Annotated in this window: 46 protein-coding genes and 1 pseudogene (1 of these 47 running past the window's edge); 21 read left to right on the top strand and 26 right to left on the bottom strand. The window is 64.5% G+C overall.

All coding sequences use genetic code 11. The annotated features are described in order from the left end of the window. The 9 genes from RT688_RS18215 to RT688_RS18175 all read right to left on the bottom strand — a co-directional run. A protein-coding gene (locus RT688_RS18215) for a 2Fe-2S iron-sulfur cluster binding domain-containing protein (RefSeq protein WP_313706262.1) crosses the window boundary here: on the bottom strand, positions 1-263 show its start. The gene continues 1,534 nt to the left of window position 1, outside the view; only the first 263 of its 1,797 coding nucleotides appear in the window; its start codon is at positions 261-263; the stop codon falls past the left edge of the window. Further along, the gene (locus RT688_RS18210; RefSeq protein ID WP_313706261.1) at positions 260-952 is read right to left on the bottom strand and encodes a PepSY domain-containing protein; all 693 of its coding nucleotides are present in this window, start codon (positions 950-952) and stop codon (positions 260-262) included. The genes RT688_RS18215 and RT688_RS18210 overlap by 4 nt, the downstream gene beginning before the upstream one ends. A 75-nt stretch (positions 953-1,027) precedes the next feature. Continuing rightward, positions 1,028-3,739: a TonB-dependent receptor gene (locus RT688_RS18205; RefSeq protein WP_313706260.1), complete on the bottom strand. Its 2,712-nt coding sequence runs from the start codon at positions 3,737-3,739 to the stop codon at positions 1,028-1,030. Between the two features lie 229 nt (positions 3,740-3,968). Next, positions 3,969-4,409: a hypothetical protein gene (locus tag RT688_RS18200; protein ID WP_313706259.1), complete on the bottom strand. Its 441-nt coding sequence runs from the start codon at positions 4,407-4,409 to the stop codon at positions 3,969-3,971. A 211-nt stretch (positions 4,410-4,620) separates the two neighbouring features. After that, entirely contained in the window at positions 4,621-5,064 is a 444-nt protein-coding gene (locus tag RT688_RS18195) for a copper-binding protein (protein ID WP_290423406.1), read from the bottom strand. Positions 5,065-5,140: 76 nt separating this feature from the next. Then, positions 5,141-8,323, bottom strand: coding sequence for an efflux RND transporter permease subunit (locus tag RT688_RS18190; protein WP_313706258.1), 3,183 nt, complete (start codon positions 8,321-8,323; stop codon positions 5,141-5,143). After that, positions 8,320-9,858: an efflux RND transporter periplasmic adaptor subunit gene (locus tag RT688_RS18185; protein ID WP_313706257.1), complete on the bottom strand. Its 1,539-nt coding sequence runs from the start codon at positions 9,856-9,858 to the stop codon at positions 8,320-8,322. Before RT688_RS18185 ends, RT688_RS18190 begins: the two co-directional genes overlap by 4 nt. After that, positions 9,855-11,189, bottom strand: a complete 1,335-nt coding sequence (locus RT688_RS18180; RefSeq protein WP_313706256.1) for a TolC family protein — start codon at positions 11,187-11,189, stop codon at positions 9,855-9,857. Before RT688_RS18180 ends, RT688_RS18185 begins: the two co-directional genes overlap by 4 nt. A 69-nt stretch (positions 11,190-11,258) precedes the next feature. After that, on the bottom strand, positions 11,259-11,684 hold the full coding sequence (locus RT688_RS18175) for a hypothetical protein (RefSeq protein ID WP_313706255.1): 426 nt from the start codon (positions 11,682-11,684) through the stop codon (positions 11,259-11,261). A gap of 483 nt (positions 11,685-12,167) precedes the next feature. Here RT688_RS18175 and RT688_RS18170 point away from each other — a divergent pair, with 483 nt between their 5' ends. The 3 genes from RT688_RS18170 (at position 12,168) to RT688_RS18160 (ending at position 15,350) form a co-directional block, all read left to right on the top strand. Beyond that, on the top strand, positions 12,168-14,096 hold the full coding sequence (locus RT688_RS18170) for a cytochrome c/FTR1 family iron permease (RefSeq protein WP_313706254.1): 1,929 nt from the start codon (positions 12,168-12,170) through the stop codon (positions 14,094-14,096). A 17-nt stretch (positions 14,097-14,113) separates the two neighbouring features. Continuing rightward, positions 14,114-14,623 carry a hypothetical protein gene (locus RT688_RS18165; protein ID WP_313706253.1) on the top strand — a complete coding sequence of 170 codons (510 nt, stop codon included), beginning with the start codon at positions 14,114-14,116 and terminating at the stop codon, positions 14,621-14,623. A 112-nt stretch (positions 14,624-14,735) separates the two neighbouring features. Next, the gene (locus tag RT688_RS18160; protein WP_313706252.1) at positions 14,736-15,350 is read left to right on the top strand and encodes a cation transporter; all 615 of its coding nucleotides are present in this window, start codon (positions 14,736-14,738) and stop codon (positions 15,348-15,350) included. A gap of 74 nt (positions 15,351-15,424) precedes the next feature. Here RT688_RS18160 and lspA read toward each other — a convergent pair whose 3' ends face one another. From lspA to RT688_RS18140, 4 genes are read right to left on the bottom strand one after another with little or no spacing between them, the layout of a single operon-like run. Beyond that, complete coding sequence (gene lspA / locus RT688_RS18155; RefSeq protein ID WP_290423414.1) at positions 15,425-15,931, bottom strand: signal peptidase II; 507 nt, start codon at positions 15,929-15,931, stop codon at positions 15,425-15,427. A gap of 7 nt (positions 15,932-15,938) precedes the next feature. After that, on the bottom strand, positions 15,939-19,124 hold the full coding sequence (locus tag RT688_RS18150; protein ID WP_313706251.1) for a CusA/CzcA family heavy metal efflux RND transporter: 3,186 nt from the start codon (positions 19,122-19,124) through the stop codon (positions 15,939-15,941). A gap of 36 nt (positions 19,125-19,160) precedes the next feature. Beyond that, positions 19,161-20,417, bottom strand: a complete 1,257-nt coding sequence (locus RT688_RS18145) for an efflux RND transporter periplasmic adaptor subunit (RefSeq protein ID WP_313706250.1) — start codon at positions 20,415-20,417, stop codon at positions 19,161-19,163. 3 nt (positions 20,418-20,420) lie between these two features. Next, positions 20,421-21,668 (bottom strand): TolC family protein, encoded by a 1,248-nt coding sequence (locus tag RT688_RS18140; protein ID WP_313706249.1) that lies wholly within the window; start codon positions 21,666-21,668, stop codon positions 20,421-20,423. A 68-nt stretch (positions 21,669-21,736) separates the two neighbouring features. Between RT688_RS18140 and RT688_RS18135 the strand changes: the two genes are divergently transcribed. The 10 genes from RT688_RS18135 to RT688_RS18090 all read left to right on the top strand — a co-directional run bounded on the left by RT688_RS18135 (position 21,737) and on the right by RT688_RS18090 (position 32,085). Continuing rightward, complete coding sequence (locus tag RT688_RS18135) at positions 21,737-22,141, top strand: helix-turn-helix domain-containing protein (protein ID WP_313706248.1); 405 nt, start codon at positions 21,737-21,739, stop codon at positions 22,139-22,141. A 104-nt stretch (positions 22,142-22,245) separates the two neighbouring features. After that, complete coding sequence (locus tag RT688_RS18130; RefSeq protein WP_313706265.1) at positions 22,246-23,313, top strand: cation transporter; 1,068 nt, start codon at positions 22,246-22,248, stop codon at positions 23,311-23,313. 47 nt (positions 23,314-23,360) lie between these two features. Beyond that, complete coding sequence (locus tag RT688_RS18125; protein ID WP_313706247.1) at positions 23,361-23,729, top strand: hypothetical protein; 369 nt, start codon at positions 23,361-23,363, stop codon at positions 23,727-23,729. 110 nt (positions 23,730-23,839) lie between these two features. Continuing rightward, entirely contained in the window at positions 23,840-25,141 is a 1,302-nt protein-coding gene (locus tag RT688_RS18120; RefSeq protein WP_313706246.1) for a TolC family protein, read from the top strand. Beyond that, complete coding sequence (locus tag RT688_RS18115; RefSeq protein ID WP_313706245.1) at positions 25,138-26,349, top strand: efflux RND transporter periplasmic adaptor subunit; 1,212 nt, start codon at positions 25,138-25,140, stop codon at positions 26,347-26,349. Before RT688_RS18120 ends, RT688_RS18115 begins: the two co-directional genes overlap by 4 nt. A 14-nt stretch (positions 26,350-26,363) precedes the next feature. Next, entirely contained in the window at positions 26,364-29,528 is a 3,165-nt protein-coding gene (locus RT688_RS18110) for a CusA/CzcA family heavy metal efflux RND transporter (RefSeq protein WP_313706244.1), read from the top strand. 48 nt (positions 29,529-29,576) lie between these two features. After that, on the top strand, positions 29,577-30,167 hold the full coding sequence (locus tag RT688_RS18105; protein WP_313706243.1) for a hypothetical protein: 591 nt from the start codon (positions 29,577-29,579) through the stop codon (positions 30,165-30,167). A 50-nt stretch (positions 30,168-30,217) separates the two neighbouring features. After that, the gene (locus tag RT688_RS18100) at positions 30,218-30,403 is read left to right on the top strand and encodes a hypothetical protein (protein WP_290423425.1); all 186 of its coding nucleotides are present in this window, start codon (positions 30,218-30,220) and stop codon (positions 30,401-30,403) included. 129 nt (positions 30,404-30,532) lie between these two features. Continuing rightward, positions 30,533-31,492 carry a cation diffusion facilitator family transporter gene (locus tag RT688_RS18095; RefSeq protein ID WP_313706242.1) on the top strand — a complete coding sequence of 320 codons (960 nt, stop codon included), beginning with the start codon at positions 30,533-30,535 and terminating at the stop codon, positions 31,490-31,492. Next, positions 31,489-32,085 carry an SIS domain-containing protein gene (locus RT688_RS18090; RefSeq protein WP_290423427.1) on the top strand — a complete coding sequence of 199 codons (597 nt, stop codon included), beginning with the start codon at positions 31,489-31,491 and terminating at the stop codon, positions 32,083-32,085. Before RT688_RS18095 ends, RT688_RS18090 begins: the two co-directional genes overlap by 4 nt. 48 nt (positions 32,086-32,133) lie before the next feature. On the opposite strand, the pseudogene RT688_RS18085 reads toward RT688_RS18090, so the two are convergent. After that, positions 32,134-32,484: pseudogene (locus RT688_RS18085) on the bottom strand (cation-transporting P-type ATPase); the annotation flags it as partial. 381 nt (positions 32,485-32,865) lie between these two features. On the opposite strand from RT688_RS18085, the gene RT688_RS18080 reads away from it, so the two are divergent. Next, positions 32,866-34,062: a tyrosine-type recombinase/integrase gene (locus tag RT688_RS18080; RefSeq protein WP_290423428.1), complete on the top strand. Its 1,197-nt coding sequence runs from the start codon at positions 32,866-32,868 to the stop codon at positions 34,060-34,062. A gap of 49 nt (positions 34,063-34,111) precedes the next feature. Here RT688_RS18080 and RT688_RS23860 read toward each other — a convergent pair whose 3' ends face one another. From RT688_RS23860 to RT688_RS18060, 5 genes are all read right to left on the bottom strand, one after another. Further along, a complete protein-coding gene (locus RT688_RS23860) occupies positions 34,112-34,279 on the bottom strand; it encodes a helix-turn-helix domain-containing protein (RefSeq protein WP_409521941.1) in 168 nt (55 codons plus the stop codon). Positions 34,280-34,980: 701 nt separating this feature from the next. Next, positions 34,981-35,844: a Kdo hydroxylase family protein gene (locus RT688_RS18075; protein WP_313706241.1), complete on the bottom strand. Its 864-nt coding sequence runs from the start codon at positions 35,842-35,844 to the stop codon at positions 34,981-34,983. 599 nt (positions 35,845-36,443) lie between these two features. After that, positions 36,444-36,938 (bottom strand): Spy/CpxP family protein refolding chaperone, encoded by a 495-nt coding sequence (locus tag RT688_RS18070; protein ID WP_313706240.1) that lies wholly within the window; start codon positions 36,936-36,938, stop codon positions 36,444-36,446. Between the two features lie 85 nt (positions 36,939-37,023). After that, positions 37,024-38,379 (bottom strand): DUF2254 domain-containing protein, encoded by a 1,356-nt coding sequence (locus RT688_RS18065; protein WP_313706239.1) that lies wholly within the window; start codon positions 38,377-38,379, stop codon positions 37,024-37,026. A 128-nt stretch (positions 38,380-38,507) separates the two neighbouring features. Further along, positions 38,508-39,689 (bottom strand): tyrosine-type recombinase/integrase, encoded by a 1,182-nt coding sequence (locus RT688_RS18060; RefSeq protein ID WP_313706238.1) that lies wholly within the window; start codon positions 39,687-39,689, stop codon positions 38,508-38,510. A gap of 118 nt (positions 39,690-39,807) precedes the next feature. Here RT688_RS18060 and RT688_RS18055 point away from each other — a divergent pair, with 118 nt between their 5' ends. After that, complete coding sequence (locus tag RT688_RS18055; RefSeq protein ID WP_313706237.1) at positions 39,808-40,437, top strand: nicotinamidase; 630 nt, start codon at positions 39,808-39,810, stop codon at positions 40,435-40,437. Positions 40,438-40,523: 86 nt separating this feature from the next. Here RT688_RS18055 and RT688_RS18050 read toward each other — a convergent pair whose 3' ends face one another. From RT688_RS18050 to RT688_RS18035, 4 genes are all read right to left on the bottom strand, one after another. Further along, positions 40,524-41,921 carry an amino acid permease gene (locus RT688_RS18050; RefSeq protein WP_313706236.1) on the bottom strand — a complete coding sequence of 466 codons (1,398 nt, stop codon included), beginning with the start codon at positions 41,919-41,921 and terminating at the stop codon, positions 40,524-40,526. A 296-nt stretch (positions 41,922-42,217) separates the two neighbouring features. Further along, positions 42,218-43,990, bottom strand: coding sequence for a thiamine pyrophosphate-requiring protein (locus RT688_RS18045; RefSeq protein ID WP_313706235.1), 1,773 nt, complete (start codon positions 43,988-43,990; stop codon positions 42,218-42,220). 80 nt (positions 43,991-44,070) lie between these two features. After that, positions 44,071-44,451: a DUF2784 domain-containing protein gene (locus RT688_RS18040; RefSeq protein ID WP_313706234.1), complete on the bottom strand. Its 381-nt coding sequence runs from the start codon at positions 44,449-44,451 to the stop codon at positions 44,071-44,073. A 63-nt stretch (positions 44,452-44,514) separates the two neighbouring features. Then, entirely contained in the window at positions 44,515-47,070 is a 2,556-nt protein-coding gene (locus tag RT688_RS18035; RefSeq protein ID WP_313706233.1) for an alpha/beta hydrolase fold domain-containing protein, read from the bottom strand. A 176-nt stretch (positions 47,071-47,246) separates the two neighbouring features. Here RT688_RS18035 and RT688_RS18030 point away from each other — a divergent pair, with 176 nt between their 5' ends. Both RT688_RS18030 and RT688_RS18025 read left to right on the top strand, forming a co-directional pair. Then, positions 47,247-47,690 carry a DUF411 domain-containing protein gene (locus RT688_RS18030; RefSeq protein ID WP_313706232.1) on the top strand — a complete coding sequence of 148 codons (444 nt, stop codon included), beginning with the start codon at positions 47,247-47,249 and terminating at the stop codon, positions 47,688-47,690. A gap of 102 nt (positions 47,691-47,792) precedes the next feature. After that, the gene (locus RT688_RS18025; RefSeq protein WP_313706231.1) at positions 47,793-48,206 is read left to right on the top strand and encodes a hypothetical protein; all 414 of its coding nucleotides are present in this window, start codon (positions 47,793-47,795) and stop codon (positions 48,204-48,206) included. Positions 48,207-48,233: 27 nt separating this feature from the next. On the opposite strand, the gene RT688_RS18020 is transcribed toward RT688_RS18025, so the two are convergent. Further along, a complete protein-coding gene (locus RT688_RS18020) occupies positions 48,234-48,761 on the bottom strand; it encodes a pyridoxamine 5'-phosphate oxidase family protein (RefSeq protein ID WP_313706230.1) in 528 nt (175 codons plus the stop codon). Between the two features lie 351 nt (positions 48,762-49,112). Here RT688_RS18020 and RT688_RS18015 point away from each other — a divergent pair, with 351 nt between their 5' ends. Genes RT688_RS18015 through RT688_RS18005 form a run of 3 tightly spaced genes read left to right on the top strand, consistent with a single transcriptional unit; the run spans position 49,113 to position 53,643 of the window. Then, positions 49,113-51,077, top strand: coding sequence for a serine protein kinase (locus tag RT688_RS18015; protein ID WP_313706229.1), 1,965 nt, complete (start codon positions 49,113-49,115; stop codon positions 51,075-51,077). Beyond that, positions 51,074-52,237 carry a DUF444 family protein gene (locus RT688_RS18010; RefSeq protein WP_313706228.1) on the top strand — a complete coding sequence of 388 codons (1,164 nt, stop codon included), beginning with the start codon at positions 51,074-51,076 and terminating at the stop codon, positions 52,235-52,237. Before RT688_RS18015 ends, RT688_RS18010 begins: the two co-directional genes overlap by 4 nt. Continuing rightward, a complete protein-coding gene (locus RT688_RS18005) occupies positions 52,234-53,643 on the top strand; it encodes a SpoVR family protein (RefSeq protein ID WP_313706227.1) in 1,410 nt (469 codons plus the stop codon). Before RT688_RS18010 ends, RT688_RS18005 begins: the two co-directional genes overlap by 4 nt. Before the next feature lie 134 nt (positions 53,644-53,777). Here RT688_RS18005 and RT688_RS18000 read toward each other — a convergent pair whose 3' ends face one another. Together RT688_RS18000 and RT688_RS17995 are read right to left on the bottom strand one after the other, a co-directional pair. Then, on the bottom strand, positions 53,778-55,436 hold the full coding sequence (locus RT688_RS18000) for an FAD-binding oxidoreductase (protein WP_313706226.1): 1,659 nt from the start codon (positions 55,434-55,436) through the stop codon (positions 53,778-53,780). Next, on the bottom strand, positions 55,433-56,188 hold the full coding sequence (locus RT688_RS17995; protein WP_313706225.1) for an N-acyl amino acid synthase FeeM domain-containing protein: 756 nt from the start codon (positions 56,186-56,188) through the stop codon (positions 55,433-55,435). Before RT688_RS17995 ends, RT688_RS18000 begins: the two co-directional genes overlap by 4 nt. A gap of 454 nt (positions 56,189-56,642) precedes the next feature. On the opposite strand from RT688_RS17995, the gene RT688_RS17990 reads away from it, so the two are divergent. After that, positions 56,643-57,671 (top strand): glycosyltransferase (locus RT688_RS17990; protein ID WP_313706224.1); only part of this gene is annotated, 1,029 nt, incomplete at its 3' end.

Here is a 57,671-nt window from a genome sequence, read left to right as displayed (position 1 = left end):
TGCATTACATAGACCGGCCGGTTCAGTACCCAGCCGGACGTGACCGAAGAAACGCCCTCGCTGCTTTTCGCCAGCACCGCGGACGGGTCAAGCGCGTCTCGTGGCCAGTTTGGCGGCGCGGATGGCTTGATCCGGAATTCCTTCCCCTGCACCTTGCTCGCATCGAGCAAACTCATTACAACGCCGCTGCCCATCCACAGCAGGAACTGGAGCGCGATGATCAGGCCGATCCACTTGTGCAGCTTGCGCATCCAATGGCTCATGCCTGCCTCCTGCGCTGAAAACTATAGAAAAGCAGCCATGCGCCGGACAGCGCGAAGGCCAGGCCCGTGATCGAGGCGACCCGCAGCAGGGTGTTGTTCACGTTCTCGCGTTCCTCGTAATCCATGATGTGGAACATCCACAGGAAGTCGAACCAGCGCCAGAGTTCGTGGCGTCGTGCGACGAGGTCGCCCGAGAACGGCGAGAAGTACAGGGTGTCCTTGCCCGCGTCGTCGTAATGGACCGCCCACAGCGGGACCGGTCGCGCGCCGACTTCCGACGGCGCCTTGGTGACCCATTCGATGCCGCGCACGTTACCTTCACCTGCGTAGGCGGCGTCGGCCAGGGCAAGCACGGTCTCGCGGTCGATCGGGCTGATGGTCTTGCCGGTGACGGCGTCGACCAGGCTGATCTTCTTGTCCTGCCTGATTTCGTACACTTCCTTCTCCAGCAACACCTTCAGGCGAATCGAGGTAATGCCGGGATAGATATCGTGGAGTTTCGCCTGCGGGATCCTCGCGGCGGAGGCCACGAGATGCTCGCTTGGGACATGGGCAAGGTGATCGCCATGGATGACCTCGAGCGGCACCACGACCATGTAGAGCCCGCTGATCATCCACAACAGTGCCTGGACTCCGATCACCAGTCCTATCCATTTGTGGGCGCGGCGCACCCAGAAAGCTAATTGCATAATTATGTCGACATTGAGTTGTAGCGCCCGGCCTGCGGGCAGGCCGGGCGGAACTAAAAGCCCTGGTGGGCCCGATCAGAACTTGTAGCCCAGGCGCACGTGCCAGCGGCGGCCGAGCAGATCATACGTCATCGTGTCGGTGTTACCGTCCGTCCAGCTCTGAATGTACGGCGGCTTCTTGTCGAACAGGTTGTCGATACCGAACGAAATCGCCACGGCCTTGTTGAAGGCATACTTCACGCTGGCGTTGTGATAGACGACGCTTGGTGCCTGTGCGCCGATGTCGCCAGGCGCCGCGTTGATATCGTCCGCCTTGCCGATGTACTGGACCGTGTACGAGCCGGACCACGGTCCGTTCCCGGTCGTCAGCGACGCCGTCGAACGCCACTTGGCGTAGCTGCCGCGGCCTCCCGTGATCTTGCCGGCATATTCGATCACCTCCCCGCCCGGGAACGGAGCGACGTCGAACCGGTTCAGGCGCGACACATCGGCCGACAGCGACGAATTCCAGCCGTACAGCTTGAAGTCATACAAGGCGCCGAAGTCGACGCCGGAGACGCGTTGCTGGGCCGCGTTGGCCGGCTGCGAGGACAGGAAGTTGATTTCGCCGGTACGCGGGTCGCGTGTAAAGCTGGATGGGCTGCAGAAGATGTGCGACAGGCCCGGGGAGTTGTAGCACACGGCCAGCTTGGTCGAGCCGGGTACGGTCTCGATCGCGTTGTCGATCTCGATATTGAAGTAGTCGAGCGTCAGGGTCAGCGATTTCGACGGGGTCCAGACCGCGCCCACCGTAAAGGTGTCCGCCTCTTCAGGTTTCAGGTTCGGATTGCCGCCGCCGGTCGTCAGGATCGACGGGCCGAACTGGCGGAATCCCGGCGGCAAACCCGATGCCTGGCAGTTCTTGTAGACGGCCGAATTCGGGTCCATCGTGTTCCAGTTGTTGCAGGGATCGGTCGTCGTCAGGTTGCCCTCGGAAACGCCGCCGAAAAGTTCCGGCACGTTCGGCACGCGGAATGCGGTCGAGCGGTTGGCGCGCAGCTTGAGCGACGGAATCACCTGCCAGTCCAGGCCGAGCTTGTAGGTGGCCTGCGAGCCGAACAGGCTGTAGTCGGAGTAGCGCGCCGCCGCGTTTAGGTTCAGCGCGTCCACGAACGGCAGTTTCGCCAGCACCGGAACCGACAGCTCGGCGAACACCTCGCGTGCGCTGTACTCGCCGGCGATCGGATCCTGAGCAGGGGTATTGGCCGCTCCCGACACGATCAGGCTGTCGGGATTGCGCCAACCCTGCTCGCGGCGGTACTCGAAGCCGGAGGCGAACCCGACCGGTCCGGCGGGCAGCGAGAACAATTCGCCGCTGACGCTCGCGTTGAAGCTCTTCTGGTCATTGCCGCCGTGGTCGCGCGTCGTGAAGTGGATGTAGTCGAGCACCGCCTGGCTCAGATTGCCGTAGCCGAGGTAGTTGCCGCAAGGGGCAGCGCCCGGACCGGTCCCGCACGTCGCCGCGTTCAGCGTCGCATCCACACGGTCCAGGTTGATGATGTTGGTCATGCCGTCGACACCGGTATTGCGGCCCCAGTTCAGGGATGCCGACCAGTCCCAGCTGCCTGCGATCGTTCCCTTCAGGCCTGCGAGCACGCGGAAGGTGTTGGTCTCCTGGAAGAAGTAGCGCGGCCCGACTTCGGCGACGCGGCGCCGCTCTAGAGTCAGGTCCTGGCCGGTCGGATTAGTCGGATGGCTCGCGGCAATCTGAATCGGGCGGTAGACACCAATTGCGCCCGGTGTGGCAAGCTGCTCGGACTGTCGATTGGTGAACATCAGCTCGGTGAAGAGCTCGACCTTCTCGCTCAGGTGCACATTACCGAAAGCGCTGACGCCGATGCGCTTGATGGGATTGACCGCATTCAGGAACGGGTTGCTATTGTAGGCATGCTTGGCCGCGCTATAGGTTTCGAAGCCGCGCGGGTTACCGTTCGGGTCCTGGTTGAAATTGACGCGCCTCCCGTCTGCGAGCCGCGCCCGGCCCCCGATGGTCGAGGAACTGCCCGAGCAAACCAGTTCGCCGTCGTCTTCCACCAGTGCGCAAGGCGCGCGCGAGGCCAGGTTGACCGCCTCGCTTTCCGAGTAATTCAGCGAGGCGATCAGGGAGCCACGCTCGCTGCGCGTACCCCAGACCACGTCGGCCGACTTCTCGGCGCCGTCCCCTTCCGCGGTCCTGCCGTAGCGGACCGAGGCTTCGACGCCGTCGAAGGCCTTCTTGGTGATGATGTTGACCACGCCGGCGACGGCGTCGGCGCCATAGATCGCCGAGGCACCGTCCTTGAGCACCTCGACGCGCTCGATCATCGCGACCGGGATCATGTTCAGGTCGACGGAGCTGTTGGCGCCGGTGCCGCCCGAGACCACGCGCCTGCCGTTGAGCAGGACCAGCGTACGATCGATACCCAGGCCGCGCAGGTTCACTTGGGTCGTGCCGTAGCCGTTACTGGTCCAGTAGGCGCTGGACTGGTTGCCTGCGGTGCCGGCCGACGACGGCAGGCGCTGCAGCAGCGTCTCGACCGAGATCGCGCCGGAGCGCTGGATGGCGTCTGCGTCGATCACCGTGACCGGTCCGACGCCGGAAATCTGCTCCTGCCGCAGGTTGATCCGGCTGCCCGTGATCTGGACACGCTGCATTCCCCCGCCGTCGGCGGGTTCGCCGGTAGTCGCGGGCTGCTGGGCGTGAACGCCTTGGTGCGACATCGCCAGCACAAGCGCGGCGGTGGCCGCCGGAATGGTCTTGTATTTCATTTTTCTCTCCAGGTGCATTGTTTTAGAAACCGAGATACGGGCAGGCGACGGGTTGCCGCCGATGCCAGGGGCAGTGTTTGCCTGCAGGAGCGGGCATGGAGGGACCAATGGTCCAATAGCCAGTACGGAAGCCACGGCTACCCGGCCGGTGCACGCGAGCACAGGTACCGGAAGACACGCCGGGAGTTCAGCAGGGCCTACAGGAAAGCGTCAGTCCGGACGCGAAGGGTCACGCGAGCCGTGGTGGCCGCTCAATGCGGGCGCGTATGTGCCCGGTAAAGCAAGAGAGGTGGAATAGTTGCACGCTGCTGACGGCTTCTTCGACCGCGGTAAGGACAACGATAGGAGGCGGAGCACATGCGCCGATACAGCATTGCGCGCAGGTGCCGCAGCCGGTAGCTTCATGAACGTCGCTCGCTGTCTCGCAGTCGTCGCAGGGCTGTTCGTCTTGCGGGGCTGCTTGCCTATGGTCGGGCATGTCCTCGTGCCCTGCTTCATGCGCTTCCATATCTTGCATCTCGTGCACAAGCATGGCGGTGTGGCCCGCGCTGCCATCAACGGCAGCTTGATGGTCCATGCCGCATTCTGCTGTTGCTACCCCGGCCATGCTCCGCATCGGCAGGGACACGACAAGCAGGAACAGGAAGAATATTCGGAACGGCTTACGCATGTGATTAATGTAGCACGGCAATTATCAGTTTTGCACACATTCTGTTACATTTTTCCCACATTGCATACGTACCGTCGTCAGTGGTCCTGAACCACTCGGGTGTCGAGTATCTATAGCGGTAAATAGTGTCCGTAGGCGCCGCCATGTTGCACCGGCACCATGCGCGACGGACGATACCGCGCTCAACTCATCCGTCGCGCCGGCAACATGCTTACTTCACGGCCGTAATGACGTACTTGCCGCCTTGCTGCTCGATCTCCACGTCTACTTTCTTGCCGACCGAAAGTTTGTCGAACATGGCCTTGTTTTTGACGGCAAAGCCCATCGTCATGGACGGCCAGTTCAGGCTTTTGATCGGCCCATGCGCGAGCGTCACGGTTCCTGCGGCCGGGTCGACGGATTTCACCGTACCGATAGCCTCATGGCGAGTGGCCTGCGCACCTTTGTTTGCTTGCTGTACGCTCATGCCCTTCATCATTTCCTCACACGACTTGGCGTCCATGTTTTGCATGTTCATGCCTTCCATGTTCATGCCTTTCATCATGTCCTGGCACGACTTAGTGTTCATGCCGGTTTGACTCGGCTGTGCCTGCGCGGCGCCCAATCCAGACACGGCAAGGGCTAACATCGTGGCAATCATGGTGTGACGTTTCATCATATTTCCTTTCGTATTTCAGTTGAGGTGGGTGTATTTGCAGGCCCAGCGGCGCAGATACCGCATGCCTGCCGTGCTATTTCGCATGAATCGTTCGCTCCTCGGCCGCAGGTACCTGGCGCAGCCCGTGCATGCGCCGCGCCTGGCGGCGGCGCAGCAGCAGGTAGGCCGCAGGCACCACGAACATCGACAGCAGCGGCGCTGTCACCATGCCGCCGACCATCGGTGCGGCGATCCGCTGCATGACTTCGGAACCCGTCCCAGCGCCGATCATGATCGGCACGAGACCCGCGATGATGACTGCGACCGTCATCGCCTTTGGCCGCACGCGCAGGACGGCGCCTTCGCGGATCGCGTCGACCAGGTCGGCTTCGCTGTCGCGTCCGGCCTCGATGCGGGCTTCCCAGGCATGCTTCAGGTACAGCAGCATGATCACGCCGAATTCAGCTGCCACACCAGCGAGCGCAATGAAGCCGACGCCACTCGGTACCGACAAGTGGTGCCCGAGCAGCCACAGCAACCACACGCCGCCGGCCAGCGCGAACGGCAAGGTGGCCATGATGAGAGCGGCTTCGTCGAAGCGCTTGAAAGTGAAATAGAGCAGGACGAAGATGATCGCCAGCGTGACCGGCACCACGATCTTCAGCTTCGCCGTCGCGCGCTCCAGATACTCGAACTGCCCGGACCACGATACCGAATAGCCAGGCGGTAGCTTGACCTCGCTGGCCACGGCCTGCTGCATGTCGCGTACTGCCGAGCTGAGGTCGCGGCCGCGAATGTCGACGTAGACCCAGCCCGACAGGCGCGCATTCTCGCTCTTGAGCATGGGCGGTCCATCCTCGATGCGGATTGCCGCGACATCGCCGAGCCGGATCTGGGCACCACGTTCGGTCAGGACCGGTAGCTCGCGAAGTTTTTCGACCGAATCGCGCACCTCGCGCGGATAACGCACGCTGATCGGAAAACGCTGCAGACCCTCGACCGTCTCGCCAATGTTGTCTCCGCCAATCGCGGATGACACGACGCTTTGCACGTCGGCGATGTTCAACCCGTAGCGCGCAGCGGTGTCCCGGTCAATCTTAACGTCGATGTAACGGCCCCCGTTCAGTCGTTCGGCCAGCGCCGATGACACGCCCGGCACTTTTTTTACGGCACGCTCGATCTCACCGGTGATGCGGTCGATGACCTTCAAATCCGTGCCCGCGATCTTGACGCCGACGGGGCTCTTGATGCCGGTGGCCAGCATGTCGATGCGGTTGCGGATGGGCGGAACCCAGACGTTCGACAGGCCGGGAACCTTGACAATGCGGTCCAGCTCCTCGACCAGTCTGTCAGGCGTCATGCCGGCACGCCACTGGTCGCGTGGCTTGAGCTGGATCGTGGTCTCGAACATCTCCAGCGGCGCCGGGTCGGTGGCCGACTCCGCGCGGCCGGCCTTGCCGAACACACTTTGCACTTCAGGGACGGTCTTGATCAGGCGATCGGTCTGCTGCAGGAGTTCAGCCGCCTTGCCGACGCCAAGACCAGGCAGGGCCGACGGCATGTATAGCAGGTCGCCTTCGTCGAGCGGGGGCATGAACTCGCCGCCCAGGCGTGACAATGGCCACACTGTCGCGGCAGCGATCAGGCCCGCAACGATGATCACTGTCTTCGGATACCGCAACACGCGTTCGAGCAGCGGGCGGTACAGCCAGATCAGACCGCGGTTGAGCGGATTGCTTTGTTCGTCCGGAATGCGGCCACGGATCAGGTAGCCCATCAACACCGGGATCAGCGTCACGGACAGACCAGCGGCGGCGGCCATGGCATAGGTCTTCGTGAAGGCCAGCGGCGCAAACAGCTTGCCTTCCTGCGCTTCGAGCGTGAACACCGGCACGAAAGACAGTACGATGATCAGCAGCGAGAAGAACAAGGCCGGGCCGACCTCGGCCGCCGCATCGCCGATCACACGCCAGTGTTCGTCGCCAGCGAGCTTCTTGCCCGGATGGGCGTGATTCCACGCCTCGATATGCTTGTGGGCGTTTTCGATCATGACCACGGCTGCGTCGACCATCGCGCCGACCGCGATTGCAATCCCGCCGAGCGACATGATGTTCGCATTCACACCCTGGTAGTACATGACCAGGTAAGCCGCAAGGATGCCGATTGGCAGTGACACGATCGCCACCAGCGCCGAACGCATGTGGAACAGGAAGATTGCGCAGACCAGTGCGACCACGATGAATTCCTCGATCAGCTTGTGTTCGAGATTGGTGACTGCGCGCGTGATGAGGCCCGAGCGGTCGTAGGTCGGCACGATCTGGACACCGGGCGGCAGGCTCGACTTGAGCACCGCCAGCTTTGCCTTGACCGCGTCGATCGTCTCGAGCGCATTCTTCCCGGAGCGCATGACGATCACGCCACCCGCCACTTCGCCTTCGCCATTCAGCTCCGCGATGCCGCGCCGCATCTCCGGACCGATCTGAATACGCGCGACGTCACCAAGCCGTACCGGCACGCCGGCCTCGCTGGTTGTCAGGGGAATCTTGCGAAAATCGTCGAGCGATTGCAGATAGCCGGACGCGCGCACCATGTATTCGGCTTCGCCCAGCTCCAGTACCGAGCCTCCGGTCTCCTGGTTGGCCTTTTGCACGGCGTCGACGATCCTGGCGTGCGAAATACCGAAAGCACGCATCTTGTCAGGGTCCAGCTGGATCTGGTACTGCTTGACCATGCCGCCAATGCTGGCGACTTCCGACACGTTCGCGACCGCCTTCAGTTCGTATTTGAGGAACCAGTCCTGTAGGGCGCGCAACTGTGACAGGTCGTGCTTGCCGCTCTTGTCGACGAGTGCGTATTCGTACACCCACCCCACTCCGGTGGCGTCCGGCCCGAGCGATGGTTTCGCTTGCGGTGGCAGGCGCGACTGCACCTGGTTGAGGTATTCGAGCACCCGCGAGCGTGCCCAGTAGGGATCAGTGCCGTCATCGAACAGGATGTAGACGAACGAGTCGCCGAAAAAGGAATAGCCGCGTACCGTCTTCGCTCCCGGCACGGACAGCATAGTCGTCGTCAATGGATACGTGACCTGGTTTTCGACGATCTGCGGCGCCTGTCCCGGGTAGGTGGTGCGGATGATCACCTGCGTATCCGACAAGTCCGGGATGGCGTCGAGCGGCGTTTTCGACAAGGCCCAGACGCCCCAGGCCGTCAGGCCGACAGTGGCCAGCAAGACCAGGAAACGGTTGACGATGGACCAGCGGATCAACTTGGCGATCATTTGCCGTCTCCGCTACCGGCTTGCTTGTCCGCCGGCGTGATCGACGTGATCTGGTAGTCGCCCTCCGGGGTCTGGCGGATTTCGAACGTGACCTGGTTACCCACCGCGATATTGCGCGGCAAGCCGTCCGGCGGCAGTTTGAACGGCATCGTCATCGGCCCCCATTGCAGCGTCGGCATCGCCTCGTGCGACAGCGTGATACTGTCGGAATCGATCTTCTCGACGCGGCCGCGGCCATGATGCGCCGGGGCGGCAGCCGGTTTGGTGCCGTTGGCGGCACCGGCATCGCCCATGCGTGCGACCACGCCCTTGAGACTGGCTTCCGAGTCGACCAGGAACTGCCCGGACGCGACGACCTTCTGGCCGGACGACAGGCCGCTGCGGATCTCCATCTGGCCACTGGCTTCGCTCCCCGTTTGCACCTCGACCGGAGCGAACCTCCCATCCTCGCTCGCAACGAACACGACGCTGCGGGTGCCGGTCTGGATCACGGCCTCGCTCGGCACAAGCAAGACGGCTTTGCGCGCAGCCGGTGTCAGGCTAACCGTTGCGAACATGCCCGGCACCAGCCGTCCCTCCGGATTGGCGAGCTCGATGCGCGCTTTCAGGGTGCGTGTGGCCGGATCGATTTCAGGCAGGATCGCGCCGACCTTGCCATGGAAGGTCATACCGGGCCAGGCGGCGGCGCGTGCCTCGACGGTGCTGCCTGGACGTACCTGGGCGGCTGCCGCTTCAGGAATCTCGGCATTCACCCAGACAGTGGACAGACCATTGATGCGGTACAGCGGCGCACCGGACATGATGGTCATGCCCTCGCGCACGGCAAGCTCGGCCACCACGCCAGACACTGGTGAGGTGATCGTCAAACGCGGATGAACCTTGCCACTTTTCTCTATTTGGCGGATCTGCTCCTCGGTCATGCCGGCCAGGCGCATGCGCTGGCGTGCCGCGTCGGCCAGATCCGCCGACATACGGCGTGCGGCCAAATAGTCCTCCTGCGCCGCCACCCAGTCGGGAACGTAGATATCGGCCAGCGCCTGGCCCTTGCGGACACGGTCGAGCGGCGCACGTACGTGGAGGCGCTCGACATACCCGTTGGCACGGGCCTGCACGAGGAAAAGATCGCGCTCGTTCCAGGCCACGCTGCCCACCGATTCAAGTGCAGTGGCAAGGCTGCCTTCCTTCACCTCGGCCGTCCGGATGCCGAGGTTTTGCTGTACGCGCGGACTGATTGCAACCTTGCCGTCATCGCCGGCTTCGTCGGCATACACCGGCACGAGCTGCATGTCCATGAAGGGCGACTTGCCCGGCTTGTCGAATTTTTGGCCGGGTACCATCGGGTCGTGCCAGTAGAGCACTTTTCTGCCCGTCGCAGGATCGACCTTGTCGCCGCTCGTGGCCGCGCCGCTGCCGGTTAGTGCCGGCTTGGCGGCATGCAGGCCATGCTGCATACCGACCCAAAACAAGCCACCACCGACGGCGATCAGGATGCCAGCCGCGGACAACGCGAGGATGAGGTTCTTTTTCTTGGTCATTTCATGTTCCTGGAGATGGCGGCCGCCGCCGGCATCGCGCCGTGCGAAGTCGGAAAGAGGAAGTTCAGTTCTGCCCACAGCCTGGCGGTGTCGGCTTCGAGTTGCAATCCGGAGAGGCGCACGTCGAGCTCGCTACGCCGCGCTGCCAGCACTTCGGCAAGCATCGCCTTGCCGCCACGGTAGGCGGCCAAGGTGGCCACGCTGCGCTCTTGCGCCAGCGGGATGAGTTCCCGGGAATACCGCGCCAAGCGTTCGCGATTGGTCTGCCACTCGGTCAGCATGACCCGCGTTTGAGCCGTATGCGCTCGCAGCATCTCGTCGCGTTCGGCACGAGCCTGTTCGGCCGTGACGAGCTTGGCCGCCAGTTCACGGTCTTGCCTGTTTTTCTGGTCCCACTGCAGCGGGACCGAGACGCCGAACGAGATCATGTCGGAATATCCCGGGCCGCGCTGCGCATAGCCCACTTCCACGGTCCAGTCGGACTTCTTGTTGGCCTCGGCCAGCTTCGCCTCGGTCGCAGCGACATCGACCTGCTTGTTGAGAACGGCGATCTCGGGGTGATGGGCAAGCTGGGTATCGAGCGAGGCCGGGTCGAGCCGGATGGTGTCGATCGCCGGTTGGCCGGACAGGGGCTGGTCGGCGATGTCGCCAACCCAGCGCGCGAGCGAGATCTTCGCGCTGCGCACCCGGCGCGCGGCGTCGTCCATACGGTCGTCGAACTGGGCGACGGCAGCCCTGGCAGACAGTACATCAGCCTGGCTTGCGCGGCCGGCCCGGTAAGCGGCATCGGCGGCCTCGCGCTCACGTTGCGCCTCTTCGCGCTGGGAGGCAATCACGGATGCCATTGCTTCGGCATAGTAGCGATCGAGCCAGGCGATGGCCGCCGCACGTTCGACATTGGCGATCGTCTTGTCTTTTTCGGCCAGCCCTTTGTCCGCTTCGCGCTGATACCGCTCGGCTCGAAAGCTGCGTTTGTCTGAGCGTGTGATTTCCTGCATCACACCGATACGACGCATCGTCATGAAGTCCGCAGTGAAGCTTCCACGGTCGGGACCGCTGACTGGCAGGTTGTCGACACCGATCTTGAGCACCGGATCGGGCAAGCGGCCGGCCGCCACCGCCATCTCACGTGAAGCCGTCACAGCAGCATCCTGCGCGGTAATCTGCCGCGAGCGTTCAATGGCGAGACGCTGCGCCTCGGCCAGGGACAAGGCATCGGCGGCAAGGGCCGGTGCCGCCAACGTCAGGGCCGTTGCCAATACGGCCAGGTATCCTGTCAGCGAAAACAGGGGAGCGCGCCCGTGACGGCGCGCGGAAAAGAAGAAGGACATGCGATCTCCACAAGCGTTGAAATACATCGCGTGCGCAAGCGCACGCGGCGAATCAAGCAGGCGGAGTTGTCAAATACGGAAGCAGCAGTGGCGTATGGCCAAAGCCGGCTCTGTCGCACGAGATAACGAGGGTATGGCGGCAAAAACGTCTGGAGGTGCTACGCCATCATTGAGCAAGACCACTGACAGCGCCGGCCCGATCAACAGGTACGGCAGCACTGTGGGCAAATCGGGCTTGTTGAGCGATTGCGGGCTGGAGTGGTTGTGCGCATGACATAAGCTCGGCTGGGCCTTGTCCATGCCGGTGCAGTGATCCATGTCGGACATCCCGTTGTCGACCGCCGCCATCGTCATGCGTTCCGGCGTGGTCTCGTCGGGACAGACGTACGAAGCCAGAGCCAATTGGGTGAACAGCAAGCTGATCACGGCAATCATGGCGGCAACGAAGCGGGTTGAACGGGACGGTTTCATCACTTTAGACATTTCAACAAGCATTTTGGGGGCGCGCTGCTGCCAGTGTCAAGCTCTTGGAGTGAGCGTGACGTGACTTGTCATTTAATAGCATATCGAGCCGACTGCGATGGCTGCCTGACAATACGGAGACAAGCATAAACCTTCCCCTTATGGGAATGTCAAGCAGTCTTCACTATCTGTATCGACACGCTCCGGACCCATCACCATTCGTAGTGGCAAGCGTCATCATGCCTTGCTGGGCTCTACCTGATCAGCTTTTGACATCTGGTTCGTTTAGCAACCGCTTGAACATACTGATATTTGTGCCACCCGTATCACAACCGGGACAATCCCGACAGCGGACCCAAGGGGTCCCAGTAGGATACGTTTCGGAACTGGCGATGTTGATCGAAGTCGGGCGAGGTTCCGCTTAGCGGTTAGAACTGAGGTCGAAATGGCTTGACCTTCAAGCAGCTTGAAGGTGTTAGATGAAAGAATCCTCTACATTTGCTCAGGTTTTTCATTATGAAGTACCCCATTTGGCGTTGGTTCATTTACGTCGCGGCTCTCTGCAGCTTCCTGGCTGGCACGGCACATGCAGAATCCAAATCGTCCGAACCGCAGGTCAGGCAGCTCTGGCAGTTGCTCGATTATGTCGCTGTGGACTACCCCGGCGCCGTCCAGAATGGAGCGGTCATCAGTGAACCTGAGTACGGAGAAATGCGCGAGTTCTCGGCGCGGGCGCAGAGTCAGGTGCAGTCCTTGCCTCCTCATCCATTGCACTCGGAACTGGCCGCAGCTACCGCAAATCTGAAGGACGCGGTCGAACGCAAAGACAGCCCTCAGCGTGTGGGCCAGCTTGCCCGGGAAGCGAACCGGCTGCTCCTTCAGGCGTATCCCTTTCCTGTAGCACCGCGCGCCATGCCCGACCTGTCCCGTGGCGCCGCGCTGTACCAGGCGCAATGCGCTTCATGCCACGGCGCGAACGGTGCTGGCGACGGCGCTCTTGCGGCAACGCTCGACCCGAAGCCGATCGCCTTTACAGATGAGGAAAGGGCTCGTTCCCGTTCTCTCATGGCCCTTTACCAGGTGATCAGCCAGGGTGTCGACGGCACGTCGATGCCGGCGTTTGCCAACTTGTCCGAGCACGACCGCTGGTCCCTGGCGTTCTTTGTCGGCTCCCTTTCGTTCAAGGACGCCGACATTGAAGCGGGGAAGGCTGCATTCGCACGAGATAAAGCCCCCGGCGCGGCGCTTCCTGACATGACCGCCCTTGTCACGACGACCGAAGAGGAGCTGGCGAAGGCTATGCCACCAGCCACTGCGCGAGCAGCGCAGGCGTACGCGCGCACTCACCCCGACATTGTCCGGGAACAGCAGGAACGCAAGGGGATCGCCCTTGCGCGCAAGCTGCTGCAAGAGAGCCTGGGCGCTTTGAAGAATGGCCAGCGCGCGGCCGCCACCGATCTTGCCTTGTCGGCCTATCTGGACGGCTTCGAGCCGCTCGAGGCGGCGCTCGACGCGACCGACCGCCAACTGCTGGTCGACGTGGAACGGACGATGCAACTGTACCGGGGGTCGGTCGCTCGAGGTGACGTCGCGGGCGCAACGGCATACGCCCAGCAGCTGGACCACTACTTTTTACGTGTCGAGTCAGTTACCGGCTCGGACAAGACCGATGCAACGACGGTGTTCGTAGGCGCGCTGACCATCCTCCTGCGCGAAGGTGTCGAGGCCTTGCTGATCGTGATCGCGATGGTTGCGTTCCTGCGCAAAGCCGAACGCCCCCAGGCGCTGCGCTACGTACACGCCGGCTGGATCTCGGCACTGGCCGGAGGTGCGCTGACGTGGCTGGTAGCCACGTACGTGGTCAGTATCAGTGGCGCAAGCCGTGAAGTGACAGAAGGCCTGTCCTCGCTCTTCGCGGCGGCGGTGCTGCTGTCGGTCGGCCTGTGGATGCACCAGAAAAGCCAGGCTGGACAGTGGCAGGCTTACCTGAAGCAGCATCTCACGGCAGCGATGGAAAAGCGCTCGGCATGGGCCCTGTTTGCCCTGGCCTTCATCGCGGTGTACCGGGAAGTCTTCGAAACGGTTCTGTTCTACTCGGCCCTTGCAGCCGACGGCAACGGCCCTGCACTGATGGGAGGGTTCGTAACGGGCCTCGTCCTGCTGACGATTCTTGCCGCCGTATTCCTGCGCACGAGCGCACGCATGCCTATTGGTAAGTTCTTTTCATTCAGTTCGGCATTGGTCGCTGCTCTGGCAGTCGTGCTGGTCGGTAAAGGGATCGCAGGCCTGCAGGAAGCCGGATGGTTGATGGCGACCCCAATGCAGGGACCGCGCTTGCCGGTCCTTGGCATCTATCCGACTATCCAGACCTATGGGGCACAGGTGGCTCTGCTCCTGGCGGCCGGGCTTGGTTTCGGACTGAATCTGATCAAAGCTCGAAGGTAGCGAACAGATATTCAACCATGTACCAGCGCCGGGCAGGAAATGATCACCAATTCATTCCCGGCCAGGACTCGGCCGCGCAGGTGTCGCGGCTGGTAACGGAAGGCGGACTGTTCTTTATAGGAGCTGTCATGACAAATAACGGAAAACGTATCGTTGCGCTCAGTTCACTGCTTATTCTCGTTGGCTGCGCTGATCCAAGGCTTGGACCGAACAGTAAAACGGGCTGGGTAAGCGAACTCTATACGCAAGAGAAATTGAAAACAAACCGTCCTGCCTGCCTCGCAGGTCTGGACACGGTTCAGATTTCTGGCCATCAATACGCCGAAATTACAGTGCCCCATCTTCGCTCTTACAAATATGTCAGCGCCTTAGTACCCGACTCGATCAAGCCCGAGCTTCACGACAAGGTCGAGATATCTCCTCCTTCTTGCAAGGATGGCGCGTTGCCTCAGGTTGTGCAGATACTGAAGCATGCAAAGCCAAAGAAGCCTGCTGCTGCGGCTACTGACAAGAGCAGACCGCCTTGAGCGCACCAGTTTTTTTGGGCCACGTAAATTTTGTGCGTCTTCCGCACCGCAGTAATGATGCTGAGCCGACCTTAACTGGGCGTAGCTGACCCTATCGTTTATCGGAGACCGCATGACTAAGAGCAACACCACACATAGCGACGAGCTGGATCTGGATGCCTCAAACGAGGGTGATCGCAGCATTTTATGGAAAGTCTTACTGATCAACCTGGGACAATGTCTAGCCGGTGTCGCAATCGGAACCTGGGCATCTTCAACCGCCGTAATCGGCGCTGGTCTCGACAATCTAGGGGATGCAGCCGTGTACGCCGTGAGTCTATACGCAGTCGGTCGGTCTGGCGCAATCAAGACGCGGGCCGCTCAGCTTTCCGGCTGGCTCCTCATCGGCTTCGCTTGCCTGTTATTGGCAGAGGTTATTCGCAGGTTTCTCGGCGGCGAAGCCCCATTGGGCCCGGCCATGATGGCGATGGCCGCTGCAAATGCGCTCCTGAATATTTATTGCATTCGGCTGTTAAAACAGCATCGGGGGCAGGACATCAATTTCAAAGCCTCAGCCATTTTTACGAACAATGATTCGATTGTGAACGGCGCCATCGTCCTATCGGGCGCGCTGGTGATGTGGGCGAACTCAAACCTTCCCGATCTGATTCTTGGAACGGTCGTGTCGTTTATCGCTGCGAAAGGAGGATATGAGATTCTTTCGGAGGCAAAAGAAGCGCAAGAATAGTATCCAGCCGGCTGGAAGCCTGTTTGCAACTAGTCGAGGTAGCGTTCCGTTCCGCCGCCTGTTACAGCGCTATATCACTGTCGTGTTTGCTTATGCACTGTAACCGATGTGCTCCCACTAAACACCGTGTGCAAGACAATAGTTGCCGCGCCCAGCGTAATACCGATGTCGGCAATGTTGAATGCCGGCCAGTGGTACGTGCCCACATACAAGTCAATCCAGTCGACAACGCCCATGCGTGCGGCGCGGTCGATCAGGTTTCCAATTGCCCCGCCAAGTATCATCGCCAACGCTGCCCTCTCCGTGGCCGTCGTCGCCGGCCTCCTGATCATTTGGATGATCAATACCGACGCCAGCACAGCCACAACGATGAACAGGTAACGTTGCCACCCGCCCGCTGTGGCGAGAAGGCCAAAAGCCGCCCCCTGGTTGATAACATGGACAATGTTCAATGCTGGCAGCAGCTCAACCTGCTGGCCGTAGGCCAGCCGATCCACGACCTGGGCCTTCGTGACCAGATCGGTGGCGGCGATCAGTCCGGCGCCCAGGACGGCAGAGAGCGGTGAAAGATGTTTGGCCATGGTTCCGTCAAATGCCTTCCGCTACGTTCTCTGCCGGGCGGGCAAAGCGCTGGTACAGCGTCGGCAGCACGAACAGCGTCAGGATCGTGGCCGAGATCAGCCCACCGATGACCACGGTCGCCAGCGGACGCTGCACCTCGGCCCCGGCGCCTGTCGCCAGTGCCATCGGGACGAAGCCCAGTGATGCGACCAGGGCCGTCATCAGCACCGGGCGCAGCCGCCGCAGCGCGCCTTCGCGAACGGCTTGCGCCCACGGCAATTGTTTTGCCAGGTCGTCGATCGATCCCACCATCACCAAACCGTTGAGGACGGCGACGCCGGACAGCGCAATGAATCCGACGGCGGCCGAAATCGAGAACGGCAGCCCACGCAGCCAGAGCGCTGCAATCCCGCCAATCAGGGCCAGGGGCACACCCGTGAAGACGACTGCGGCGGCGCGCCAGGAACCGACGGCCGAATACAGCAATACGACGATGAGCGCGAAGCAGGCCGGTACCACGACGGCCAGGCGCATCCGCGCACGTTCCAGGTTCTCGAACTGCCCGCCCCAGGTGAGCCATACGCCGGCCGGTAGCCGTACGTGCGCATCGATACTCGCGCGCGCCTCGCTGACCACGCCGGCAATGTCGCGGCCGCGCACGTTGGCCTGGACGACCACGCGGCGCTTGCCGTTCTCCCGGCTGATCTGGTTCGGTCCCTTGGCCGTCTCGAGCAGGGCCACCGATCCCAGCGGCACGAAGCTGCCGCTCGGCGTCAACACCGGCAGCAGGCGCAGGGCTTCCACGTCGTTGCGGGTCTTTTCGCCCAGTTTCACCACGACGTCGAAGCGCCTGTCTCCCTCGTAGATCGACCCGGCCTCGCGGCCGGCGACGGCCGCGGCCAGGGTGTCGTGCACGTCCTGGGCGGTCAGGCCAACCCGTGCCATGGCGTCGCGATCGAGCCGGACATCGAGCAGCGGAAGCCCCTGCACCTGCTCCACGCGGACATCTTCCGCGCCCTCGACCGCGCGCAGTTTTGCCGCGACCTGTTCCGCGGTGCGGAGCATGGCGTCGAAATCGTCGCCATAGACCTTGACGGCGATGTCGCCGCGCACGCCGGCCAGCAACTCGTTGAAGCGCATCTGGATCGGTTGGGTAAGCTCGTAGTTTTGGCCCGGAATGCCAGCGACCGCTTTCTCGATCTTTTCGACCAACTCGGCCTTGCTCATCCGCGGTTCCGGCCACTCCGAGCGGTCTTTCACGATGACAAAGGTATCGGTCATGTTCGGCGGCATCGGGTCGGCCGCCAGTTCGGCAGTACCCGTTCTTGAAAACACGAGCTTCACCTCCGGTAGCTTGCCGACCGCCTTCTCCACCGCAAACTGCATGGCCTGGCTCTGCTCAAGGGAAGTGCCCGGAATGCGTGCCACCTGGAGCAGTACGTCCTGCTCGTCGAGCGTCGGAAGAAATTCCTGGCCGAGTGTCGTAAACAGGCCGAGTGCGCCCGCGAAACCGATCGCCGCCAATACGCCGGTCAGCTTCGGCCGCGCGAGAGCCCGCTCCAGCAACGGTGCGTACGACGAGGACACGGCCTTGACCAGTTTGTTTTCCTTTTCATCGACATGGCGCGAAAGCCAGAGCGCGATCGCGGCCGGCACGAACGTAAGCGAGAGGACGAACGCGAAGACCAGTGCGAGAATCACCGTCACTGCCATCGGTGCGAACATGCGGCCTTCCACCCCCTGGAACGTCAACAGGGGCGCGTAGACGAGAATGATGATCGCCTGGCCGTAGACGCTTGGCCGGATCATTTCGCGTGCGGCGGCGGCGACGGTCTCGAGCCGCTCCGCCTTCGTCAATATCCTGCCGGTCGCATGCTGGCGTTCCGCGATGCGGCGCAGCGCGTTTTCCACGATGATGACCGCGCCATCGACAATCAGGCCAAAGTCCAGCGCGCCCAGGCTCATCAGGTTCGCAGACAGCCCCGCTTCGAGCATGCCCGCGGAGGTCATCAGCATCGTGACCGGGATGACCGCCGCGGCGATCAATGCCGCGCGCAGGTTCCCGAGGAGCGCGAACAGCACGGCGATCACCAGCAGCGCACCCTCGGTAAGGTTGGTCGCCACGGTCTTGATGGTGGCGTCGACCAGGCGGGTGCGGTCAAGCACCGGCCGGATCAGCAAGTCGGGCGGCAAGGAGCGCGCGATCTCTTTCAGGCGGACATCCACTGCGGCGGCGACCGTCCGGCTGTTCTCCCCGATCCGCATCACGGCGGTACCGACGACGACCTCCTGCCCGCCTTCGGATGCGGATCCGAACCGCACTTCCTGTCCCATGCCGACGGTAGCGACGTGCGAAACCAGTACCGGCGTGCCGCTACGGGTCGTGATGACGGTCTTCGCCAGTTCCTCGGCTGACGTGATGCGCGCATCGGCCTTGACCGTCAGGGCTTCCCCGTTCTGAACGACCACACCGGCGCCCGCGCTCGTGTTGTTGCGCTCGAGCGCTTCGCCCAGCATGGTCAGGCTGACTCCCAGGGCCGCCAGCCGCTGCGGATCCGGTGTGACCACGTATTGCTTGACGTAGCCCCCGATGACGTCCACGCCTGCCAGCCCTTCGGTATTCTTGAGCTGGGGTGCGACGATCCAGTCCTGCACCGTGCGCAGGTAAGTGGCTTTTTCGGCAGCACTGCGCAGCACTTCGCCTTCTGGAGTGACGTAGCTGCCATCGGCCTGCAGCCCAGCCGCCGGCCCCGCTTTCGGGGCAGGCTTCGAGGCGTATTCGACCGTCCACATGTAGACGTCGCCGAGCCCGGTCGCGATCGGGCCCAGGCTTGCGGTAGCGCCTGGCGGCAGCGAGCGCTCGACGGCGCGCAGCCGTTCAGCCATCTGCTGGCGCGCGAAATAGATGTCCGTACCGTCCTTGAAGACGGTAGTCACCTGCGCAAACCCGTGCCTGGTCAGCGACCGGGTGGATTCCAGGCCAGGTATCCCGGCAAACGCCGTTTCGATCGGATAGGTGATCTGCCGCTCCACGTCGGCCGGCGCGAGCGCAGGTGCAACGACGTTGATCTGCACCTGGGTGTTGGTGATGTCCGGTACTGCGTCGATCGGCAGGCGCGTCAGCGCAAGTGCCCCGAGGATCGACAGGAGGATCGTTGCGATGAGCACGTGCCACCGCCGCGCAACGGAAAAGTTGACGATACGAGCGATCATGGTTGGGTGTCCTTCAGGAGCCGTCGAGTGAAGAGATCAGTCATCGTCTCCCGCCTCTCCTTTTCCATGCTCCGCCTTCAGCAGATACGTATTGCTGACCGCAATCTGTTCGTTGCCTTCCAAGCCGCCCATCACCTTGACGTAGCCGGCCGCGTTGCCGCCGAGGACAACGTGCCTGATCGCGAATCCGTCTTTCGCCCGAACGAATACGCTGGGCCTGTCCTCGACGGTTTGCACAGCCGTCCGTGGAATGGCCAGTTGCGTGCCACCGGCGCTCCCTTCGAGCGCAATCGATGCCCGGACCGTTTCGCCGATACGCCACGCGCCGCGGCCGTTCGACAAGCGTGCAATGGCGCGTACCTGGCGCGTCGCGGGGTCGAGAACACGCGAGACATGCGTAATGCGGCCCGTGCCGGTGCGACCGTCGGTCGACACGTCCACGGTCGTGCCCACGGCGATGCGGGCAGCGTCGTCCGGCGAGAGCGAAAGTTCGGCCGTCAGCTCGTTGAGGTCGGCGACCTCGAAAAGATGGGCGTCCGGTGCGACGATGTCGCCCAAGGCGATCTGTCGTGCCGTGACGTTGCCCTTGATGGGTGAGCGCAGCATCAGCCGGTTGAGCTGTCCCCCGCTGCTTGCGCCTGCGGCGGCGAGCTGCTGCTCGGCCAGGCGAAGACGGGTGCGTGCTTCTTGCGCCGCATTGCGCGCAATCTCAAATTCCTGCCGCGAAGTGACTTTTTCACCGTACAGACGTTCTTCGCGTGCAAAATTGGCCTGCGACAGTTCGTACTGCCGCTTGGCGATCTCGACGTCGGCCCTGAGCTGGGCGACGTCACGGCTTTCGATTACGGCAAGCACGTCGCCACGAGCGACCGGGTCGCCAAGGTTGCGCCGGATCTCGACCACCCGGCCACCCACGGCGCTCGAGACCACCGCCGCATGCTTCGGATCCGCCGCGATGACCGCCGGCGCCTCGACGGCCCCGGCGAACGATTGCCGGAATGGCATGACCTCGATTCCTGTCGCTTTGATTTGCTGGTCCGACAGCGTGACAAAGTCTTTCTTGGCTTCGGCCTCGCCGCCTTCTTTTTCCGCGGCTTCGCCCCGCTCTCCGGCCTCGCCCTTGGATTCGCCTTTCTCGGCTTTCTCAGCCTTCTCGGCCTGTTCACCTTTGCCACTCGCGCCTTGTTCGCCATGTTCGGCAGCTTCTTGACGGCTGGCCGTTTCTGGCTTGGGCGAGCATGCGCTCAAGAGGATTATCGCGGCACACAGGCCCGATCGGAATACCGCTTGCATGGGTCAGTCCTTATAAATTGGAGAGTTGGAACCTTGCAGCCGAGCCAGACGCGCCCGTGCCGTATGAAGTGCTGCGAGCGCATCGACCGAGCTTTCGCGGGTTTCAGCCAGCGAGCGTTCGGCCTCGATCAATTCGAGTTGCGGGAATTTCCCCTCGGCATAACCGATCCTCGCGATACGGGCCGCCTCTTCTGCCGCTGCCAGCGCAGGACCGTTGGCGGCGCGTGCAGCCGCCAGCGCGTCGGCCACCTCGGCTTCTGCCTGTGCGGTGGACTGCTCGACTTCCAGTACGACGGCGCGGCGCACGGCGGACGCGCGATCGAATTCCGCTTGGGACCGTGCAAGCGCGGCGCTGCCCTGGTTGAATAATGGCAGGGGGACGGACAGGCCCAGCACAGCTGCCTTGTCGGAAGTTTCACCATACCGGCGCATGCCGGCGGTCAGCGTGACGTCCGGTACCCGCTCACGCCTGGCCGCATCGACGCGAGCCTCTGCAGCGGCCAGTTCCGCCTCCGCCGTCGCAATCGCCAGCTGCTGCCGCGCCGGCGGTGCCTTCTCGCTGCCTTCGATCTGCTCAAACCAGGCGGACGCTATCGCGAACGGCATTGGCGCGCCTGTCAGCCGTGCGATCGTTTTTTGAGCCAGCTCGGCGGCACGCATTGCTTTTCCCAAGCGAACCTCGGAATTAATTCGTAGCACGTCCGCCCGTTGCTCTTCTATGGGAGACGCTTTTCCGGCCCGTACCCGCTCGCGTGCCGCGTGATGCGCGCGTTCGGCCAGTTCATGACCGGCTTTTGCGATCGCACGGTAACGTTCACTGGCAGCAAGCGTAACGAACGCCTCGGTGATCTGGAACGTCAGTTCGGCTTCAGCGGAGCGCGCACCAACGTCAGCAGCAGCGCGCTCGGCCTGGGCGACACGTAGCCGGGCGCCCCGCTTGCCGCCCAGCTCGAGGGGCATCGACAGCGAAACCGTCTTTTCTCCGCCACCAAAACCGGAATAACGACCCGAGCCCATCACATTTTCCGCTTCCACGGAAAGCGTCGGATTCGGTCGCAGGCCGGACAGCCGCACATTGGCCTCTGCAGCCCGCAGTGCTGCATCCGCGCTCTGCAGTTGCGGCGCCTGGACGCGGGCTCTGGCAACGGCTTCGGCAAGCGTCAGTGCAGTTCCTCCGGCAAAGGCAGATCCTGCAGCTGCGCACATGGCCAGCAACGCTGCGGTGACACAGAGATTCATCTTGGTGCGCATAGGTGAATTCGCTTGACGGATTAATAAATGAACTTTATAAACCTTGAAGTCACTTCAAGGTCAAGCATATGTCACGCACTTTAACGATAGGTCAGCTGTCCGCCGCGGCGCAGACCCCTGCGCCGACGATTCGTTATTACGAAAAAATCGGGTTGCTCGATTCTCCATCCCGGACCGGGAGTAACTATCGGCTGTATGGCAGCGAGGACGTGGACCGCCTGAGCTTCGTTCGCCGTGCCCGGGAAATCGGCTTCACGATCGATCAGGTACGAAGTCTGTTGGCCTTTTCCGATAGCCGCGATGGCGACTGCTGTGCAGTGAGCGCGATGACCGAGCAGCATCTTGCAGAAGTCGAGCAGAAGATCAGAGACCTCAACTTACTGAAGGAGCACCTTTCCCGTCTGCTCGTTTCATGCCAGGGTGGTCGAGTTTCCGATTGCGGCATCATCGGCGCCCTGTCACCTCAGCAATAGATTATTCCTCTGGCTGGACGGTTCTGACGTGGCGAACACGCTTGACCTTGAAGCGGGTTGAAGCTTTATCCTTCGAACAAATTCCCGATCCCAGGCTCAACGTCATGACACAAGACCAAACCGCTACGGCAGCCCGCCTCGAAACCGAACTATTTGTCTCGAAGATGGACTGCCCTTCCGAAGAGAATTTGATTCGGATGGCCTTGGGCAAAGTTTCGGGCATCGACAACATTGCGTTCGACCTCAACACCCGCACGGTGACTGTGCTCCACCATGGCAATGCAGATACCCTTGTGGAGGTGCTGCAGCCCTTGCGACTGGGTGTCGAATTACGCGGATCCCATTCAGCGAAGCCGAAAGTCGACAGCAAACGTACGCTGAGTACACTCGGGATTCCCAAGATGGACTGCCCTTCGGAGGAGAACATGATCCGCATGGCACTGTCGGATGTCGGCGGAATTCAATCTCTGAACTTTGACCTCTCCCAGCGACAGCTCCATGTTGCGCACACGGGAGAAGTCGATCGCATCTTGAATAAGCTGGGCCCGCTAAAGCTTGGCGCCCATCTGATCGGGTCGCAACTGGATTCGTCCCATGAAGAAACCAGTCAAGACAAGGCCGGCGACGCATCGGAGGCGAAGACACTCCGGTTGCTGCTTGCTATCAATGCCATCATGTTCGTGGTCGAGCTGGTCTGGGGATTGGTCGCAGAATCAACCGGTTTGGTCGCTGATTCGTTGGACATGTTTGCGGATGCCGCTGTGTACGGCCTGGCCCTGTACGCGGTAGGCAGGGCTGCGGCGATGAAGACGCACGCAGCACACCTGGCCGGCTGGTTGCAGCTCGTGCTCGCGCTGGGCGCCCTCAGTGAAGTGGTACGCCGGGCCTTCTTCGGAAGCGAACCGGAATCTGCCCTGATGATGGGCGTTGGCGCGGTAGCCCTGGTTGCGAATGTGGCTTGCTTGATGTTGATCGCAAAGAAACGCGATCGCGGGGCGCACATGAAGGCAAGTTATATTTTCTCGGCGAATGACGTTATTGCAAACATCGGCGTGATTGCTGCCGGCGCACTCGTCACCTGGACCGGGTCGCCTTATCCAGATCTGATTGTCGGCACGGTGATCGGCGTGATCGTTCTTTCGGGCGCACGTCGCATCCTGAAGCTGAAGTAAGGATTGAGCGCAGAAGACAAACGATCCTACGTGCTATACTTTTCCTCATGGCCGCCCGACGCTTCATCTACCTTGTCTTGACGATCCTCGCTCTTCAGCTCAGCTGGAGCGTGGTTGCTGCCTATTGTCAACACGAGTCGGGCCGTGCCGCCCAGCATTTCGGTCATCATTCGTCGGAGGCCGACTCGCACAAGCTCGCCTCCGCTGAGAAAGACAAGCCGGCGGGTTCCAACAAGAAAGTCGCAATGCACTCGCACTGCGCTTCCTGTGCTCACGCGACGCTTTCCTTCGAAGGACTTCCTGTTGCGCTGGTGATTATTGAGCCGGCCCGTCTGGCGCCGCCGGCGCTCCAGCTTCAATACTCCTCCTCATACTCTGCTCGTCCCGAGCGGCCTCAATGGATCTCCGCCGTCTGATTCGGCGGCAGATCGTATACATCCACTCATCGTTGTGCGGGCGGGCCTGAAGGCCATCCCGATACGTCTCGCTGCTGAATAGCCTTCGTTTTCAATAACTGGAGTTATTCATGCATCCCAAGTATTTCGTCCTCGGGGCGTCCGTGCTATTTGCACAGGCGTTGCCGAGTGCTGCGCAGGTGACAGCGCAGCCGTTGTCTCCTGTGGCAACACAGCAGCAAGCACCCGTCGCAGGCCCGCCGCTGACGCTCGATGAAGCCATCGCAAAGGCACTGGCGGCCAACCCAAGCCTGCGCGCGGCCGCGCTCGATGTTGCGATCGCCGACGGCATGCGCCGCCAGGCGGGCCTGTTCCCGAATCCCGAAGTGTCCTTTGTCCGTGAAGGAACGCAACGCGGTACCCGCACCCAGACCGTGCAGCTCAGCCAAGTGCTCGAACTCGGAGGAAAGCGCTCGGCGCGTATCAACCTGGCCGAACGCGAACGCAGTCTTGCGGCAGGCAACCTCAGCGTGGCCCGTACCGATCTGCGCGCCGACGTCACAACGGCCTATTTCGATGCCCTGGGTGCACAGGAGCGCGTGCGCATCGCCCAGACCTCGCTCGACGTCGCAGCGAAAGCAACAGTGGCGGCCGAAAAGCGCGTCACGGCCGGACGGGTTTCGCCTGTCGAGCAGGATCGCGCCGGCGTGGCACAGGCATCGGCGCGGCTCGAGCTGGCCCAGGCGCAGAGCGACCTGGCGATTGCCATGCACACCTTGTCCGCCTATTGGGGCGAAACTGGTCAGGCAAACCTTACCCTGATCGTCCCCGAGCTCGACCTGGCACCAACGCCTGCGCTGGCCGAACTGGAACAGCGGCTGGCCACCTCGCCGCAGCTACGGCGCGCGAACTTGCAGGTCCAGCGCGAGGAAGCTCAGGTCGGCGTCGATCGTGCCCAGCGTATGCCCGACCTCACGCTTATCGTCGGCAACAAAAAGGACGACGAGATCGGGCGTTCGCAGACCGTGGTCGGCCTGTCGGTCCCGCTGCCCTTGTTCAACCGCAACCAGGGCAGCCTGCAGGCCTCGCTCGGTCGCGCCGAGAAGGCACGCGCCGAACTGGAGGCCGAGCGCCTGCGCCTGCACCAGGGGCTGACCAACGCGTACCAGCGCGCCCAGTTGTCGCGCGAGCAGGTGCGCAGCATGCGCGAGAACATCCTGCCGGCAGCGCAGCGCGTGTTCGACTCCGCGGTCACCGGCTTTGAAGCCGGCAAATTCGGGTTCCTCGACGTGCTCGACGCCCAGCGCACGCTGCTGCAGATCCGCACCCAATACATCCAGGCACTGTACGACCGCTACCGCGCCGTCGCCGACCTTGGCCGCTATGGCGCTCCAGACCCAGGCGCCAACCTCAACAACAGGATTGCCCCATGAAGTCGACTATGAACAAGAAATCCCTATTTTCCATCGCCGTCGTCATCGGCGTAGGTCTCGTGCTCGCGCTCGCCATTCTTTTCTGGAAAAGGGACGCGCCAGCGGCCCAGGGTGAAAGCGAACACGCAGAGGAAACGGCCGAAAAGTCGGGAGGCAAGGAAGAGCATGCCGACGAGCCGCCCGGCCTGATCGAGATGACGCCGCAGCAAGTTCAAGGCGCGGGCATTGCCGTGGCGCAGGCCGCTCCGGCGCGCATCGATACCGCCGTCACGCTGCCGGGCGAAGTGCGCTTCAACGAAGACCGCACCGCGCATATCGTGCCCCGGGTGGCGGGCGTGGTCGAATCGGTCTCCGCCTCGCTCGGCCAGGAGGTGAAGAAGGGCCAGCCACTGGCCGTCATCGCAAGCCCCGACCTGGCCGAACTGCGCAGTACCGCCCTCGCCGCGGACAAGCGCCTCGGACTGGCGCGCACCACCTACGAACGCGAGAAGAAGCTGTGGGAAGACCGGATCTCGGCGCAGCAGGACTACCTGCAAGCCGAGCAGGCCTACCGTGAAGCGCAGATCGAGGTGCAGTCCGCCAGGTCGAAACTGACGGCCCTCGGCGCCGAGATCAACGGGGGCGCCGTGAACCGCTATGTCCTGCGCTCGCCCTTCAACGGCGTCGTGGTCGAAAAGCACCTGTCGCAGGGCGAAGCGGTGAAGGAAGACGCGAACGCCTTCCTGGTGTCCGACCTGTCGACCGTCTGGGTGGAGATCGTGGTGACGGCCAAAGACCTGGAATCGGTCCGCGTCGGCCAGCCGGTCACGATCAAATCCGCTGCCGGCAGCGCATCGGTCACCGGCAAGGTCAGCTATGTGGGTAGCCTGCTGGGCGAACAGACCAGGACCGCGACCGCTCGGGTCGTCATCGACAACCCGGGCCTTGCATGGCGCCCTGGACTGTTCGTGAACGTCGCTCTCGTGCGCGGCACGAAGGAAGCTGCCGTTGCAGTCGCAGCCGATGCCGTGCAGACCATTGAGGGCAAAGCCGTCGTCTTTACAAAAGTGCCGAAGGGCTTCCAGGCCCAGCCGGTCACGCTTGGCGCGAGCGACGGCAAGAACGTCGAGATCGTCGCCGGGCTGAGCGCCGGGGCGCAATACGTTGCAACGGGCAGCTTCGTTGTGAAAGCCGAGCAAGGCAAAGGCAGTGCCGAGCACGAACACTGATCGAGGAACCCGACATGTTTGAACGCATTATCCGCTTCGCCATCGAGCACCGATGGCTTGTCATGCTGGGCGTCGTCGCCATGGCGGCCGTCGGCATCTACAACTACCAGAAACTGCCCATCGACGCGGTGCCCGACATCACCAACGTCCAGGTCCAGATCAACACGTCGGCCGCCGGCTATTCGCCGTTGGAAGCCGAGCAGCGTGTGACCTTCCCGATCGAAACGGTCATGGCGGGGCTCCCCGGCCTGGAAGAAACCCGGTCGCTGTCGCGCTATGGCCTGTCGCAGGTGACCGTCATCTTCAAGGATGGCACCGACATCCACTTTGCACGCCAGCTCGTCAACCAGCGAATCCAGGAAGCCAGGGAAAACTTGCCTGAAGGCGTGGTGCCCATGATGGGCCCGATCTCTACCGGCCTGGGCGAGATCTACCTCTGGACGGTCGAAAGCGAGCCGGGCGCGAAAAAGCCCGACGGCACACCGTACACGCCGACCGACTTGCGCGAAGTCCAGGACTGGATCATCAAGCCGCAGTTGCGGCAGGTGCCCGGCGTCACCGAAATCAATTCGATCGGCGGCTTCGAGAAGGAATACCTGATCGCACCCGATCCGGCCAAGCTCAGCTCCTACGGCCTGTCGCTGTCCGACGTCGTCGGCGCGATCGACCGCAACAATAACAACGTCGGTGCCGGCTATATCGAGCGCCGTGGCGAGCAGTTCCTGATCCGCGCGCCGGGGCAGGTGCGCACCCTCGACGATATCCGCAACACGGTCCTCAGCAACGTCAAGGGTGTTGCAATCCGCGTGCGCGATGTGGCGACCGTCGACATTGGGCGTGAACTGCGTACCGGCGCGGCGACCGAAAACGGCAAGGAAGTCGTGCTCGGCACGGTATTCATGCTGATCGGCGAGAATAGCCGCGCCGTGTCGCAGGCCGTTGCCGCCAAGATGGTCGAGGTGAACCGTTCGCTGCCCAAAGGCGTCAAGGCGGTGCCGGTGTACGACCGGACGGTACTGGTCGACAAGGCCATCAATACCGTCAAGAAGAACCTGCTCGAGGGTGCGGTGCTGGTGATCGTCATCCTGTTCCTCTTCCTCGGCAACATCCGTGCGGCGATCATCACGGCGATGGTCATCCCGCTGGCGATGCTGTTCACCTTCACGGGCATGGTGTCGTACAAGGTCAGCGCGAACCTGATGAGCCTGGGCGCCCTCGACTTCGGCATCATCATCGATGGCGCGGTCGTGATCGTCGAGAACTGCGTGCGACGCCTCGCGCATGCGCAGGAGCACCACAAGCGCGACCTGACCCTCTCCGAGCGCTTCCATGAAGTGTTCGCGGCTGCCCGGGAAGCACGGCGACCGCTGCTCTTCGGCCAGCTCATCATCATGGTTGTGTACCTGCCGATCTTCGCGCTGTCGGGTGTCGAAGGAAAAATGTTCCACCCGATGGCCTTCGCCGTGGTTGCGGCCCTGGTCGGCGCCATGATCCTGTCGATCACCTTCATCCCCGCCGCGGTGGCCCTGTTTATCGGCAAGCGCGTCACCGAGAAGGAAAACAGGCTCATGGGCATGGCCAAACGTGCTTATGCGCCGATGCTCGAAAAAGTCATGCGCAACGCGGCACTGGTTATCACGAGCGCGGTCGTCCTCGTCGTCCTGTCGGGGTTACTGGTGACGCGGCTGGGCAGTGAATTCATTCCGAGCCTGAACGAAGGCGACCTGGCGTTGCAGTCGTTGCGCATTCCTGGCACCAGCCTGAGTCAGTCCGTGGAAATGCAGAAAAAGGTGGAAGCCGGCCTGAAAGCGAAGTTCCCGGAGATCGACAGAGTGTTTGCCCGCACCGGCACTGCCGAGATCGCATCGGACCCGATGCCGCCGAACATCTCGGACGGCTACATCATGCTCAAACCTGAAGCGCAATGGCCAGCACCGAAGAAGAGCCGCGACGAACTGATCGCGGCGATCCAGGAAGAGGCCGAGAAATACGCCGGCAATTCCTACGAGTTCTCGCAACCGATCCAGTTGCGGTTCAATGAACTGATCTCCGGCGTGCGCAGCGACGTTGCCGTCAAGGTCTTCGGCGACGACATGGAGGTGCTTGCATCGACCGGCAAGGAGATCGCCGAGGTACTGCAGCGCATTTCGGGTGCGGCCGAAGTGAAGGTCGAGCAAACGGGCGGCCTGCCTATGCTGACCGTTAACATCGACCGCGAGAAGACTGCGCGCTATGGCCTGAACATCGGCGACGTGCAGGAAGCCCTGGCCATTGCAACCGGCGGTCGCGAAGCCGGCACCATGTTCGAGGGCGACCGCCGCTTCGATATCGTCGTTCGTTTGCCCGAAACGCTGCGGACCGATCTCGACGCGCTCAGGCAGCTGCCAATCTCCCTGCCCGCCGAGGACGGCGGCGCGACGACCTACATCCCCCTGGGCGAGGTTGCTTCGCTCGAATTCGCGCCTGGTCCGAACCAGATCAGCCGGGAAAACGGCAAGCGGCGCATTGTCGTGAGCGCGAACGTGCGCGGACGCGATATCGGCTCGTTCGTACCTGAGGCAGCCGCGGCAATCGCCAGGGATGTCAAGGTGCCGGCGGGCTACTGGACAAGCTGGGGCGGCACTTACCAGCAACTGCAGTCGGCCACGACCCGGCTCCAGCTGGTGGTGCCGCTCGCCCTGTTCATCGTGTTCACGTTGCTGTTCATGATGTTCAACAACGTGAAGGACGGGCTGCTGGTCTTTACGGGTATCCCCTTCGCCCTGACGGGCGGCGTCATCGCTCTCGCCCTGCGTGGTATTCCGATGTCGATTTCGGCGGCGGTCGGGTTCATTGCCCTGTCGGGTGTCGCGGTGCTGAACGGCCTGGTAATGATTTCCTATATCCGCACCTTGCGCGACGACGGCATGGGGCTGGACCGGGCGATCACGCACGGCGCCTTGACGCGCCTGCGGCCAGTGCTGATGACGGCCCTGGTGGCGTCCCTTGGGTTCGTGCCGATGGCGATTGCGACCGGCACCGGCGCCGAAGTGCAGCGGCCCCTGGCGACCGTTGTGATCGGGGGCATTCTTTCCTCGACGGCGCTGACGCTGCTCGTCCTTCCCCTCCTTTACCGGCTTGCTCATCGCAAGGACAGCGATGAAGTACCAGCGGAGCCGGTGAAGGTTCTCGTGCATTGAGACTGCCGGGCCGCGAGGAATCCTTGCGGCCCGGCTGAGGAGGATGAAATGCGTGAAGACACCCCAAGTCGGTCGCCAGGTACACGCCGGCTTTTCGGGCTGGACCTTGCTGCGCACGGAACGGCGCTCCTGAGCTGCATTACCGGAGGAGTCGTTCTGGAAAGCGTCGTCCTCATGGGAGCTGCCTCACATCACGCAGCAAGCATCGGTTTTCGCCTGCTACTTGACAACAAGGATGCAGGGCAATCCCGAATCAGGTCGGGCGACGCACTGTATTCACTTGCCCAGCTCATCATTTGGGCGTGTTGTCTGCTGCTGGCCATATGCGTTACCGCCATGGGCGCACACGGCATGTTTCACGCAGAGCCGCTCAATGCCCTGGCAATAGCAGGCTTTGCGATACCCGGAGCGCTGGCCGCTGCGACTACCGGTGCGCTGGCTTTGCGCCCCGGCGATGCTGGACGTAGTTGGCGCGAGGTCGATGCAATGCTGTCCGCAGCGCCAGCCGTGCTGGCGTTTTGTGTCGCGTTCAGCCCACTGGGCGTTGAGGCAGGAAAGCTGGACGCACTTGCCGGGCTGAGCATCGTACTGATGCTGTGCGCACGTACCGTGCTCCATCTTGGCCGGATTCTGGACTGATTCGCTGCTAGAGAGACAAAGCGTTGAACGCAATCGCAAGGAGACGAACAATGAAACTACAACAACAGCTGCCCGATCCGATACGTGGTCAGCTCATCGAAGTAGTTGGAATCAGCAGCCTGATTTTCTTTGGCCTGATGATGGTGTTTTTCGGTTGGCTCAAATACAAGGACCGCAACAATCCGGCAAACAAGAAGAAAAGGAAGGGCTCAGCGCGCAGCGCGAAGAAAAAATAGCAATCCTCCGGCGTCCTTGGCGCCCGTCCGTATCGCGGGCGAGCGGCAGGAAGCGTGCCGAACTCTCCGCGAGGGTCTCGCTTCTCTAATTTGTCAGCACAACCGTAATTACTATATAAGGGGAAAACAATGGGTTTAGGACATTCACATGCAGCACAGCCGGGCCAGAACGAACGACCACTCTGGATTGCCCTCGGCCTTACGACCGCCTTCCTCATCGCTGAAATTATCGGCGGCATCCTTACCAACAGCCTGGCGCTAATCTCGGATGCAGCGCACATGTTTACCGACAGCGCGGCGCTGGCAATTTCACTGGCCGCAATCCGCATCGGCAAACGCCCGGCAGACAGCAACCGGACATTCGGGTACTACCGCTTCGAGATCCTCGCGGCCGCTTTCAACGCCATGCTGCTGTTCGCGGTGGCGATCTACATCCTTTACGAGGCTTACCAGCGACTGCACAATCCACCGGAAATTCAGTCGGGAACGATGCTGATGGTTGCCGCTTTCGGCCTGGTCGTGAACCTCGTTAGCATGCGCCTGCTCTCGAGCGGCAAGGACAGCAGCCTGAACGTCAAGGGCGCCTATCTGGAAGTCTGGAGCGACATGCTCGGTTCGATTGGCGTGATCATTGGTGCGCTCGTTATTCGCTACACCGGCTGGACCTGGGTCGATTCGGTGATTGCCGTTGCGATCGGGCTGTGGGTGCTGCCACGTACTTGGACGCTGCTCAAGGCAAGCATGAACGTGCTGCTCGAGGGGGTGCCAGAGGGACTGGGCATTGCCGACGTCAAGGATGCAATTGCGCGAGTGCCGGGCGTGGCCAGCGTTCACGACCTGCATGTATGGTCGATCACCAGCGGAAAAGCCAGCCTGACCGTGCACGTCGTTCAGGGTACTGCTGTCGCAGACCCGCAAGCTCTGCTGATGGCGATCCGCGAACTCGTGGCGCGCGAGTACGATATCCATCACAGCACCATCCAGATCGAAACGACGCCCTGTGAACAGGCGGCTGAAGAGCACAGCTTCGGGCCTACGCTGGCACACGAGCACGCCGACCACGACGAGCACGAAGGAGAAAAGCGATGATCGACCATATCAGGGCCAACCTCGTCGAGGCACGCGACGCGCTCGACCGCCTCATCAGCGATGATACCCAACTCGGCAATATTCAGGCCGGCGCCTCCCTGTTGATCGACGCATTGCGCAGCGGACGCCGCGTCATCTCGTGCGGAAACGGTGGCTCGATGTGCGATGCGATGCATTTGGCCGAAGAGCTGTCGGGGCGATTCCGCGAGGATCGCCCAGCGATGGCAGCCGTGGCCATCAGCGACCCGAGCTATATCAGCTGTGTGGCCAACGACTACGGCTACGACCAGGTGTTTGCCCGCTTCGTCCAGGGTAACGGCGGCGATGGCGACGTCCTGTTCGCAATCAGCACGAGCGGCAGCAGCCCATCAGTCGTGTTGGCTGCCCAGGCTGCCCGTGCGCGCGGAATGAAGGTGATCGGCCTGACTGGGCGGTCAGGGTCGCAGCTCGAACAGAATGCCGACGTATGCATCTGTACAAGTGCGGGCCGATACGCGGACCGGGTGCAGGAGCTGCATATCAAGGTCATCCATATCCTGATCGAGTTGGTCGAGCGCGCTTTGCAGCCGGCGAACTACCCAGTCAACAAGTAAGCCGCCGACAAGGTCCCAGAATAGGCGTCTGGAAGCGGACGCGCCTGCTTACGTCCCGCCGCGTGCTCCACTGAACTTGAGCAGCCGCAGTCCATTAAAGACCACCAGCAGGCTCGCGCCCATGTCCGCAAACACTGCCATCCACAGGGTGGCCGATCCCGCAATCGCCAGTCCCAGGAACACCGCCTTGATTGAAAGGGCGGTAACGATGTTTTGCTTCAAGATGGCACTAGCCTGCCTGCTCAATCGGATGAACTGAGGGATCTTGCGCAGGTCGTCATCCATGAGCGCGACGTCGGCTGTTTCAATCGCCGTATCCGTGCCGGCCGCCCCCATGGCGAAGCCGATATTCGCCTTGGCCAACGCCGGCGCGTCGTTGATCCCGTCGCCTACCATCCCGCTCGTAAGCAACCTTAAGTACATTGCTCGGTCGCAGTCAGAGCTCAAAGTTGGAACAGTTTGCGGTACTTACGGACAACATCTAGTCCTGAGTGCCTTGTTCGGTCCGGTATCGAACAGCATGGTCAAGGAAGCAAATATCCCTCGCCCATGCTCGAAGCGCTGACTCGGCTTGGAGGCAAGGACTGGACGACCCGTGCACGTGCTCGATGTGGCCCTTCGACCCTGCCGGTTCAGACGCCGCTCGCGAAGCCCTGGTCTGCGCACGAAATCCCGGCATACAATCCAGGCTGTCGCTTGGCTTCGGGTAGGATCAGGGTCGTCTGCGTTGAGCGCAATTCCGACAGTGGCCACAAGCGGCTGTATTAACTAACATTCGTCATGCCCCCTTCAAATTCCGTCATCCCGTCGCCAGCCGTCGTCGCTCCTCTCGAGATCATCACCATTCCCGGGCAGCTCGACGGCTCCCAGGGGACCAACCGCGCACGCGCCGGCACATCCCAGATACGAGCAAATAATGACATCGACGCGATCAAGGCCTGGCTGGCCCGTTTTCTGGAAAAGCGGACCACCTTCGACAACTATCGCAAGGAGGCCGAGCGCCTGCTGCTTTGGTGCACGCTCCAACTGGGCAAACCACTTTCTTCACTGACCCACGAGGATTGGCTCGAGTACCAGCTGTTTCTGCGGAACCCGACGCCCGCGACTCGCTGGATCGCCGCAGAAGGTCGAAAATTCCCGCGGACAGATCCGGGGTGGCGGCCGTTTGCCGGGCCGCTGTCGGCGTCGAGCCAGCGTCAGGCGGCGGTTATCCTGAATACCCTCTTTTCGTGGCTCGTCAACGCAGGCTATCTAGCCGGTAATCCTCTTGCTCTGTCGCGTGAGCGCCGACGGCGATCTGCGCCAAGAATTTCTCGCTATCTCGACGACGAGCTGTGGAATGAAGTAAAAATGACCGTAGACACGCTGCCGCGGGAGACGCCGCGTGAGCGCGAACACTATTTGCGGCTACGCTGGCTGGTCTCGCTCTGTTACGTCTGTGGGTTGCGTATCTCTGAAATCACCAGCAACAGCATGGGAGGCTTTTTCCGGCGCCGCGACCGCGACGGCGAAGAGCGCTGGTGGCTGGAAGTGCTCGGCAAAGGCGACAAATTGCGCATCGTGCCGGCGACCGACGAGCTAATGGTCGAGTTGGCCCGTTACCGACGTGAGTTGGGCCTTCAGCCGTACCCCGTTCCTGGAGAAGCGACGCCACTACTCCTACCGATAGGCGGAAACCCTCGACCGATGTCGCGCGGTGGCGTACATGAGATCTTCAAGGCGCTGTTCGCCAAAACCGCGGATCGACTCCGTCAGCGAGGTCCTGAACACGCACCTGCCGCCGCCCGCGTAACCCAGGCGTCAGCGCACTGGCTGCGCCATACCGCGGGGTCGCATATGGCGAACAACGATGTCGACCTCCGCCACGTTCGCGATAACCTGGGCCACGAGTCGATTAGCACAACGAACACTTACCTGCATTCGTCCGACGACGCCCGCCATGCTGAAACGGAAGAAAAACACCGGATCGGCTGGTAGCCGTATATTGTCGTGATACCGTTGCCGGGTGCGCGGGACCTCGTAACGATCATGGGCTACCGGCTAAGTCCTGCTCCGCCATGTCCTGGGTGAGCTGGATCAGTCGCGCCGGCGTCACCTGCAAGGCGGCAGCGAGCTTGAATAGCACACGCACCGTCGGCTGTCGCTCGCCGCGCTCCATCAGGCTGACGAATGTTCGGTCAACCCTCTGTCGCAATAAGGAAGGGCCGACTGCAGCCGTTCGGAACGGCTCAGTGCACGCTCTTGTTGCTTTGACGACAAGAATGGGTTCTGTTAGGCGGTCTTAATGTACAGATAGCCTTGAAACAGCGTACAGCCGCAGCGTTCGAGCAGGTCGCATAGCTCCACCGTTTCGACGCCTTCCGCAATGACGGCTACCTCCATGCCCGCCCAAGTGCGACGAGGGCAGTGACTATCGTCACGTCCCCTGGATCGCTCCGTAGGTTTTGTACGAACGACTGGTCGATCTTGAACTGGTCGAACGGGAGCCGGTTCAGTACGTGAGTGACAGCACCGTCAACGATCTGCTTTCGAGGCTTGGGTGCGAAACGACCGCGGCGACTCGGCTAGAGGCCAACGAGGTGCTCTCAAACTTTGTTCTTTTCTGTCACACTGCGTACTGCTCATTGGTGACTGCTCCCCTGCCCCTTCGGTGAGTTTCAAAATTAGTTCGCGCCTTCGGGGAGTTTCAAATTTAGTTCGCAGAAGTGCGAACTAAATATGATACAACAATACAAAAGCATCATTTAGAATCAATAGGTTACGTCGAAACTTGATGTACTAGATTTAGTTCGCCGGACGGTCGCGAAATCTTGCGGGGGGCTGCCGGCACTCGACAGCGGCCACGTGTCCAAGGGGCGGCACTGCCGCAGGCCGGCCCCCATGCTTCAGCCGCAGTCAAACCAGCATCTTTCCCGTCATCCTCGACAATATCGCAAGCGGACTCGACTCCACGTCGACCTGTTCCGAAGGCGCCAACTGCACGGTCAGCTCCAGCAGGTATTGCCCCGACATCGCCGCGTGCGACGTCTGGTCGGAAACACATACCCAGGTGGAGCCCGCCGGGAAGTCGATGCGCTGCTGTGGCGCGTTCTCCTGGTAGTCGGGATCGGATTTCATCGCATCGTGTAACTGCAGCATCAGGTGATCGTACTCGCTGCGCAGCGACTTGGTCACGCGCAGCAGCTGCAATGCCTTGGCCTTCATGGGCGAATACCTGGGCAGGCGCGGCAGGAAGCGCTCGGCGACCTGCTCGAACGGTTGTCCAACGCGCCATACCCGCGGCACGCCTTCCGGATTCACGTTCGAGAACACCCGCAGCAGGCGTTCGCCCCGGTTCGGCCTCGACGGGAACGCATCGATATGCAAGCGCCGGTCGTCCGCGCGCCACGACTGGACGCGGTTTTCCACCTGCGCCGGCCGGAAGCTGACCGGCCCGCGCTTCAGCTTGCCGGCGTAGGCCGGAAACAGCGTAGCGAGCAGTCCGTCGGCCTGTTGCCTGAACCGCGCCATCATCGCTGCGAGCGCCAATACGGTGTCGGGTTCGCCTGTCGCCCCCTTGAGCTTGTCGTTGGCATCGAGGCTGATGTTGCGGCTCTTCGGGTCGCGGATGCCTGGCGTGAACAGCATGAACTCTTGAGTCAATGGCTCAAAGGCAAGCGAGGGAAAGTAGAGAACTTTGCCGGCCTCGAGGGCCGCACTCCAGGTGCCGCCTGCATTGCCGTCTGGCAGGCTGCGCATTTCGACGATCTGCGGTTCCATTGCGGTAGTATTTGGCGTGGCGGGCAAATGGCGGCCCCGCACGACCACCTTACTTAATCCCGATCAAACATTCTGGGCAGTATGGTTGCCGCCGTATCGCAAACGCAAACGCAAACGCAAACGCCCGGCGCGATGCAGGTGAGTCCTCCCCGCGTGCGACGGCAGCAGGATTTCCCGATAATCGAACTCGACATTACAGTAAATAATGTCGAGTTTCATGCAGTGGCAAGGAAGTGTAGGAGAAAGCGCGTGGCGAAGCCTCCTCCGGGCCCGCGTCCTGTGCCGAGACCGAATGCGACATTGGGTCCGCACGGCGGACCGGACAACCGACCCGCGGACGTCGTCCAGTCTACGACACCGGTGCAAGCGGATGGCAAGCGGATGGATAGGCTCGTCCACCCACCCATCCGCCACTGCCCTTGCTCCGCCGTTTGGCGCTCGCGCCGCACCGGTGGCCGGCAGGTGGAGGCGCCGGCTAGGTTCGGCCTCCTTTCGATGTGCTGCGCCGGCTACCTGGCCGCGCCAGCAAGGCGCCGCCCTCTCCCGTTCACTGTCCGGCGCATCGAGGGCGTTTCCGGGCGCCGACTGCGCCGGCCGCCCTACTCGCTGGCCTGGCTGAGCTGCTGCCTTTGCTGGGGAGTGAGCAAGGCATCGACCTGCTTCTGCGCGTTGAGCATGTTCTCGAACATTTCACGATGGATCTTCTCGGCCGTCGCGTAGGCGTTGCGCGCCGCCTGCTCGTCGAATTTGCCGTTCCTGTAATACCTTGCCGACTCCATACTGTCGTGCATGCGGTCCATCAAGGCAAACTGTTTCCCCCTCAGGTCCTTGTGGATCGCGTAGATCTTGTTGCGCTGGTCCCTGGTCAGGCTGAGGGCGCCGTAGTCCCCGCCCATCGCGCCGGGACCCCAATCTCCCATTCCACCCCAGCCGCCCATGCCATGCTGGCCCGCCATACCGTGGTGGTGGCCGGGCGGCGGCGCCCCGCCCTGCCGCCCGGCCGGCGGTTCCTGCTGGGCGAACGCCGGCTCCCGGGCGCCGAGGAAAGACAGCAGCAAAACGGCGGTGCAGACCGTTCCCGGACGGATGTTCATGATGGCCTCGCGATTGTTCGGTGAATGCAGTGTAGATCGCATGACGCCCGATTTGGTTCGGCCCGGGCAGCGGCGCGCGCGCCGTTCATGGCGGGGACGCATCGCGCTTCCCGCTCGCGCCGCCCGACGCGTCCTCGCGTGATCCGGACGCGCCGCCCAGGCCCTGCGAATCGGGAATGCGCGCCAGCGCGGCATCGGCGGCGAACAGCCGGGTGCGCTGCGCGGCCGCCTCGAGCAGCGACAACTCCGTGTGCAGCGCGGGATGGCGGTGGGCCGGCAGCGTAGCGAGCAAGGTGTCGATCATCGCCCGCAGCCGGCGCTCGACCTGCACGCTGTCGGCGCCGTAATGGCGGATCTCGCGAAAGCTCATGTGCACGAAATCCTCCCAGTCGGGGGTACGCAGGATCAGCCGTAGCCGCCCGGCCGCGTCCCGGATCTCGCAGTCATGCAAGGCGCGCTTGCCGACCAGGCCCAGCAGGCGCTGCACCTGGTCGATCGCGAGCACCGCGGTGGTCGGGTCGTTGATCGCGGGCGACAGTGCCTTGAGCGCGATGTCGACCACGATCCGGAACGCGAACATCGGGTCCTGCTCCAAGGTACGTTCGCTCCCCATCGCCACCTGTTCGGCAAGCCGTTTCTCGTCGATGTCCGCGCCAGCGCCATGCACGAGGAACAGCGGCTCGCCGACAGCGACGAAGTCGCCGACCTGGGCCGCGAGCTCGAGCACGCAGTCGTGGCGCGCCGCTTCCCGCACCAGGCGCGGGATGTTCACGGCCAGCACGACCGCCGAGCGATGCCGGTAAGGGATCACGCGTGCAGCCGTGGCGTCCGGCGGGCGCTCGGGATGGCGCTGCTCCGGCCCGTCGCCGGCGAGCGCGGGATAGACGCTCTCGATCACCGCGACGCCTTGCCGGCCGATCCGGATCGCCAGGCTCACGGGGCGCAGCATCCGCGCCGCGTAATCGATGAGGAGGATGAAGGCGACCAGCGAAGCCAGTCCGAATACGGCGCCGAGATACACCTGGAGCTGGGGCACGCCCCGGTCGAGGCGGATCAGGGTGCGGTTGGCCCACAGCATGCTGAACACGAACAGACCCACGATCCAGCGGATCACCCGGTCGCGCAGCAAGGTGGTGGCGATGATGCGCGGCGTGTACTGGCCGCCGGCGACCTGTATCGCAACGAGCAGCGAGCCGAAGGCGAACACCAGGCAGGTCTGGTTCAGGTCGAAGATCCGGTTCAGCAGCGCGGCGGCCTCTTCGCGGTCGATGCGCCAGGCGCCCAGGGCCAGGCCAGGACCGGGGCCGAGCCCGCAAAACCAGGTTTCGAACGCCTCGGTCACGCGCACGAGGGCCAGCGCGGCTCCGATGGCCAACATCGGCACCACCCACAACGACGATTTCAGGTAGCTGACCAGGCTATAGCGCCGGTTCCATCCCATGGCACCGCTCCCGCTGACCGCTGCCGATTGTGCCCGCCGTCGCCGCATGTGCACATTGGACCTTGGGACGATAGCCCCTCGGAGCCGCCGGGGCGGGAGCGCAAGCCGCCCTGCTCCCGGCGCCGCCGTCACTCCTCCGTTGCAGTGCCGCCGCCGCCCGACCTGATGATCTCGTCGTGCCGTTCGTTGTCGCTCTTGTGCAGGTAGGCCGCGGTGGTCGAGATATTGGCGTGGCCGGCGGTGTCCTGCAGGGTCTTCAGCTGGACCCCGTTGTTGGCATGGTTGGTCAGCATGCTGTGGCGCAGCCAATGCACCGAGGCATGCCGCAAGGACGCCGCCGAATCGCCGTCGCCCTGGCTGGCCGCCAGTTCCGCGGCCTCGGCAAAGACCGCCTTGAGCGCCTCGCCGGCGGCTTCGTCCGAGAGACGGGTGACCGTCCGGCTCCTGCTCGACAGCACCAGCGGCATGCGGTCGGCGCGGCTGGTGTCGGGCGCCAGGCCGAAGGCCGCGCGGTAGCGCCGGAAAGCATCGAGCATCTGGGGCGGCACCGGAAGTCGGCGCGCCTTGTTGCCCTTGCCGATCACGTCCAGCCACCAGCGCCCTCTTCCTTCGGTATAGATCGATCCCATCGCGGCGCCGACGATCTCGTTCAGGCGCGCCCCGGTCTGGGCGAACGCGATCAGGAGGAAGCGGTCGCGCTCGCGCCGGCGCAAGACGGCCGGTGCATCGGCCGGGCGCGCGGAGACCGTGGCGATCGCCAGTTCGATCGCCTGCGGCGTGAGGTAGCGGGTGATGCGGCTGCTGGTCGGCGTGCGCACGTTGCGCACCAGGGCGCCGGGATTGCGGCGCAGGTAGCCGGTCTGCTCAGCGAAGGCAAGCAAACCCTTGACGGCGATCATGGCCTGGCGCCGGCTCGGGTCCGACAGCGGCCCGGTAAAGGGACGGTAGCGCGGGTCGCTGCGCGGCCACTTGGTGGTCGATATCCAGTCCGGCGGCGGATTGCGCAGGAATTCCTTGTAGGCGTTGAGGTCGGCCACGTTCAGCTGGCCCAGCGTCTTCTTCGCCTCCTCGCGGCACCAGGTCAGGAAGCGGTACAGCTCCTTCTGCGAATTGGCGATGGATTTCGGCGTCAGCTCGCCGTTGGCGATGAACTCGCGCGCAATCTCGATGTCAGTCTGGGCTTCCGTGATCGGATCGTCGGCCACCCGGAACATCTTGACGTCGAGCCGGCCGCTGGGCTTGCCTGCGTCTGCGTCTGCGTCTGCGTCAGGGGCGGTCGGACCGAGGTCGAGCGGGATGAATTTCGTCATGGTGAAGCACATCTACTGTATGGATATACAGTATAGCAAAAGCATTGCAACTGCGATACATCCGCAGCCGTGCTACCCTCCCCGTTGGTGTTTCCATTATGCCAGGGAGCGAAAGTACATGAACCCGATCCAGCTGAACGAGAGCGATGCCCTCCTGGTCATCGACATGCAGAACGATTTCCTTCCCGGTGGCAGCCTGGGGGTGTCGCGCGGCGACGAAGTGCTGGCCCCGGTCAACACCCTGATGGGCCTGTTCGCCGCACGCAAGCTGCCGATCTACGCCTCGCGCGACTGGCACCCCGCCGACCACTGCTCATTCGCCGCGCGTGGCGGACCGTGGCCGCCGCACTGCGTGGCCGAGACCGAGGGCGCGGCCTTCTCGCAGGACCTGGTCCTGCCGGCCGATACGGTGATCATCTCGAAGGGCGACCGGCCCGACGCCGACGCCTACTCCGCCTTCAACGGCACCGCCCTGGCCGGGCACCTGCGCCAGCATGGCGTGACGCGCGTCTTTGTCTGCGGCCTGGCCACCGATTATTGCGTGCTCAACACGGTGATCGATGCGCGCGCGGCAGGATTCGAGGTCGTCGTGCTGCCGGAGGCGATGCGCGCCGTCGATGTGAGCGCGGGCGACGGCGAGCGGGCCATCGAACGCATGGCCGGGCTCGGGGCCCGGGTGGCGGAACTGGCCGCGCTCGACGACCTCGCCGCCGCCCCGGCACCCCTGGGCGCGCACGCGCCGGCGTAAAAAAAAACCGGCCGCGGATTGCCCGCGGCCGGTTTCGCGATCCATGCCGGCCATCGGCGACATGGATCGGTGTCGTTCCAACCAGATCAGCTCGGCTTGTTCAGCAGCGAGCGCGAACGTGCATAGCCGAAGTACACGACCAGGCCCAGCACCAGCCAGATCGCAAAGGCGACCCAGGTGTGCCAGCTCAGGAAGGACATCAGCGCCAGGCAGAAGATGATGGCCAGGGCCGGCACGATCGGGACGCCCGGGCAACGGAAGGCGCGCGGCAGGTCCGGACGGGTCTTGCGCAGGACGATGACGGCGACCGAGACCAGCGAGAACGCGGCCAGCGTGCCGATGTTGACCAGCTCGGCGAGCACGCCCAGCGGGACGACGGCGGCGATCAGGCCGAAGATGATGCCGACCATCCAGGTGGCGAAGTACGGGGTGCCGTACTTCGGATGCACGGTCGAGAACTTCTTCGGCAGCAGGCCGTCGCGCGACATGGCGAACAGGATGCGGGTCTGGCCGTAGGCCATGACCAGGATCACGGTGCTCATGCCCAGGATGGCGGCCAGGTCGACGAAGCCGGCCACCCAGTCCTGGCCCGCGTACTGCAGCGCCAGCGACACCGGATGGTCGACGCCCTTGAAGTTCGGGAACGGGACGATGCCGGTCATGATGCCGGAAACCAGCACGTACAGGATGGTGCAGACGATCAGCGACCCGATGATGCCGATCGGCAGGTCGCGGGTCGGATTCTTGACTTCCTCGGCGGCCGAGGTCACGGCGTCGAAACCGATGAAGGCGAAGAACACCAGCGCGGCGGCGCTCATCACGCTACCCATGCCGAATGGCATGAACGGAGTCCAGTTGTCCGGCTTGACGTAGAACACGCCGACGCAGATAAACAGCAGCACGACGCCGGTCTTGATCGCCACCATGATGTTGTTGACCCGCGCGGACTCGCGCACGCCGAGGGAAAGCATGAAGGTCAGGACCATCATGATCAGGAAGGCCGGCAGGTTGAATACGGTGTTCACGCCCGGAATCGCGCCAGGCGCGGCGCGCAGGGCTTCCGGCAGCACGATGCCGATCCCCTTCAGCAGCGACTGGAAATAACCGGACCAGCCCACGGCGACCGTCGAGGTCGCGAGGCCGTATTCCAGCAGCAGGTCCCAACCGATCATCCAGGCCACGATTTCGCCCAGGGTCACATAGGAATAGGTGTAGATCGAGCCGGCCACCGGCACGCTGGAAGCGAACTCGGCATAACACAGGGCCGCGAAGCCGCAGGCGATGGCGGCGATGATGAAGGAAACCGTCAGCGCCGGGCCGGCCGTGACGGCGCCAGTGCCGGTCAGCACGAAAATGCCCGTGCCGACAATCGCCCCGATACCCATCATGATCAGGTCCATCGGTCCGAGGACCTTCTTCAATCCGCCTCCGGTGCGGCTGCCCGCCACCATGGCATCGAGGTTTTTCGTCCTAAAAATACTCACTACACATTCTCCTGTTATGCATTGTCGTCTCCCGTCGGAAGGCTGCCGGCTCGTGACCAGCCCGCCTTTCCCGCTTTCCTGCAGCCTTGCTTTTTATATTGCCGGCCCCATCTTGGTGCGGGTGTCCTCCTCCGCCCGCGGCTTACGCCGGCGGCACCGCCTGCGTCATCGCTGGATAAAAAGAAAGCGCCTGCAATGCCGCCAGGCGCCTATCGACCCACCACGTCCGCCGCCGCGTCCTTACAGGCGCGCCACACGGTCACTTTCAGCGATAACAATAAGCCAGCACATCCGCATTATTGCTCCGTCAACCCCTGTTGAGCAAGCGCCCGCCGAACCGCATCGGCTTCCGGTTCGCCTTTTTCGATGGCTTCATAGTATTGCTTCGCCTGGGAACGGGTGATATGGGGCGGGAGAGGCGGAATATTCGCTTCGCTGACGATATCGAGAACGAACGGTTTCGTGGCCGAGAACGCGGCATCCAGCGCCGGGCCGATCTCCTCGGGCCGCTCGACCCGCACGCCGTCGAGGCCAAGCAGGCGGGCGTAATCGGCATAGGCCACGTCCGGCAACTGCTGGGATGCCTCGAACTTCGGCTCGCCGGCCATGCCGCGCTGCTCCCAGGTCACGAAGTTCAGGTCGCGGTTGTTCAGCACCAGCACGATCAGCCGCGCGTCGCTCCACTCCTGCCAGTGGCGCGCGATCGTGATCAGGCAGTTCATGCCGTTCATCTGCATCGCGCCATCGCCCACCAGCGCCACCACCAGCCGCCCCGGATGCGCCATCTTGGCAGCGAATGCATACGGCATGGCCGAACCCATGGTGGCCAGCCCGCCGGAGAGCGAGCCCATCATGCGCGCGCGGGCCCGGATGTCGAGCGCATACCAGGCGGTGGTCGAGCCCGAGTCGCCGGCCAGGATCGCGTCCTCGGGCAGGCGCTGCGACAGTTCCCAGAACGCGCGTTGCGGATTGAGTTCGGGCGTCTCCAGCATCGCCTTGCGCTCGAGCTCCCGCCAGCTGTCGCGCACCTTCCCCCCGATGCGCTCGCGCCAGCCGCGGTCGGTCTTGCGCTCGAGCAGCGGGATCAGCGCCCGCAGCGTCGCCCTGGCGTCGCCGATCAGGTTGGCCTCCATCGGATAGCGCAGGCTGACCATCTTCGGGTCGATGTCGATCTGCACGCCGCGCGCCTGGTCTTCCTCGGGCAGGAATTCGGAGTACGGGAAGCTCGAGCCGACCATCAGGAGGGTGTCGCACTCGTTCATCATGTCGAAGCTGGCGCGGGTGCCGATGATGCCGATCGATCCGGTCACGAAGGGCAGCTCGTCGGGCACGGCCATCTTGCCCAGCAACGCCTTGGCGATGCCCGCGCCCAGCAGTTCCGCGACCTCCACAAGCTCGTCCGCCGCCCCATGCGCGCCGGCGCCGGCCAGGATCGCGACCCGTTTTCCTCCGTTCAGGATGTCGGCCGCCTGGCGCAGCGCCGCCGGGGGCGGCACTTCGGCGAAGGACAAGCTGCCGATGCCCGACAGGACATTGCCGTGCTCGCGGGGCGGTGTCGCCACCGCTTCCTCGTCCTGCAGGTCGGCGGGCACGATGATGCAGCAGACGCTGCGCTCGCTGCGCGCGGTGCGCATGGCGCGGTCGACCAGGTGGCGGATCTGCCCGGCGGTGGTGGCCATCTGCACGAAGGCGCCGGCGACGTCCTTGAACAGGGTGACCAGGTCGACTTCCTGCTGGTAGCTGGCGCCGAGCGAGGCGCGCTTCTGCTGGCCGACGATGGCCACCACCGGCTGGTGGTCGAGCTTGGCGTCGTAGAGGCCGTTGAGGAGGTGGATGGCGCCCGGGCCGGAGGTGGCCATGCAGACCCCGACCTCGCCCGTGTACTTGGCGTGGGCGCAGGCCATGAAGGCGGCCAGTTCCTCGTGGCGGGTCTGGACGAAGCGGATGCGGTCCTGGCGCCGCATGGCGGCCAGGAAGCCGTTGATGCCGTCCCCGGGATAGCCGTAGATGCGCCCTACCCGCCATTCGTCGAGCCGTTGCAGAAGAAAATCGCCTACCGTCATTGTCATGTGTGTCTCCGGATTGCGGGCCGATGCCCATGCGGCGAGCATAACATCGGCCCCATGCGGCGACCACACGTTACCGGGAACTATGGAGCCCGCCCTGTCCTGGCCCGGGGCCGCATGAGGATCCAGCCATACAGGAGCAAGTTGACGGTCGCGACCGTGGCGGCCAGCGCCAGCTGGAGCTCGCGCGTCAGCCCGTCCGGATACAGCAGGCGCAGCACGTAGTGTTCGAGGAAGCCACCCTCGTAGCCGGCCAGGCCGGCGCGCATGCGCAGCAGGTTTTCCCAGGCCGTCAGCGGGCAGCCGCGCCCGGTGGACTCCACGATAAAGCCCCAGGCCGCCGCCGGCAGCTGCAGCCAGGCCAGCATTCGCCGGCGCGCCACCAGCAGCGCGCCGAACACCACGAACAGGACGAAGACCAAATGCAGCAGCAGGACGGCGGTGGCGGCCAGTGCGTAAATCATGCGGGCCCGCCGTGTCCATGCGGCCCTGCCCCGGCGCCGGCGCCGGGACCGGCTTTCAGGTGCTCAACGCGGCGCGGCCTCGTCCAATGCGGGCGCGGAGCCGGACGCGGCCTGCCGCGCGCGCGGGGGCGTGGGCGCGACGCAGTCGCCCGCGAACCCGGCCAGGCGCGCGATCGCCTCGCGCGCCGAGCGCAGGTAAAAGGCCTGCAGGTGAAACACATGCCAGCACCCCTCGTATTCCTCGAGCAGGCATGATACGCCACAGTGCGCGGCATGCGCCGCCAGGCGCAGCGCGTCGCCATGCAGGATCTCCTGGTCGCCGACCTGGACCAGCATCGGCGGCAGGCCATGCAGCGAGCAAGCCAGCGGCGCGTGCACGCCCCGGTCCGGCGGGCAGCCGTACCAGGCCAGGCCCTGGGCCACCCAGGCCTTGCGCACCATCGGATCGATGCGGGCGCGGCTGGCGACCGTTCCATCATCGAGGAGCGGATCGGCCACCGGGGACGCCAGCGCCAGCCCGGCCGGCAGCGGCCGGCCCCCGTCGCGCAGGCGCAGCGCCAGCGCCAGGGCCAGCGAGGCCCCGGCCGAGTCGCCCGCGAACACGATGTCGCCGGCGCCGATGCCACTGTCGAGCAAGGCCTCGTAGCAGGTTTCGGCGTCGTCGAGCGCGGCAGGATACGGGTGTTCGGGCGCGAGCCGGTACTCGGGCGCCCAGACGGTCATGCCCGACTCGCGCGCCAGCCGCGTCGTGATGCTGCGGTGGGTGGCCGGGCTCCCCAGGCAGAAGGCGCCGCCGTGCAGATACAGGATGACGCCGCCCCGCGGCGGCCGGCGCATGTCTTCCAGCGGCGCATGGATTTCCACCGGCACGCCGCGGTAGCGCCGGCGATGGCGGCGAACGCCATCCACCCCCGGCATCAGCGCCGCCAGCAGGCCCACGAGCGCGCGCTGCGTGCCGGCGCCGAGGGGCGGCCCGATCAAGGGCTTGAAGCAGGTGCGCAGGAAAGCACGCTGGAATGCCGCATGCAGGCGCTCGCCGATGGCGGTCGGCGCCTGGATGCGCAATCCGCCGGGGTGCCCGGGCAGCGGTGCGGCGAAGCGGTAGGCAACCAGGCTGGCATGGCGCGCCAGCCAGCGGTAGCTGAAGCTGAATCCGGGCCAGTTCGCGCTGTTGCGTCCATGCCGGTCCAGATACCAGCTGCTGCAGCCTGTCCAGACGGCGCCGTCGAGGCGCGCGTGCAGCTTGCCGTTGAACTCGCGGTGCGCGGCGGCGCCGACCTCGACGGTCGTGGCGCCGGCCTGTTCCATCGCACGCAGGCAGCGCATGATGTGTGCGACCTGGCTTTCGAGCATGTAGACGATCGAGTTGTGGCCGAGATTCGTATTCGGCCCGTACAGCATGAAAAAGTTCGGGAAGCCCGGCACCGAGATGCCGAGGTAGGCCTCGGCGCCGTCGCGCCACGCCGTATTCAGGTCCAGGGCGCCGCGGCCGGTGACGCGCATCGGCGCCAGGAAGTCCGTCGCCGCGAAGCCGGTGCCGTAGATGATCGCATCGACCCGGTGCAGCGTGCCGTCGGCGGTCTCGACGCCTTCCGGCACGATGCGCCGGACCGCATCGCTGACGAGCCTGACGTTCGGCCGGGAAAAGGTCGCCAGGTAGTCGTCGGACAGCAGGATGCGCTTGCAGCCGATCGGGTAGTCCGGCACCAGGCGCGCGCGCAGCGCCGGGTCGGGGACGTCGCGCGCCAGCATGCGCCGGAAAGGCTGGTCGACTGCGAAGCGCATGATGCCCTTCAGGCGGGTGAAGGCCAGCGCGCGCGACTCGTACTTCGCATAGATCAGGGCGCGGTGCAGGCGCATGGCCGGCGGCAGGTGGCGGAACAGGCGTTTGTGCCAGGCCCGGTATGCCTGGTCCCCGCGTGCGATCAGGTAGGCCGGCGACCGCTGGAACACCAGCAAGTCGCCGACCTGCCCGGCGATCGCCGGCACGAACTGGGTCGCCGAGGCCCCGGTCCCGATCACCGCCACCCGCTTGCCTTGCAGCGGAAAGGCATGATCCCATTTTGCCGAGTGAAAACTGCGCCCGCGGAAAGTGCCGATACCCTCGATGCGCGGCATCGCCGGCCGGCTGAGCAGGCCAGTGGCGGTGACCACGGTCCTGGCGTACAGGCGCGCGCCCGCCTCGGTCCGCAACGCCCAGAGCGCGCGCGCCTCGTCGAAGCGCGCCTCCGCGATCGCATGCCCGAAATGGATGTACGGCATCAGGCCGAAGTGCTGGGCGCAATCGCGCAGGTAGGCGTGGATCTCGGGTTGGGTCGCGAACCGGTGCGACCAGTCCGGATTCGGTGCGAAGGAAAACGAATACAGGTGCGATGGCACGTCGCAGGCGGCGCCGGGATAGCTGTTGTCGCGCCATACACCGCCGACCTCGCTTCCTTTCTCGAGGATAAGGAAACGCCGGTTGGCGGCGCGCAGCAAGGCAATGCCCATGCAGATGCCGCCGAAGCCGGCGCCGACGACGAGGGTGTCGAGCGGGGCATCGGGCGTCGTCGCAGGCAGGCCGCCCGGGCCGCACGCGCCGGCGGCCCACGTGGCGCGCCCGGGAGGGTGGGGTGTCATGGTGTGTCTCCAGGTCGAGCGAACTGCGCCGCTTTCCAGTCGCTTCCGTAAAGATACTACGAATGCGGCGGGGCCGGCTTGATTCGGCCACTAGCGCAGGTGGTGTAGGATCGCGATGTTGGCGGCAGGCGCAACGGTTGCCGCCTGCCTCATGTCCCATATCCTGGAGAAGCCTGATGCTTTTTAAACGAATGTCGCATGCGCTGATGTCGGCGCTGGTCGCCCTGCCCCTTGCCGCCGGCGCCGCCCAGCCGGTGATCGAGGTCTACAAGACCGCCACCTGCGGCTGCTGCAAGCAATGGGTGAAGCACCTGGAAGAAAACGGCTTCACGGTCAAGGCCCGGGACGTCGCCGATCCAGGCGACTACCGCGCCAAATTCGGCATCGCCGACCAGCACGCCTCCTGCCATACCGCCCGGGTCCAGGGATATGCCGTCGAAGGCCATGTACCGGCTTCGGACATCAAGCGCATGCTGGGGACCAGGCCGGAAGCGGTCGGCCTCGCCGTTCCCGGCATGCCGATGGGCTCGCCGGGCATGGAGGGCGCCCACAGCGATCCGTACGAAGTCCTGCTGGTGAAAAAGGACGGCTCGACCAGCGTCTACAAGCGCTACCGCTGAATGCTTGCGGCGTGCTCCTACACGGTCGTGCTGAAGCCGCCGATGGGCGGGCATTTAACCGGAGCGCATAATCGCCTTGATCGGCTTAACTGGAGGAACACGATGAATGCACAGACTACAGGTAGCGGCGGCAAGGAAGGCGATGCCGCGTCGACCACGATCGGCGTCGGCGGCGTCACCAGCGGCCAGCGCGGCGCCACGCCCAGCCACGAAATCCAGCGCGAGACCGGCGGCAGCGGCGGCGAACAGCTGACCGGGAACCAGGACGGGGCCGGCGCTGCGGCTGCGAACGCCGGGCCATCGTCGAAACCGGGCGCCGTCCCGGCGCCGCAGCCCGCCGGGACGGCGCCGGAGGCAAGCGAGAGCAGCATGCAAAGCGGCGCCCGCGGCGCCTTCGATACCCGCCCGGACCAGGGCGGCGGGACCGGCACCGGGCTGGGCTCGCCCGAAAGCGGCGCCAACCAGTCCGAGCGAGACCTGCCGCCGCCGTCGCCGGCCCAGGGCGGCGCCCGCTGAGGACGCCTCCCAGATCCAGCGGCCGCGCTAGACGCGCCCGGACTGTCCATCCTCGAGCCTGATGGTGCCGTGTTCCCCCGGATCGACGTCCGGGGTGCTGCCCGTCACGGCCGCCTTCGCCATCTGGAACAGGCGCACCATCTTGCTGTCGTTCGAATCCCAGTATTCGGCGCTGTGCGGCGCCACGCGCACCAGCACCACGTGTTCGTCGTCGGGACCGTGCGGGAACCAGGCCTGGACCATCGGGTTCCACAAGGCGCGGATGCGCTCGCGGTCGACCACGCGCTCGGCGGTGCCGCTGATCGAGACGTAGAGGCTGTCGTCCGGCTGGGCGAAGCTGACGTTCACCTCGGGCTGCAGCGCGATGTTCTGCCACAGCGGGGTATGGATCGAGGTGTAGAACCACAGGCCGCCCTGCTCGTCGGTGTCCTGGTTGGTCATCGGGTGGCTGATCAGGTGCCCGTGCTCGTCGACGGTGGTAAACATCGCGAAGCGCATGGTGCGGATCTTGTCGGCCAGCGCGGCGGCCTGGGCGGAAGCGTTCGTTGTGGACATGGCATTCCCTTGTGAGTTGGCGAAAGCACCATCCTAGCCGGCCGCGGACGGGACATCGGTGCGGCGGCGAACGCAAGCGCATTGCTGGGCCGCTGCGGATGCGTCTTCGCGACCGCGGCCGAACAAACGTACGCGCGTCGGTAGGTATGTTCGGAGCGCCGAATCCCCTGCCGATCGTGGCCAGTGTTAGGCCAGCCTGTGCGCGCAAGGTTCGGTCGCGCACGTTGATGCGCCTCATTCACGACCAGCGCTGCCCACCGATACTGTGGCTTCGCGCGGCCGGCCGGGCCGCTGCTTCGCGCCCCTTGATTATTCTTTTGGCTTCTTCGGCTTACTTGGAATGGAGGAAACGTGACGCTACCAGGCGACGACGCGCGTGCGGCGCATGCCGACGGGCACGACAACTTCCTGCACAGCCTGGACCTCTTCACCCGGGAGCACCGTGCCGGACATTGGGCCGGACCGTTCTCCGAGTTCATGGCCGGGATCCTGCCCGAGCAGCCGCAGCGCATCGCGCGCACCTCCCATCAATACATCTGGGACATGATCCGCGCCACCTGCGTCGACGACGAGCCCGGAAAGACGCGCTGCCGCCTGTTCGCCGACGACCTGTTCGGCATCGACGAGGCGCTCGCACGCGTCCTCGACTATTTCAAGGCGGCCGCCAGCGGTTCCGAGGTGGGCCGGCGCCTGCTGCTCCTGCTCGGTCCTCCTTCCGGCGGCAAGTCGACCCTGGTGATCCTGCTCAAGCGCGGTCTGGAGGAATACAGCCGCACCGACGAGGGCGCGCTGTACGCCATCGCCGGCTGCCCGGTGCGCGAGTCGCCGCTGCACCTGATTCCGCACACCATGCGCGCCGCCTTCCGCAATACCTACGGCATCGACATCGCCGGCGAAGCCTGCCCGCACTGCCGCGCGCGGCTGGAAGAGCACTTCGACGGCGACTTCATGCGCATGCCGGTCGAGCGCGTCTTCATCTCGGAAGCCGGGCGCAGCGGCATCGGCACCTACGCCCCGCACGACCCGACGACGGCCGACCTGGCCGACCTGGTCGGGTCGGTCGACTTGTCGAAGGTCGCGCAGTACGGCGACGAGGGCGATCCGCGCGCCTGGTCCTGGTCCGGCGCGGTGTATGCCGCCAGCCGCGGCGTGCTGGAAATGATCGAGATCCTGAAGGTCAAGCGCGAGTTCCTCTACCTGCTGCTGACCCTGACCCAGGAAAAGAACGTCAAGGTGGCCCGTTTCCCCCTCATCTACCTGGACGAGACCATCCTGGCCCACACCAATCTCGCGGAATTCCGCAAGTTTCTGCAGGAAAGCGAAAACGAGGCGCTGCTCGACCGCATGGTGATCATCCAGGTGCCCTATACCCTGAACTACCGCGAGGAGGCCCGCATCTACCGCAAGCTGATCTCCTCGGCGGCGCCGGCCTTCCGCGACGTGCACCTCGACCCGCACGTGCTGCATGCGGCGGCCGTGTTCGCCATCCTCTCGCGCATCCAGGACGGCGAGGAAAAGGAGGTCGAACTGGTGAGGAAGGTGCGCATCCACGCCGACGAGGAGGTCGATGGCGTGAACCGGGCCGACATCCGCCGTGTCAAAGAAAAGGACAAGGCGCCCGACGAAGGCCTGGCCGGTGTGTCGCCGCGCTTCGTCATCAATGCGCTGTCGAACGCGATCATCGGCTCGAACCGGAAGAGCCTGTCCACGATGGACGTACTGCTGGCCCTGAAGGACGCCATCGAGAACGACGCGCGCATCGAACCGCGGCGCAGGCGCAAGTGGGTCGATTATCTCGTGCTGACCCGGAAGGACTTCTACAACCGCTGGGTGAAGCAGGACGTGCACAAGGCCTTGTTCGTCTCGTTCGAGCAGGAAGCGCTCGAGCTCCTGGACAAATACCTCGACGAGGTGGAAGCCATGCTCGACAACCGCACCATCAAGGACCCGATCACCAACGAGGAGCGCCGGCCCGACGAACGTTTCCTGCGCGCGGTCGAGGAAAAGATCCACATTTCCGACTCCGGCAAGCAATCGTTTCGCCAGGAAGTCGTGCGCAAGGCGATGGGCGCCTACAAGCGCGGCGTCAAGTTCGGGCTGGACAGCCATATCCAGCTCAACGACGCCGTGCAGCAATACCTGTTTGAGCAGCGGCGCGACGTGCTGCGCCTGGTCAGCTCGGCGAAACGGCCGGACGACGAGGTGCGCGGCAAGATCTCGGCCGTCGAGAAGCGGCTGGTCGACGAGTACGGGTACGATGCGCACAGCGCACGCGAGGCGCTGAACTACGTCACCACCCTGCTCGCGCAGGAATGAGGCCTGTCGTGGCGCTGACCATCAGCACCGAGTGGTACGAGCTGTTCTCGCGCGGGGCGCGCGACTGGCTGCGCCACAACGACAAGGTGCGCGAGGCGGTGCGCGAGCACCTCCCGGACCTGATCGCCGGACCGGATTTCATCTCCGGGCCGCAGGAGCGTACGGTGCAGGTGCCGGTGCGCATGCTCGACCACGCACGCTTCCGGCTGGCCGAGGGGCGGGTCGAGAGCGGCGCCGGCCAGGGACCCGGCGAGCCGGGCGACGTGCTGCGCCGGGCCAGCGACGACGACGACGACGGCGAGGCCAAGGGCGGGAACGAGGATGGCGAAGTGCGCATGCTGCTCGAATTCTCCATCGACGAGGTCATGGACTGGCTGTGGCAGGACCTGCGCCTGCCCGACCTCAAGCCCAGGCCCAGTCCCGGCATCGACGACACCGAGCTGGTGCGCGAGGGCTGGGACAAGCGCGGCGCCCGATCGCGCCTCGACCGCCGCCGCACGCTCAAGGAGGCGATCAAGCGCCGCGCCGTGCAGGCCGACCCCTTGCCCTTCACCGACGAGGACCTGCGCTTTCGCCAGCTGGTGAACCGACCCCGCCCCGCCACCGCGGCCCTGATCTTCTTCGTGGTCGACGTCTCGGCCAGCATGACCCAGCTCGAGCGCAAGCTCGCCAAGTCGTTTTTCTTTTTTGCCCTGCAAGGACTGCGCCGCCAGTATGCGAAGGTGGCGGCACGTTTCGTGGCCCACACCACCCAGGCCTGGGAGTTCCGGGAGGCCGACTTCTTCCAGGTCAGCGGCATCGGCGGCACCATCGCCTCGAGCGCCTTCCGGCTGGTGCTCGATGTCGTCCGCCGCGAGCGCCTGGCCGGCCAAACCAATCTTTACTTGTTTTATGCTTCCGACGGCGAGAACTTTACCGAGGACCGCGCCGCCACCCTGCAGGGCCTGAACGAGCTGGCCGGCATGTTCAACTACCTGGGCTTCGTCGAGACCCTGCCGGGCGTCACCCGTTCGCTCGATACCGAGATGCGGCGCCTGTTCGGCGAGCTCGAAGCGCGCGGGCGGCCGGTCGGGGCCAGCGTCCTGTCGAGCGGCGACGACGTCTGGCGCGCCCTCCAGCACTTTTTCGGCGAACGCGCCGATGCGCAGGCCGTCCGATGAGCGAGCGCACCAGCGGGCGCATGAACGAGCGCGATCGCCGCCTGGCCGACTACGCGGCGCGCCTGGAAGCGCTGGCGATCGAGCTCGGCCTCGACTTCGCACCCGTCCACTTCGACATGGTGCCGAACAACTTCATGCTCGAGATCGCGGTCTATGGCCTGCCGGTGCGGATGCGCCACTGGTCCTTCGGCGTACGCTACATCCACCAGCTGGTGCGCCAGCACATGGGCAACTCGCGTATCTTCGAAGTGATGTTCCCGGGCGACCCCTGCCGCGCCTTCATGCTCGAGCATAATTCGCTGGCCGAGAACACCCTGGTCACGGCCCACGTACTCGGGCATGCCGATTTCGCCCGGAACAACATCCTGTTCAAGCGCTTCACCGACATGGCCGGCGGCCACATCCTCGAGCAGAGCGCGGGGCGCGCGCACCGGCTGGAGGCGGCGCTGGCCGCCCACGGGCAGGAGCGGGTCGAGGCCGTGCTCGATGCCGCGCTCGCACTCGAGGCACACGTCGATGTCGACCAGCCGCTGCACCGCTCACGCTACCCCGAGTTCCTGGCGCCGCCAGGGGAAGCGCCGCCGGACGCATTCCACGACCGCTACGCCCAGCTCCCCGGCGAAGTCGTTCCGCCCGAGCGCGACACCCGCCAGCAGCGCGCCCCGCTGCCGCCCCGGCCCGAGCGCGACCTGCTCTGGTTCATCGCCCGCTACGCGCCCGAGCTGGCCGAATGGGAGCGCGACATCTTCCTGGCCGTGCGCGAGGAGGCTTTCTATTTCCACCCGATCTACGCCTGCCAGATCATGAACGAGGGCTGGGCCTCGTACTGGCATGCCCGCCTGCTGCGCGAAGCCGGCTTCCTGCCGCACGAACTCTACCTGGCCGCGCTCAAATCGCACTCCGACGTCGTGCGGCCCTATGCCGGCGACCAGCAACTGGCGCTCGCGCTCAATCCATACCACCTGGGCTTTTCGATGTGGGAGCACATCATCGAGCGCAAGGGCCTGGCGGCGGCGCGCGAGATCATGCGCGAGGAGGACGATTTCGGGTTCGTCCGCAACCACCTCGACGAGGAACTCGCCGGGCGGCTCGATCTGTTCGTCCACGAGACCCGCCGCGACGGCGACACCCGCATCGCCAACCGCGATATCCACGCGATCCGCGAAGCGATCCTGGCGCCGAAATACAATTATGGGGCGCCGTCGATCGCCGTCACGGACCTGGCGCCGGACGGCAGCCTGGCGCTGCGCCACGATTTCCAGCACGACGGGCGCGGGCTCGACCTGCAGCAGGCCGAGCGCGTCATGGAATACATCGACCGCATCTGGCGCCGGCCGGTCAGCCTCCACACCGTGGACTTTCGGGGTGTGGTGCGCACGCTGCCGGCGCGCCGAGCCGGCATCTGAAAGGCGTGACCCGGTCCGGCGCGGGCGCACGCCCCGACCGAGCCCGCCGGCCGTGCCGCTCATCCCTGATGCGCCAGGGCGAGCGCGAACCACACGGCGGGGCGGCGGGGCGGCGGCGGGTACAGGTATCGGACTTACTCCATGCCCGCCGCCACGCCGGGCTCGTAACGGCCGGGCGCCAGGATACCGTGGGGGTCGAGCGCCGCCTTCAGCGCGGCGACGGTGCGCCAGTAGCTGTCGCCGGCGGGATCGAGCGCCGCCATCGCGTGGTTGCCGACGCGGTAAGGGATGTAGCCGGCTTCGAACATCTCGCGGAACACCGCATCGTGGCAGGCGCGGGCGCGCGCCGCTTCCGCCGGATCGTCCTTGTCGTAGGCCACCGTCAGCACGCCGCCCAGGCTGCGCTCGTTGATCATGCTGAAGGTTGCGAACAGGTCGAAGCCGTGGCGTTCGAACTGCGCCTCGGCCAGCGCATGCACGGCCAGCAGGTCGGCGCCGCGCAGCGGCAGCACCGGCGACACCCACAGCAGGCCGCAGTTGTCGCGCGCCGGATCGGCGGCCTCCGGGAAGCTGCCCGGCAGGCCGCCGCGGCGGCGCCAGTAGGCGCCGGCCAGGAAGCGTCCGTTCGGCACGCCCCGGTTCATCTCGAACAGCGATTCGCCGAGCGCGACCCGGGCGCGCAGCTGGCGCCCGAGCGGCGTCGGTCCCAGCAGGCGGCCGGCCAGTGCGCCCAGGCGCAGGCTGCGCGCGGTGACGAAACGGGCATGCGCCGGCGTCGGCCGTAAGGCCCGCTTCAGGGCGCTGCGCGCGGCCGCGACCTGGGCATCGCTGCCGTACAGGGCGCCGGACACGGTCCAGGGGGGGATGCCGCCGGCCTCGCACAGCGCGGCCCGCAGCGTGGGGGGCAGGCGCGCGCCCTCGGGCACGTCCGCGCGCGGGAACGCACGCCCGCCCGACAGCACCCGCATGTCGTTTCCGATGTGCAGGATGCTGCGCAGGGTGCCGTCCAGCCGCAGCGGCCGCAAGGCGTCGACCACCTGGGCGATGTCGGCGTGCGCCGGGACGCTGCACAGGAAGTGGTTCACGCACTCGGCCTGGGGCATGAGCCAGATGCCCAGGCGCGTGACGATGCCCATGTTGGACTGTGTGAACAGACCGTCCAGGAAGGGACCCACGCCATACGGGAAAAGGTGGGCGGCGCGGGCCTGGCGGTAGTGGCCGAAGCCGGTGTCGAGCACTTCGCCGCTGGCCAGCACCACCTGCATGCCGGCCACGTGCTGCAGCCGGTTGCCGTAGGGCGAGTGACCGAATCCGCGTTCCATGATGTTGCCGATGTAGCTGGTATCCGGACCGGCGCCGGTGCAATCGGCCCATAGCGCATGGCCCTGTTCGCGCAGGAAGTCCGACAGCTGGCGCTGGGTCACGCCGGGCTCGATCACGGCATAGGCCAGTTCCGGGTCGACCTGGACGATGCGGTTCATGCGCGACAGGTCGAGGATCAGTTGTCCGGCGCCGACGGCACAGGCATCGCCGTAGCCCCAGTTCTTGCCGGTGCTGACCGGGTAGACCGCGAGCCGGTGTGCGGCCGCAATGCGCACCAGGTCGGCCACTTCGGCCGCGTTTGCCGGGCGCGCCACCGCCAGCGGGCGCACCGCGCGCGCCGCGGTGCTGCGCGCGTAGGCAGCCAGGGTGGCTTCGTCGGCCAGCAGGTGGTCCGCGCCGACCACCGCCGCCATCGCCTCCAGGGCGGCGCCGTGCCGCAGCGCGCCGCGCAGTTCGCTCAGGTTCGTCATGCCCGCTCCTCCCCGTCGCACAGCGCCGCCAGGCGGGCCGTGATGTCCGCCTCCTCGCGCACCGGGAAGAAATAGGGATAGAAGGAGCGCTCGGTGTCCGGTTCGGCGAAGCGGCCGCCCCATTCGCGGATGCCGGCGCCCATCCGCGACAGCGGCAGGCGCAGCAGCACGGCCGGCGCGCCGACACGGCTGCAGGCGCGTTCGCCGCCGAAGTCGGCGAAGCCCAGCATGCGCTGGTAGAAGGCGACGTGCCGCGGATTGACCTCGATCACGTAGTCCGTGTAGCCGTGCAGCTTGTGGGCATACAGGTAGGAGATGTGGATCAGGGCCGCGAAGACGCGCTTCGACATGCCCTTGTCGATCGCCAGGCGCGAGGGTTCGCACAAGCGCCGTCCGGCGCACCGCAGGGGTGCCAGGCGGTCGCCGAAGTTCTCGTCGGCCGGCAGGCGGCCGTCGAGGTCCAGGCACAGGCTCATCGTCCCGACCAGCTCGCCGGCGGTTTCCGCATAAAAGGTCACGCGCCGCCGGTCGCGCGTTTCGCCCGGCTCGACCGCGTAGCCGCGCCACGCATACATGCGGCGCAGCAGTACCCCGGCGTCGTCGCGCCGCCCGCTCGAGGTCGCCAGGCGGACATTAAACAACTGGGGGCGCGGCGGGTGCGTGGCGCGCTGCGGGTCCCCAGCGGATGGTTCCCGGCGCCGTGCGGCGGCCGCGGTTTCGAATGTTGCGATGGGCGTTTCATCGACCAGCATGCTTGCTCCTCCAAAGTGGCGTCCCGCCGTTATTGGCGAAAACCTTAGCTGCCGAGTCAGACAAGCTCTGCCGTACTGCGGTTCCCGCTCGCAAGCCATGAAATTTGCCATCTGAACATAGATCAAAGCCAAGAGAAATTTGCCACAAGCATTGATCGATTTCCGGGCCGGCAGGCGCGCCGCTGTGCGCCCGAGCAGCCGTTTCTTGACGGGTATCAACTGGAAAAAGGGTAGCGAAATGCACCGTTTTGCCAGCCATATAATCGTCAAACAGCGTCGTCAAACAGCGTCGTTGAACAGCGTCACCGAACAGCGTCGCCGAGAACAGCGTCGCCGGACGCCGTCATCCTGGGTGCCGCACCGCCAGGCTTTCACTGGAGATTACGCGATGAAGCCCGATCACCGCCGCCAGCCGCCCCGGTCCTGCACCGCCGATCTGCAGGGGGGGGCGGCCATGACATCGACGTCGCACCTGCCGCCCAAGCGCGACCTCCTGATGCTCGCGCCATGCCTGCCGCGGCCGGACGGGAGCGCGCACAGCCTGCGCTGGTTTCACATGCTGCGCTACCTGGCGCGCCACTTCCGCGTCCACCTGGGCTGCGTCGCCGACCCGGCGTGCGACGGCAGTCACTTCGGGCGGGTCCGCGCCCTGTGCTACGAAACCTGCTTCGTCGCTCCGCCCGGGATCCGCCAGCGCGTGCGCGGCGCCGGCGCACACACGGATCCGGCGCTGGCGTCCTGGGCGGCGCGGCTGTGCACCCGCCAGACGGTGGCGGCGGTGCTGGCCGCCGGCGCCGCCAGCGGACGCTACCTCGAGGCGCTGCCGGCCGGGCCGATGCGGGTCGTGGATTTCGTCGAGCTCGAATCCGACCAGCGCCGCCGCCACTGGGCCTCGCGGCGCTGGCCGAGCACCGCGTTGTGGCGGCGCCAGGCGCGCCAGTTGCTCGCGCGCGAGCGCGCCGCCGGCGCCGCCTGCGACCACGCGCTGTTCGCCACCGCCGCCGACGTCGCCCGCTTCCGCCTGTTCGCGCCGGAGTCGGCGCACAAGGCACGGCACCTGGCCAGCGGGGTCGATGCCGACTACTATTCGCCGCACATCCTGCACCGCTCGCCGTACCGTCCGGGCCTGCGCGCGCTGGTGCTGGCCGGCGCCATGGACGAACGCCTCAACATCGAGGCGGCGCGGTGGTTTGCGAACGAGGTCTTCGCGCCGCTGCGCGCGTCCGATCCGGCGCTTGCCTTGTACCTGGTCGGGCCCCGTCCGGATGGCCGGGTGCGCGCGCTGGCGCGCCAGGCCGGGGTGGTCGTCACCGGCAGCGTCGCCGACACCCGGCCCTACCTGGCCCATGCGGCGCTGGTGCTGGCGCCGCCGGGCAGCGCGCATGCGGGCTCCCTGCAGGTGCTGGCGGCGATGTCGCTGCAAAAAGCCGTGCTGGCCGCGCCGCGTACGCTCGCCGGGCTGGCCTGCCCGAAACTGCCCGAG

Origin of the sequence: Massilia sp. (genome assembly GCF_032106685.1) — a bacterium.
Lineage (GTDB): Bacteria > Pseudomonadota > Gammaproteobacteria > Burkholderiales > Burkholderiaceae_D > Telluria.
The sequence above is the reverse complement of the archived record's forward strand: the minus strand, read 5'-3'. Positions and strand labels throughout refer to the sequence as shown.

Coding starts and splice junctions, on each gene's coding strand:
- RT688_RS18210 (WP_313706261.1), bottom strand. CDS start 952: ATGCAATTAGCTTTCTGGGTGCGCCGCGCCCACAAATGGATAGGACTG.
- RT688_RS18205 (WP_313706260.1), bottom strand. CDS start 3,739: ATGAAATACAAGACCATTCCGGCGGCCACCGCCGCGCTTGTGCTGGCG.
- RT688_RS18200 (WP_313706259.1), bottom strand. CDS start 4,409: ATGCGTAAGCCGTTCCGAATATTCTTCCTGTTCCTGCTTGTCGTGTCC.
- RT688_RS18195 (WP_290423406.1), bottom strand. CDS start 5,064: ATGAAACGTCACACCATGATTGCCACGATGTTAGCCCTTGCCGTGTCT.
- RT688_RS18190 (WP_313706258.1), bottom strand. CDS start 8,323: ATGATCGCCAAGTTGATCCGCTGGTCCATCGTCAACCGTTTCCTGGTC.
- RT688_RS18185 (WP_313706257.1), bottom strand. CDS start 9,858: ATGACCAAGAAAAAGAACCTCATCCTCGCGTTGTCCGCGGCTGGCATC.
- RT688_RS18180 (WP_313706256.1), bottom strand. CDS start 11,189: ATGTCCTTCTTCTTTTCCGCGCGCCGTCACGGGCGCGCTCCCCTGTTT.
- RT688_RS18175 (WP_313706255.1), bottom strand. CDS start 11,684: ATGCTTGTTGAAATGTCTAAAGTGATGAAACCGTCCCGTTCAACCCGC.
- RT688_RS18170 (WP_313706254.1), top strand. CDS start 12,168: ATGAAGTACCCCATTTGGCGTTGGTTCATTTACGTCGCGGCTCTCTGC.
- RT688_RS18165 (WP_313706253.1), top strand. CDS start 14,114: ATGTACCAGCGCCGGGCAGGAAATGATCACCAATTCATTCCCGGCCAG.
- RT688_RS18160 (WP_313706252.1), top strand. CDS start 14,736: ATGACTAAGAGCAACACCACACATAGCGACGAGCTGGATCTGGATGCC.
- lspA (WP_290423414.1), bottom strand. CDS start 15,931: ATGGCCAAACATCTTTCACCGCTCTCTGCCGTCCTGGGCGCCGGACTG.
- RT688_RS18150 (WP_313706251.1), bottom strand. CDS start 19,124: ATGATCGCTCGTATCGTCAACTTTTCCGTTGCGCGGCGGTGGCACGTG.
- RT688_RS18145 (WP_313706250.1), bottom strand. CDS start 20,417: ATGCAAGCGGTATTCCGATCGGGCCTGTGTGCCGCGATAATCCTCTTG.
- RT688_RS18140 (WP_313706249.1), bottom strand. CDS start 21,668: ATGCGCACCAAGATGAATCTCTGTGTCACCGCAGCGTTGCTGGCCATG.
- RT688_RS18135 (WP_313706248.1), top strand. CDS start 21,737: ATGTCACGCACTTTAACGATAGGTCAGCTGTCCGCCGCGGCGCAGACC.
- RT688_RS18130 (WP_313706265.1), top strand. CDS start 22,246: ATGACACAAGACCAAACCGCTACGGCAGCCCGCCTCGAAACCGAACTA.
- RT688_RS18125 (WP_313706247.1), top strand. CDS start 23,361: ATGGCCGCCCGACGCTTCATCTACCTTGTCTTGACGATCCTCGCTCTT.
- RT688_RS18120 (WP_313706246.1), top strand. CDS start 23,840: ATGCATCCCAAGTATTTCGTCCTCGGGGCGTCCGTGCTATTTGCACAG.
- RT688_RS18115 (WP_313706245.1), top strand. CDS start 25,138: ATGAAGTCGACTATGAACAAGAAATCCCTATTTTCCATCGCCGTCGTC.
- RT688_RS18110 (WP_313706244.1), top strand. CDS start 26,364: ATGTTTGAACGCATTATCCGCTTCGCCATCGAGCACCGATGGCTTGTC.
- RT688_RS18105 (WP_313706243.1), top strand. CDS start 29,577: ATGCGTGAAGACACCCCAAGTCGGTCGCCAGGTACACGCCGGCTTTTC.
- RT688_RS18100 (WP_290423425.1), top strand. CDS start 30,218: ATGAAACTACAACAACAGCTGCCCGATCCGATACGTGGTCAGCTCATC.
- RT688_RS18095 (WP_313706242.1), top strand. CDS start 30,533: ATGGGTTTAGGACATTCACATGCAGCACAGCCGGGCCAGAACGAACGA.
- RT688_RS18090 (WP_290423427.1), top strand. CDS start 31,489: ATGATCGACCATATCAGGGCCAACCTCGTCGAGGCACGCGACGCGCTC.
- RT688_RS18080 (WP_290423428.1), top strand. CDS start 32,866: ATGCCCCCTTCAAATTCCGTCATCCCGTCGCCAGCCGTCGTCGCTCCT.
- RT688_RS18075 (WP_313706241.1), bottom strand. CDS start 35,844: ATGGAACCGCAGATCGTCGAAATGCGCAGCCTGCCAGACGGCAATGCA.
- RT688_RS18070 (WP_313706240.1), bottom strand. CDS start 36,938: ATGAACATCCGTCCGGGAACGGTCTGCACCGCCGTTTTGCTGCTGTCT.
- RT688_RS18065 (WP_313706239.1), bottom strand. CDS start 38,379: ATGGGATGGAACCGGCGCTATAGCCTGGTCAGCTACCTGAAATCGTCG.
- RT688_RS18060 (WP_313706238.1), bottom strand. CDS start 39,689: ATGACGAAATTCATCCCGCTCGACCTCGGTCCGACCGCCCCTGACGCA.
- RT688_RS18055 (WP_313706237.1), top strand. CDS start 39,808: ATGAACCCGATCCAGCTGAACGAGAGCGATGCCCTCCTGGTCATCGAC.
- RT688_RS18045 (WP_313706235.1), bottom strand. CDS start 43,990: ATGACAATGACGGTAGGCGATTTTCTTCTGCAACGGCTCGACGAATGG.
- RT688_RS18040 (WP_313706234.1), bottom strand. CDS start 44,451: ATGATTTACGCACTGGCCGCCACCGCCGTCCTGCTGCTGCATTTGGTC.
- RT688_RS18035 (WP_313706233.1), bottom strand. CDS start 47,070: ATGACACCCCACCCTCCCGGGCGCGCCACGTGGGCCGCCGGCGCGTGC.
- RT688_RS18030 (WP_313706232.1), top strand. CDS start 47,247: ATGCTTTTTAAACGAATGTCGCATGCGCTGATGTCGGCGCTGGTCGCC.
- RT688_RS18025 (WP_313706231.1), top strand. CDS start 47,793: ATGAATGCACAGACTACAGGTAGCGGCGGCAAGGAAGGCGATGCCGCG.
- RT688_RS18020 (WP_313706230.1), bottom strand. CDS start 48,761: ATGTCCACAACGAACGCTTCCGCCCAGGCCGCCGCGCTGGCCGACAAG.
- RT688_RS18010 (WP_313706228.1), top strand. CDS start 51,074: ATGAGGCCTGTCGTGGCGCTGACCATCAGCACCGAGTGGTACGAGCTG.
- RT688_RS18005 (WP_313706227.1), top strand. CDS start 52,234: ATGAGCGAGCGCACCAGCGGGCGCATGAACGAGCGCGATCGCCGCCTG.
- RT688_RS18000 (WP_313706226.1), bottom strand. CDS start 55,436: ATGACGAACCTGAGCGAACTGCGCGGCGCGCTGCGGCACGGCGCCGCC.
- RT688_RS17995 (WP_313706225.1), bottom strand. CDS start 56,188: ATGCTGGTCGATGAAACGCCCATCGCAACATTCGAAACCGCGGCCGCC.